Genomic DNA, 53,730 nt, shown 5'->3' with positions numbered 1-53,730 from the left:
GGCTGGCGGGCGTGACTCGGCCCCGCTCCCCCTCCCGTACCCCCGGGGAAGGCCCCCTGACCTCCCACGCGCCTCAGGTCGGCCGCCTCGACCCCCTGTCGCTGGCGGCGATTGGGGTGACCATCCTGTTCTGGGCGTCGGCGTTCGCGGGCATTCGGGCGGGGCTGGAGGCCTTCTCGCCGGGGCACCTCACCCTGTACCGATTCCTGGTGGCGAGCGTGGCGCTGGGGGTGTACGCGGTGGTCGCCCGCATCCCCTTGCCGTCCCTGCCCGACCTGGGGCGCATCGGGCTGCTGAGCTTTTCCGGGATCACCCTGTACCACGTCTGTCTCAACTACGGAGAGCTGACCGTGCCCGCCGGAACCGCGAGCCTGATCATCGCCGCCGGGCCGGTCATCACGGCACTCCTCGCCACGCGCTTTGCGGGGGAGCGGCTGAACGCGCTGGGCTGGCTGGGCACCCTGATCAGCCTGGCGGGGGTCGCCCTGATCGTGCTGGGGCGCGGCGAGAGTCTGGACTTCACCCGGGGGGCGCTGCTGATCCTGGCCGCCGCCCTCTTCACCAGCCTGTATTTCGTCTTTCAAAAGCCCCTATTGAAGAGGATCAATCCCCTGCACTTCACGGTCTGGAGCCTGCTCACGGGCACCCTGCCGCTGCTCGTCTTCCTCCCGGGCTTTGGGGCGCAACTCGCCCAGGCGCCGCTGCCCGCCCACCTCGCCGTGGTCTACATCGGGCTGTTTCCGGCGGCGCTGGCCTACCTGACCTGGACCTTCGCTCTGTCGCGGGTGGGGGCGGGGACCACGACCTCCTTCCTGTACGTGAGCCCGGTGCTCGCCATCCTGATCGCGTGGGTGTGGCTGGGGGAACTGCCCAAGCCTCTGTCACTGGTGGGCGGGGTGGTGGCCGTCGCGGGCGTCATCCTGGTGAACACGCGGGGAAGGCCCCCGGCATGAACGCGCCCGGGGACGCCGACATCGCCATCCGGCTGGACGACGTGACCGTGCGGCTGGGCGGTCAAACCGTGCTGGAGGACGTGAACCTCACCGTGCCGCACGGCGAGTTCCTGGCGGTGATCGGCCCCTCCGGTGGCGGCAAAAGCACGCTGCTGCGGGTGATCGCGGGGCTGCTGCGCCCCCAGTCGGGCACAGTGGAGGTCGCCACGCCGCCCGCGCTGATGTTTCAGGACGACCGCTTGCTCCCCTGGCGCACGGCGCTGCGGAATGTCGCGCTCCCCCGCGATCTAGGGGCAGGGGGTGGCCTGGAGCCGCGCGAGGCGCTGCACCTCGTCGGCATGGACGCCTACGCGGGCTACGCACCAGCACAGCTCTCGGGCGGGATGCGGGCGCGGGTGGCATTGGCCCGCGCGCTGGCCCAGAGCGGCGACGTGCTGCTGCTCGACGAACCCTTCGCCGCGCTCGACGCCCTGGTCCGCGAGCGCTTCAACGCCGAGCTGCGCCACCTGCACGAGAAGACGGGGCGCACGACCGTCCTCGTCACCCACTCCATCCGCGAGGCGGTGTGGCTGGGCGACCGGGTGGCCGTGCTGCGGGGCGGGCGCATCGTGGACGTGCTCGACACCCGTGGTGAGGGCCGTGTCACCGCCTACACGGACGGCCTGGAGGCGCGGCTGCGGAACCTGCTGGGAGCGGGGGACAGCACCCGGCTGGAGGTCGAGCCACGGGGCCGCTTCCAGCTCGGGTGGCTCGCCCCGGCGGCGGCCCTCCTCGCGGGCCTGGTGCTGTGGGAGGTCGGTGCCCGCCTCCTGAACCAGCCGTTCCTGCTGCCCACCCCCGCGCGGGTCTGGGCGGAGCTGGGCAAGACACCCGGGGAATTCCTCACCTTCACCTGGGACACGGCGCGGATCGCGCTGCTGGGGGCCCTGCTGGGCTCGCTGGCGGGGGCGGTGATCGGGTATCCGCTGGCGAAGTCCCGGGCGCTCGAACGCCTGCTGAGCCCCTTTGTCGTCGCGTCGCAGAGCGCGCCCATCGTGGTGCTCGCGCCGCTGCTGATCACTTGGTTCGGCTTCGGCACCGTGCCCGCTGTGCTCGTCAGTGCCCTGAGCGCCCTGTACCCCGTAATGGTCGCCACCATCGTCGGCGTGCGCGAGGTGCGGCCCACCGACCACGAACTCTTCTCCACCCTGCGCGCGACCCCCTGGCAGCGGCTGACCCGGCTGGAGCTGCCCTCGGCCCTGCCCGTCATGCTGGGCGGCTTGCGGCTGGCGCTCTCGCTCGCCCTGATCGGCGCTGTCGTGTGGGAGTTCGTGAGCAACGCGCCGGGACTGGGCTTTGCGGTCAACCAGGCGCGGGCCTACTACAACACGCCCCGCCAGTTCGCGGCCATCGCCCTCCTGATCGTCCTGGGCGTGGCGCTCTACCTGATCGTGACGACCCTGGAGCGGCGGGTGCTGCGCCAGCGCCGGAGGGTGTAGGCCGCGGGCTTTGTCTCTTCTCCTGCGTCCCTTTTCCCGCGCACCGCTTACCCTGCTCCTCATGGAAAGACCCGTCGTCTGTGTGGGTGCCCTCGTCTGGGGGCCGGACAACCGAGTATTGCTCGCTCGCACGACGAAGTGGCGCGGGCTATGGGGCGTGCCCGGCGGCAAGGTGGATTGGGGCGAGACGCTGGAGCAGGCCGTGGTGCGCGAGTTCCGCGAGGAGACCGGCCTGACGCTACGTGACGTGCGGTACGCCCAGACCCAGGAGGCTGTCCTGAGCCCCGAGTTCCACAGGCCCGCCCACATGGTGCTGGTGGACTTCCTCGCCCGGACGGACGACACGGAGGTCACCCCGAATGAGGAGATCGAGGCGTGGGCCTGGGTGCCGCTGGAGGAGGCCGCGAGCTATCCGCTGAACACTGTGACGCGCACTCTCGTTGAACTCGCCTTGAAACGGGGGGAGGGGTGAAGGGCACGGCCCTCGTCACCGGCTCGGCACGCGGGATCGGGCGGTCGCTGGCGGTCGCGCTCGCGGGCGAGGGGTACGCCGTCGCCGTCCACTACCGGGGCAGCGCGGCGGACGCACGGGAGACGGCCCGGCAGTGCGAGGAGCGGGGCGTGCGGTCCACCATTCTCCAAGCCGACCTCACCGACCCGGACCAGGCCCGGCAGCTCGTCCGGGAGGCCCACGAGGCGGTCCCGAATTCCTCCCTCGCCGTCCTCGTCAACAACGTGGGCAACTACGTCCACAAACCGCTGCTGGAGACGACGGACGCCGAGTGGGCCGACATGCTCGCCTCCAACCTCACCGCCACCTTCGCCACCTGCCAGGCGGCGGCGCCGTTGATGTGGGAGGCGGGCTTCGGGCGGATCGTGAATCTGGGGTACGCGGGCGCCCGGCACCTCGTCGCCCGTCCCGGCATCGTGCCCTACGTGATCGCCAAAGCTGGCGTCCTGCACCTCTCTCACGCACTCGCCAAGGTCCTGGCAGGCACAGGCGTTAGCGTGAACGTGGTGTCCCCGGGCGTGATCGAAACGTCGGTGAGCCAGCCCCTGCGCGAGATTCCCGCCGGACGGGTGGGCACGGTGGCGGAACTCGTGGACGCCGCGCTCTACTTCGTCCGGGCCAGCGACTACGTGACCGGGCAGGAGCTGGAGGTGGCGGGGGGCTGGAACCTGTGAGGGGTCAGCGAACCGGGGCCACCCGCAGGTCCAGCACGACGTTGCGCCCCTGGGGCAGTTCCTGCGGGGCGACACTGCTGTAGAGCAGGCGCCCGTTCGGGCCATACACCTGGGCCGTCACCGCGTACATCCGGCCGGGGTTCAGGCGCACCGGGTTGAACTGCATCTGGTAGGGGGTGGAGAGGCGGGGGGTGGAGAAGCTGAAGTCCACCAGCGGCTTGCGCACGGTTCCGGACCCCGTCACGTCCACCAGGCTGACCCGGACGGTGCTGCCCGCCGGGAGGCGAACCTCGCCACCAGCGCGAACACGCCCGCTCACGACCCGGTAGCCCGCGGGTACGTCCGAGAGGTCCGGCGCCGTGGTCGAGGCCGTCGTGGCGGGAGGCGTGGTGGGCCGGGTGATGCGAATCTGCGCGGCGGCGGGAGCGGCGAGGAGGGCGGCCAGCAGGACGGCAAGGAGACGCTTCATAACCCTGACGCTAGAACGGCGGGCCATCAGGTGCGAGGGGCACCGGGTGAACGTTCTTCATCTTCCCCCGCCACCCGGCTCATGCGCCCAGGGCGGGCCGTGCGCTTTAGTAGCCGGGTGTTCCTCGCTCCCCCCCTCACCGACCATGCGGGCGCGCTCGATTGGCTCTCCCGTGACCCCGTGCTCGCGGAGGTGCTGGCGCGCGTCGGCCCGCTGCCCGTCCTCACGCCCACGCCGGACCCCTTCGGGACCCTCGTGCGGAGTGTGGGTGGGCAGCAGCTCTCCGTCCGGGCGGCGGCAAGTATCCACGCCCGGGTAGAGGCGGCGCTGGGCGGGATCACGCCGGAAAACCTGCTACGGGCCACGGCGGACGAGCTGCGAGCCACGGGCCTCTCCTGGGCCAAGGTCCGCACGGTGCGGGCGCTGGCGGATGCGGCGCTGGACGGGCGAGTGGATTTCGCCCACCTCGCCGCGCTGCCCGACGAGGCGGTGATTGAAGCCCTCATTCCCCTGCCGGGCATCGGGCGCTGGACCGTCGAGATGTTCCTGATGTTCGGCCTCGCCCGCCCCGACGTGTTCAGTTTCGGCGACTTGGTGCTGCGGCAGGAGGTCGCGCGGCTGTACCCGGACCTGACTCCCGAGGAGGCGCAGGCCACCGTCCGGGCCTGGTCGCCCAATCGCACGCTCGCCGCCCGCTATCTCTGGGCGGAGGTTGCGCGGCGGCGGCTGGCGGCGAAAGCGGGGAAGGATGACCCCGCCCCAAACCTTGCCGGAACAGACCCGCTGTGACCTACTCCTCCTCCAGGAAGCGGCGCAGGCCCTTAGGATTCAGGATCATCGGGGTGCGGGCGCGCACGATGGCGCCCTCCTGCTTCAGCCTCCCGAGCGAGTGGCTCACCGTCTCGCGGGTGGCGCCCACCATGCGGGCGATGTCCTCCTGGTTGAGCTTGAGCGCCAGCTCCACCCCCTGGGCGTGCGGACGGCCGAACTCGTTGGCGAGGCGGTAGAGCAGGCTGGCGACGCGCTCGGGGGCGCTGTAGGCACTCACCGCCGCCGTCCACGACTGGGCCTCGAAGAGCCGCGCGGCCATCAGGCGAATCAGCTTCATGGCGAGGGCGGGCTTGGTGTCCAGAAGCTTTTGCAGCTCCTGGCGCGGCAGCACGATCAGGGTGGTGCGCTCCAGGGCCTCGGCCTGGGTGGGGCGGCGTTCTTCCGGTTGCAGCAGCAGCTCGCCGAAGGTGTCGTGCTGGCCGATCACGCCCAGAATGGCTTCCTTACCGTTGGGAAAGAGCTTGCTGATCTTGACCAGCCCGCTGCGCACAAAATAGAGGGCGTCCGCCGGGTCGTCCATACGGTAGATGACTTCTCCCGGCCCATAGGAACGGTAGGGGGTGGACGCGGCCACACGTTCCAGTTCGGCCAGCTCAAGGTCCGCGAACAACTCGGTACGCTTGAGGTGCCAGACCAGGCTTGGGTAGTTCATGTTCCCGGTCAGAATAGCCGATGAGCTGTGAGGGAGCGGAACGTGTGACGCAGAACACGTGACTTTAGGTCGGTTAACGTTTTAGACTGAGTACAAGAGAAAAGTGAGAGGTGCCCTTCTGCGGGGTGCCCCCAGGAGGAGACCAGATATGCCCCAGTACAAAGCCCCCCTGCGCGACATCAAGTTCCTGATGCACGAGCTGCTGGACGCCCCCCGGGTGCTCGGCGGCCTGCCCTTCTACGCCGAGAACGAGACGGCCGACGCCGATCTCATCGCCCAGGTGCTCGAGGAGGGCGCCCGCTTCGTCGAGACCGAACTCGTGCCCCTGAACCGAGTGGGCGACGAGGAAGGCTGCATTCGGCACGAGGACGGCAGCGTCACCACCCCCACCGGCTTCAAGGCGGCCTACAAGAAGTACCGCGAGGCGGGCTGGACCGCGCTCGACGCCGACCCCACCTACGGCGGCCAGGGCCTACCGCACCTCGTCTCCAACGTGATGGTCGAGATGATCAACTCGGCGAACGTCGCCTGGTCGATGTACCCCGGCCTCTCGCACGGGGCCTACTCGGCCCTGCACGCAGTCGGCAGCGAGGAGCTGAAGAACCTCTACCTGCCGAGGCTCGTCTCGGGCGAGTGGACGGGCACGATGTGCCTCACCGAGCCGCACGCGGGCACGGACCTCGGCATCATCCGCACGAAGGCGACGGACAACGGCGACGGCTCCTACGCCATCACCGGCACGAAGATCTTCATCAGCGCGGGCGAGCACGACATGGCCGAGAACATCGTCCACCTCGTCCTGGCGCGGCTGGAGGGCAGCCCGCAGGGCACCAAGGGCATCTCGCTCTTCCTGGTGCCCAAGTTCCTGCCGAACGCGGACGGCACGCCAGGTGAGCGCAACGGTGTGGTGTGCGGCTCTATCGAACACAAGATGGGCATCCACGGCAACGCGACGGCCCTGCTGAACTTCGACGGCGCCAAGGGGTTCCTCGTCGGCGAGATCAACAAGGGCATGAACCACATGTTCATCATGATGAACGCCGCCCGCCTGGGCACCGGCCTCCAGGGCCTCGCGCTCGGTGAGGTGGCGTACCAGAACGCCCTCGCCTACGCCAAGGACCGCGTGCAGATGCGCCACGAGCCCCGGGTGAAGCCGCAGGACGTGGCCGACCCCATCATCGTCCACCCGGACGTGCGGCGCATGCTGCTCACGGGCAAGGCGTACACCGAGGCGGGCCGCGCGCTGGCGATGTGGCTGGCGCTGAGCATCGACATCGAGCACCACCACCCCGACGAGGCGAAGCGCAAGGAGGCCGCCGACCTCGTGGCGCTCCTCACGCCCGTCGCCAAGGCGTTCATGACGGACAACGGCTTCAACGTGGCGGTGCAGAGCCAGCAGGTGTTCGGCGGCCACGGCTACATCCGCGAGTGGGGCATGGAGCAGTTCGTGCGCGACGCCCGCATCGCCCAGATCTACGAGGGCACAAACGGCATCCAGTCGCTCGACCTGCTGGGCCGCAAGGTGCTCATGGACGGCGGCAAGAAGCTCCAGAAGCTCGCTTCTGTGCTCCAGGAGTTCGTCGAGGAGAACGCCGAGGACGAGGCCCTCGCCCCCTACCTCGACACGCTGGGCAAGGCGGCGAACCAGCTCGGCACGCTGACGATGGTGATCGGCCAGAAGGCGATGCAGGGGCCGGAAGGAGCGGACGAGGTGAACGCCGCCGCTGTGGACTACCTGCGCTACTTCGGCCACGTCGTGTACGGCTACCTGTGGGCCCGTATGGCGAAGATCGCGCAGGAGAAGATCGACGCCGGGCAGGACCGCGACGGCTTCTACCTCGCCAAGCTGCAGACCGCCCGCTTCTACTTCACCAAGCTCTTCCCCGAGACGAAGACCCTCGCCGCGACCATCAAGGCCGGAAACGAGCCCCTCGCTGTGGACGACCGCGCGGTGTTCGGCTTCGAGTCGGCGCTCGTCGGGGCGTAAGCCCAGCCAGCTTCCGGCGCTCTCACCTGCGGGTGGGGGCGCCTCCTTTTATTTCCCCAGCAGTTCCCCACCCCGCACGACCACCACGGTGAGTGAGGCGATCAGCAACACGACGTTCGTGGTGCGGTTCCTCGCCTCCCGCCGGGCGACCTCGGGGCTGGGGGCACGCCGCATCAGCCCGGTGTGGACGCCAAAGGCCAGGACCATGATGACCGCGAAGCCCAGCGCGGCGAGGGGCGTGAGCCACCGCCCTGTCCCCGTCCACCACGGCAGGGTGAGGCCCAGGGCACCCAGCAGCTCGCTGATGCCGATCAAGCGGATGGTGGGCAGTTCCAGGTCGGTCATACCGGACTGCCCGGTCCGAAGTAGGCGGGCCTTGGACATCAGGCTCTTCGCCAACCCGGAGAGCAGCATCACCAGCGCCAAAGCGATCTGAACCGCTGACACAACCACGAGCATGACCTCCCGGGAGCGAGAGCGCGAACCTACTGTACAGTAGGTTACTGGAGGGTAGTTTAGCATGACGGGGTGGGTGACAAGCGCAGACTGAAGCGGAATGAGCGGCGCTCCCTGATCCTCCGAAGTGCCGCCGACCTCTTCGCGGAAGCGGGTTACCGCGGCGTCAGTCTGGACGAGATCGCGGCGCGGGCGGGCGTCACGAAGCCCGTGTTGTACGACCACTTTTCCTCCAAGGAGAACCTCTTCGCGGAGGTGATGGGGGTGATCCGGGCCGACCTGCTGGAGGTGGGGCGGCAGGCCCTGGTCCCGGAGGGCGACGTGGAGGAGCGAATGCGCGCGGCCCTGCGGGCCTTTTTCACCTACGCCGGGGGCCACCCGCAGGCGATGCGTGTCCTGCTGGTGACCCCGCGCGGGGAGCCCGCCCTGGAGGCCCTGGCCGCCTCCATTCAGGAGGAGGTGACGGCCGCCCTGCTGGCCCTGCTCCTCCCCCTACTGCCGGAGGCGCCGGACGCGGCAGAGTTGCGGTGGCGGCGCCTCCAGGTCGAGTTCGTCAAGCAGGGCATCCACGGGCTGGCCGAATGGTGGCCCTCGCAGGCCGGGCTGAGCGGGGAAGAGCTGACCGAGGCCGTTCTGCGCGTGATCGGGCCGGGTCTGATCGGGGCGCCGAAGTCCTCCTAGACGGCGTGAGCCGGGGCCGGGAGCCTCACCGCGGCGTGTGGATGTGGGGGGGTGGGCGTGTTCCCACAGGTCCAGCTCCGTGACCGGGGGCGTCCCCCCTCCTGGCGAGCTTTCGAAACGAGCGGGGAGATCATCCACAGCAAGGACAGGCCGTTTCTCCTGTTCCGCCTGGAAGAGGAGCAGTGCTACGATCCCCGACAAGAGGACAACCCTCTCGATCTATTCCAATATAGGTATATAATAACCGTATGGCGCGGGCGGCGACGACCACGGATGCGTTCAACGCGGTGGCGGAACCACGGCGGCGGGAGATTCTGGACCTTCTCGCCGTGGGGGAGCGCAGCGTGAACGATCTGGCGCGGCTGCTCGGTCTGGCGCAGCCCCAGGTGTCCAAGCACCTGCGGGTGCTGCGCGAAGTCGGCGCGGTGGCCGTGCGGGAGGGCGGGCGGCAGCGGCTCTACCGCCTCAACGGCCAGGCGCTCAGGCCCATCCACGACTGGGTGAGCAAGTACGAGCGCACGTGGTCCGCGCGGTTCGAGCGGCTGGACAGCGTGCTGGAAGAACTCCAGCAGGAGGAACGAGATGGTGGTACAGGTGAGCAAGGCCGCGACCGTGACCCTTCCCAGCGATGAGCAGATTTTGATCACCCGCGAGTTCGCCGCGCCCAGGCACCTGGTGTACGGCGCCTTCACCACCCCCGACCTCGTCAAACGTTGGTGGGGCGCTGGCCTGGGTGAGGTGACGGTGGCCGAGATCGACCTGCGGGTGGGCGGCGCCTGGCGCTACGTGATGGTCCCCGACGGCGGCCCCGAGGTCGGCTTCCACGGCGAATACCGCGAGATCGTGCCGAACGAGCGAATCGTCTTTACCGAGGTCTACGAAGGTATACCGGACGGAGAGGCCCTGAACACCGCCACCTTGACCAAGAAGAATGGCCGCACGACCCTCGCGATCCTGGTGCAGCACCGGAGCAAGGCGGACCGCGACGCCCACCTGAACTCCGGGATGGAGACGGGGATGCAAAGGGCGCTGGACCTGCTGGAGCAGGTGGCCGCGTCGCTGGGCTGAACAAGGCGTGTGGGCAGAGGCGGCGTAACGGGGGATGTGCCCGCCGGGTGGCTCAAATTCCACTCCTTTCAACAGAGGAGGAACAGCATGTCGGCCCAACCGCCGAAACTAAACCCCGACCTCAGGAGCCTCGACCGGCTGGTCGGCACCTGGCAGGTCTTCGGGGACGCGACGGGCGAGGTCCGCTACGAGTGGCTGGAAGGCGGCTTCTTCCTGATGCAGCACTTCGACCTCCTGCATGACGGGAGGCCCATCCGGGGAATCGAGATCATCGGGCATCTGCACCCTTTCGGGGGCGAGCCGTCCGCGGACATCCACACGCGCGTCTACGACTTCACCAATGGGATGACGCTCGATTACGTTTACGAGCTGGAGGGCGACACGTTCACCATCTGGGCTGGAATGAGGGACTCCCCGAGCTTCTACCGGGGAACGTTCAGCGAGGATGGCCGGACGGTGACGGGCGGCTGGCAGTGGCCCGGCGGTGGGTACATGGCCGACATGACGAGACGGGACTGAGCGGAAGGGGGACGAGGACCCACCGAGGCGTGCGCGCGGGACCTCAGCTCCCGTCCGGTTCGCCTTCCATCGCCGCCTCCACGTCGCCCTCCGCCCCCGCCTCCACCACGGTCAGCGAGCGCAGCGTGGCCCCCTGGTGCCAGCCGTACTGCGGGTCCTTCAGCCCCAGCGCCTGCGCGATGGCACGGGCGGTGCCCTGGTCGGGTTCACCGTCCAGGCAAAACAGCAGGAACTTGCGCCCGCCGGGGCCGATGCGGATGAACAGGTTCTCGCCGAGTTCGAGCTGCTGGGTGCGGTCCAACTTCGCGGCCCGGCCCTGCGCGTACCGCAGCGCGTCGCGGATGCGGACGGTGACGGTGGGGTGGCTCATGGCGCGCGCAGCCCGCCCAGCAGCATGTCGGCGTACCGCTCGGCCACGTCGCGCGGGGTGAGGGCTCCCCCCGGGCGATACCAGGTGTACGTCCAGTTCACGGCGGACAGGATCAGGTTGGCGGTCATCTTTACGTCCAGGTCGGGGCGAAACACCCCCTCGCGCATCCCCTCGGCCACGAGGTCGCGGTAGAAGGCGTCGATGGTGTCACGCCAGCTCGTCACGTGGGCATAGGCGGCGGGCGAAAGGTGTTTCCACTCGTGGAAGAACACAGTCGCGCTCTCCATGTTGTCGGCCACCACCCGGATGTGGCGCTCCATCGCCTCGCGCAGCTTCTGGTCGGCGGGCAGCGCCTCGCCCCGCAGCGGGAGGAGGGCGGCGTCAAATTGCCGCGCCGCCCGCTGCACGATCTCCACGAGCAGGTCCTCCTTGCCGCTGATATGCGCGTACAGGCTCCCCCCCTGCATGCCGAGTTGCCCGGCGAGGTCACGCATGCTGGTCGCGTGATAACCGCGCTCGGAGAACAGGCGGCCCGCGACCTCTTGAATCTGCTCGCGCCGATTCCGGGTGGGGGAGTCGGCGGAAGACGTTTCGGGGGGGATGGCAGGGCGGTCCGTCATGGCAGGCTGTGAGGGCAGGCTAGCACGGGCACAAGCGAACGCCCGTTTGGTATGCGTGGACAGCCCACCCCCGGCCCGCGACGGGTGGTAGAACGGGCGGCATGACCTCCCAGCCTCCTGTGCCGGTCCCGGCCGAGCCCGCGGGGGTGCGCCCCGCCGTGCGCTCGGTGCCCGCGTACCCCTTCACCCCCATCGACGTACCCATCAAGCTCGACCAGAATGAGAGCGCCTACGACTTCCCGGCGGACCTCAAGGCGCTGGCAACCGAGCGGATGCTGGCTCGCCCGTGGAACCGCTACCCCGACCTGCACGCCGACACATTAAAAGAGCGCGTCGCCGCCTTTGAGGGCTGGGACCCGGCGGGAGTGGTCCTGACGCCGGGCAGCAACGTCCTGATCAAGCTTCTCACCGAGCTGGCGGGGATCGGGCAGACGGTGCTGACGGTCAGCCCCACCTTCAGCGTGTACACCCTGGAGGCGCAGCTTCTGGGCGCCCGGCTGGTGCAGGTGCCGCTGAACCCCGACTTCTCGCTGCCCGTGGAGGCCCTGAAGGCGGCCCTGCGCGGGAACCCGCCCGGCGTGCTCTACGTGACCCAGCCCCACGCCCCGACCGGCTTCGTGGACACGGAAACTGCGGTGCACGAGGTCGTGGAGGCCGCCGAGGGCTGGGTCGTCGTCCTCGACGAGGCGTACCACCAGTTCAGCGGCACCGACTACCGGGACCTCGTGCGGGCGGGCGAGAACCGCCTCAGCCTCCGGACCTTCAGCAAGGCGTGGGGGCTGGCGGGCGTGCGCCTGGGCTACGCGCTGGGCACCCCCACCCTCGCCACCCAACTTCAGAAGCTCGTCCCCGCCTTCAACGTCGGCACACTCGCGCAGACGGCGCTGGAGGTGGCGCTGGAGAACCCCGGCTACGTGGCCGAGCGGGCAGCCGAGGTCGTGCGTGAGCGCGAGCGGGTCACCCGCGCCCTCTCGGATCACCCCGTCTGGACGGCTCTCCCCAGCCAGGCCAACTTCTACCTGCTCCGCACCCCGAACGCCGAGGCCGCCTACCGCCACCTGCTGAACCGCGGCATCGTGGTGCGCCGCCAGGATCGTCTGCCCATGCTGGAGGGCTGCCTGCGCGTCGCGGTGGGCACTCCCGCCGAGAACGACGCATTGATTGCCGCGGCCCGCGAGTTCAGGTAGGGAGCCGCATCACATCGGGTGCCAGGTAGAGGCGATAGCGTCTTCTCGACTCAGCCTATGGACCCCTTCGTCGCGCCCCCCGACTTCCCGCCCCGCTCCCCGCTCGTGCGCCGCTGCACGGCGTGCGGGGCGTGCTGCTCGGCCCCTGACATCCACGCGTTGGGGAAGCCGCTGGGGGTGCCCTGCGTCCATCTGGAAAGGGACTGCCGGTGCGCCGTCTACGCCGCCCGGCCCGCCGTCTGCCGCAACTATCAGCCCGATTGGGTCTGCGGCGAGGTCGCGCCCCTGCCCACCCTGGAGGCGCGCGTCCGGCGGTTTCTCCAGATCTACGGGCTGGAGAAGGAGGCGGGCGGGACCTAGAGCAGCACCCACCCCGCCACCGCACATGCCCCCACGACGGCCCAAGCGGGAGTTCGCCCAGCCGTCAGTGCCCCGAAGGCCAGAAACGCCAGCGCCGCCTCCCGCGGGCCGCGGATGCCCGAGGTGAAGACCGGGTCGTACAGCGCGGCGAGAAGTAGTCCCACCACCCCTGCGTTCACCCCCGCCAGCGCCGAACGGGCAGCGGGCTGGCCCGAGAGCGCCGTCCAGAAGGGCAGCGCCCCGGCCATCAACAGGGCGCCGGGGAGAAAGACGCCGAGCGTGGCGATCAGGGCGCCCTGCCACGCGGGGATCGCCCCCTGCGCCGCCCCCAGGTAGGTGGCGAAGGTGAAGAGCGGCCCCGGCACCGCGTTCGCCGCCCCATACCCCGCGACGAACGTCTCGTGCGGCAGGAACCGGGGGACAAATCCCGTCTCCAGCAGGGGCAGGACCACGTGGCCGCCGCCGAACACCAGTGCCCCGGCCCGGAAGGTGGCGTCCGCGAGCGCCCACCCCGCTCCCAGGGGCGCGAGGAGGGGAAGGAGCAGGAGGCCCACCCCGCAGGCGAGCAGCAGGGCCAGCCCCACCGGCCGCGAGACGGGCACGCGCGGCAGATGGCCTTCGCCGGTTGTTCCGGGGGGAAGAAATCGCCAGCCGACCAGCGCGCAGATCAGCAGCGCTCCCACCTGTGTCCCGGTCCCCGGCAGCAGCAGGAGGGCCGCCGTCATCCCCAGCGCCAGCCCCGCCCGGAGCCGATCCGTCACCAGGCTGCCCCACATCCCCGCCACCGCCTGCGCGACAACGGCCACGGCGGCGACCTTCAGCCCGGCGAGCCACCCGGCCTCCGCCACACTTCCCAGCCGAGTCAGGCCCAGTGCGAAGGCGAACATGAGGAGGGCGCTGGGCAGGGTGAAGGCCGTCCACGCCGCCAGCAAGCCAGGCCACCCCGCCCGCAGCAACCCCAGCGTCATGCCCACCTGACTGCTCGCCGGACCCGGCAGGAACTGGGCGAGCGCCACCACGTCCGCGTAGCCCGCCTCGCTCAGCCAGCCCCGCCGCGCCACGACTTCCGACCGGAAATACCCCAGATGCGCGACCGGACCGCCGAAACTCGTCAGACCAAGGCGCAGGAAGACGAGAAAGACTTCGAGGGCGGGCATCGGGAGTCAGCTTACGGGGCGAGCGTGCCTGGCAGGTCAGGCTTCAAAGCGAGAGGCTCCCGCCGGAGCAGGAGCCTCGCTGTTTTGATGGGTGACTCAATCGTCCGCTGCCTGTCCCGCCTCCGCCTTCTTGGGCACCTCGGGGTTCTCGACAAATTCGGTGGGGTCGAGCTTGTCGAAGCCGATGCCCTTCTCGTACTCCTGGATCTTGACGTGCAGCCTCCGCACGTCGCCCTCGACCTGGCCGTAGTCGAACGTTTCGAAGATGGCGGTCGTCTTGAAGTTGCCGCCGTCGAAGTCGGGCACCTCGCGGGTCTTGCGAATCCCCTCCTCCAGCGCCTTGCGGCTCTCGATGCCCAGGTTGCGGAAGGCGACCTGCATCACGTCGCGCGAGAAGTCGCGGGGACCGTAGATGCCCGCGCGGTACACCGTCTCGTAGAACTCCTGCCAGTCGGGCACGAGCTGTGCTGCGGGCATGGAGAACCCCCCGATCACGTTCTTGATCGCGTCGAGCGTGCGCTCGGGGTAGTAGTAGAGGTACATCCGCAGACCCTCGAGGAAGAAGTTGTAGTGCGCCGCCTCGTCCACCGCGATGGTCTGCGCGACCTTGGCGAGGACGGGGTCGGTCACGCCCCTGAGGTGCGGCTTCTCGCTCTTGCCCTGGGCGATCTTCATCATGTTCAGGTAGTTGAGCTGGGTGGCCCGCTCCTGGAACACGGTGTACGCGAGGTTGTGGATCGCGTCGGGGAAGGGGAGTTCCCAGGTCTGGGACTTCAGGCGGTGCTTGTACTCCTCGATCCACTCGGGGCTGCGCTGCTCGCTGAACAGCACGGCGTTCTCCCAGGCGTCGGCGTGCTTCTCCTCCTCGCTGCCCCAGCGCAGCTGGAAGTGGCTGCGGCCGTGCGAACGCCGCACCACGTGGATAAGCTGGCTGGTGAAGTCGGGCGCGTACTGCTCGACCGCGAAAAAGCCCTGAATCACCGTGATGATCTCGGGCGGCAGGTCCTTGTTCATGTGCCGCCAGTCGAAGGACCGGTCGGGGTTCCAGTTGCGGGTCTCCTGGCTGCGCGCGGTGTACCAGCGGTACAGGCCCAGGAAGCCCCGTTCGATCAGGCGGTCTTTTTCACGGTTGCTCAGCAGCCCGGCGGGCGTGCGCGGGCGCTCGTTCAGCATGTTCGGGGGGAGAATCTCGGCCATGTCGGTCTCCTTGCCGTCCGGAGGTGCAGGGGGGTGGACGGTACCCATCCAGGCTAGTCCCTCCTTCCTCAGATACCGATGAATTGGGACGCGGTGTAAAGCGGGAAACATTCACACTCGGGCGGTGAGACAGGACCGAATTTCTCCGTTCCCACTCGCTACACTCAGCCCCATGAGCCTGCTCGGTCAGCCCGCGCCCGATTTCACGCTGTCCTCCTCGACGGGGGAGACGGTGACCCTCAGCAGCTACCAGGGGCACAACCACGTAGTGCTGGTCTTCTACCCCCTCGACTTCAGCCCGGTCTGCTCCATGCAACTCCCCGAGTATTCGGGGCGGCAGGACGACTTCGCCGAGGCGGGCGCCGTGGTCCTGGGCGTGAACCGCGATAGCGTCCATACCCACCGGGCCTGGGCCGCCGAGTACGGCATCGAGGTGCCCCTCCTCGCCGACATGAACCTGAACGTGGCCCGGCAATACGGGGTCGCCATCGACGAGCGCGCCGTGACCGGCCGGGCCGTCTTCGTGATCGACAAGGCGGGCGTGGTGCGGTTCGAGCACGTGGAGGCCAAGACGAGCGACTACACGGTGCGCCCCGAGGTGGTGCTGGCGAAGCTGGCGGAGCTGTAGGGCGCCCCGGGTCCGCCACTCGGCAGATGTGGTGTGTGCTTGAGCGGCCCAGCCTGACGGGATGCTTCTCCCCGAGCCCCTCACCTACGACGCCTTCCTGACCCTCCACGCCCAGCCCCTCGCGCCCTGGCGGGCGGCGCTGGAGGCGGTGCGGGAGCGGCACGCCCTGCCTGGGGGCGACTTCACCCGCTTCCGGCTGGGCAAGAACGCCGTCTTTGCCGTCGGGGAGGCGGTGGTCAAGCTCGTTCCCCCCTTCTGGGCCGGGGACGCACGGCGGGAGGCGGCGGCACTCCGCGCGGTGAGGGGCCGCCTCCCCCTGGCGACTCCCGAGCTTCTGGCTGGGGGCGCGCTGGGAAAGTGGGCATATCTCGTTACCCGGCGCCTCCCCGGAAGACCTCTGCGGGAGGTCTGGGGAGAGCTCTCGGAGCCCGAGCAAGTCCGGCTGGCCGTTCGGCAGGCGGAACTGCTGCGCGCCGTACAGGCCCTGCCGCTGCCTGCCGACCTGCCCTTCGACTGGCCGGGGCTGTTGCTGCGCCAGGGGCTCGAACTGCCCCGTGAACTCCGCGCCCCACCCGTCCTCGCCCGGGGCGCCGAGGCATTCCTGCTGGACGTCGTATGGAACGGCCCCGGCTTCGCAAGGGCCCCCGTCTTCCTGCACGGCGACCTGAACTTCCTGAACCTGCTTTTGGAGGAGCAGGGCGGGTGGGTCACCCTGACCGGGCTGATCGACTGGAGCGACGCGCGGGGTGGGCCCCCGGCCCACGACCTGATCTCGCCCGCCGTGAATCAGTTTCGCCGCTGGCCCGCCGCCCGGCGTGCCTGGGCTGCCGCGCTCCACCTCTCCCCGGAAGACGTGCGCGAGGCGACCGCTCGCGCCCTGCTGTACTACCCGGACGAGTGGGAGGGCATTCTGAGTGACCTCGGCGTGCCCGGGGCCCGGACCTGGGAGGAGGTCGGCGCGGCTCTCTTGGGGATGTCTTAAGGCCTCTCCCCGGAACTGCGCCACTCGGCGGATGTGTCCCCGCCGCCCGGCACCCTAGCCTGGAACAATGCCCGACGCGCCGTCTTCCCCCTCTTCCTCACCGCCGCGTGCCGGTTCGCTGGGGGTCCTGAGAACCTACCTCGGCCCCCTGAAATGGCAGGTCATCGCCCTCGCCACGCTGCTGCTCACGGGCACCGGGCTGAACCTGCTGCTGCCGCAACTGCTGCGCCGCTTCGTGGACAACGCCAAGCTGGGGGGTGGCGCGGACGTGGGGCTGCTCGCGCGGCTGGCGGGGCTGTACATCGCGCTCGCGGTGGGGGTGCAACTGCTCACTGCCGGGGCCACCTACGTGGGCGCGCGGGTGGGCTGGACGGCCACCAACCGGCTGCGCGCGGACCTGATGCGGCACATGCTCTCGCTCGACATGCGCGAGCACAAGGAACGCACGCCCGGCGAGATGATCGAGCGCATCGACGGCGACGTGACGGCCCTGAGCAACTTCTTCTCGCAGTTCGCGGTGCGGGTCTTCGGGGCGGCGCTGCTGCTCACCGGCGCGGTGGTGATGTTCTACCTGACGGACTGGCGGGTGGGGGTGGGGATCACCCTCTTCGTGGCCGTGACCCTGATCGCCATGAACCGGGTGCGGAAAACCGGCGTGGAGCCCACCCGCCTGGAACGCGAGAGCAGCGCGCAGCTCTTCGGCTACGTCGAGGAACGGCTCTCGGGCCTGGACGACGTGCGCTCGCTGGGGGCTGGGGACCACCACCTGCGCGGCTTCCTGCGGGTGCAGCGCGAGTTTTTCCGGCGCAGCACCTTCTCCTGGCGGCGGCGGGCGGTCGTGTGGCAGCTCAGCATGATCCTGTTCGCGGCCGGGTACATCGGCATCCTGGGCGCGGCGGTCGGCCTGTATGCGGCGGGCGTCATCACGCTGGGCACTGCCTTCCTGCTGTACCAGTACATGAGCATGGTCGAGGAACCCATCGACCAACTGACCCAGCAGCTTCAGGACCTCCAGAAGGCGGGGGCCGGTCTGGCCCGGGTCGGTGAACTGCTCGCCCTGCGTTCGGACCTCGCCGAGGGTGCGCGCGACCTACCGGACGGTCCCCTCGACCTGCGCTTCGAGCACGTGGGCTTCAGCTACGCGCCCGAGGACCCGACCGTGCGCCCCGTGCTGCACGACATCTCCTTCCACCTCCCCGCCGGGCAGACGGTCGGCCTGCTGGGCCGGACGGGGAGCGGCAAGACCACCCTCACCCGCCTGGTGTCGAGGCTGTACGACCCGACCGAGGGCAGCGTGAAACTGGGCGGGGTGGATACCCGCGACGTGCGGCTCCGCAGCCTCCGCACCCAAGTGGCAGTCGTCACGCAGGACGTGCAGCTCTTCCAGGCCAGCGTGCGCGACAACCTCTCCTTCTTCGACGACTCGGTCCCCGACGCCGAGGTCGAGGCCGCGCTCCGCGAGGTCGGCTTGGGGCGCTGGCTGGCCCGGCTGGAGGACGGGGTGCGGACGCCCCTGCCCACCGGCAGCCTCAGCGCGGGGCAGGCGCAGCTCCTCGCCTTCGCCCGCGTGCTGCTGCGCGACCCTGCCGTGATCATCCTCGACGAACCCAGCAGCCGCCTCGACCCCGCCACCGAGACGCAGCTCACTCAGGCGATGACGCGCCTGCTCGCCGGACGCACCGCCATCGTGATCGCCCACCGCCTGGAGACCGTGGCCCGCGCCGACCGCATCCTCGTCCTGGGCGACGGCCGGGTGCTGGAGGACGGCCCCCGCGCCGCCCTCGCTCACGACGGGCAGAGCCACTACGCGGCGCTGCTGCGGGCGGGGACGGAGGCGCTGGAGGAAGGGGTGCTGGCGTGAGGAGGGCGGGCGCCCTTCCCCTGTCCCCCGGGAGCTTTCCCCCCACCTTCTCTCCTCCATCAGCCACCTCCACCTTCCAGCGGAGCCTTCCATGACTACCTCGCCCACCCCCACCCATGACCGCACCTTCGCCCTCTCCAGGCGGCTCTTCGTGTACCGGCCGGGACTCTTCGCCTTCAACCTGCTCATGTGGGGGATGGTCCACGCCGCGCCCGCGCTGCTCACCCTGGCCATCAGCGGGGTGTTCCGGCACCTGGAGGAGGCGGACCCGCTCCGGGCGGCGGGCGCGCCCATAGACCCGCTGATTGCCGCCGCCTGGGTGTCGGTGGGATGGTTCGCCTTCGTGCGGGTGAGCCGTTTCGGCATCTTCTACGGGGCGTTCGTGGCGTGGATCGAGCTGTGGTACACGCTGGACGCCCTGGTGCGGCGCAACCTGCTGGGCTACCTGCTCACCGCCCGGGGCTCGCGCCGCCTCCCCGACACCTCCGCCGAGGCGGTCAGCCGCTTCCGCGACGATGTGGACGACGTGGCCGCCTACACCGAGGTCTGGGTGGACGGCTGGGGTTTGGTCGCCTACTGCCTCATCGCCATCACGCTCATGGCGCGGGTGGACCCGGTCATCACGCTGCTCGTCTGCACGCCGCTCCTGCTGATGATCGTGTTCGTGCAGCGCCTCTCGCCCAAGATTCGCGCCTACCGCCGCCGGATGCGCGAGGCGACCGCCCGCGTCACCGACTTTATCGGTGAGACCTTCGGGGCCGTCAGCGCCGTCAAGCTCGCCGCGCGGGAGGACCAGATGGTCGCCCGCATGGCCGCCCTCGGCGAGGTGCGCCGCCGCTCGGCCCTGCGCGACGTGCTGCTCACCGAGCTGATCCGCGGCGTGAACACCAACATGGTGAACGTGGCCGTGGGGCTGGTGCTGCTGCTGGGCGCGAACAAGGTGCGGGGCGGAGGCCTCGACGTGGCCGACTTCGTGCTGTTCATCGGCCTGCTCCCGCGCCTGACCGGCTCGATGGGCTTTTTTGGCGATGCGATTGCCCGCCACCGCCGCACCGGGGTGAGCTATGACCGCATGGAACGGCTGCTCCAGGACGCGCCGCCCGGAACCGTGGTCGCCCACCACCCCGTCCACCTGTACGACGAGCCGCCCGTCATGGCGACTGCGCCTGAAGCCCGCCCTCTGAAGGAACTGCGGGTGGAGGGCCTGACTGCCCATCACCCCAGTGGGGCAGGAATGACCGATGTCACCTTCAGCCTGCGCCGGGGCGAGTTTGTCGTCGTCACTGGGCGCATCGGCAGCGGCAAGACGACCCTGCTGCGTGCCCTGCTGGGCCTGATGCCGCGTGACTCCGGCCGCATCTTCTGGAACGGCGAGGAGGTCGCCGACCCGGCCACCTTCCTCGTCCCGCCCCGCAGCGCGTACACCGCCCAGATTCCCAGCCTCTTCTCCGACGCCCTGCGCGAGAACGTGCTGAGTGGCAGCGACCCGGAGCGCCTGGACCGCGCGGTGCGCCTCGCCGTGCTGGAGCCGGACCTCGCGCAGCTCCCGGCCGGGCTTGACACCCAGGTCGGCGCGCGCGGCGTCAAGCTCTCCGGCGGGCAGGTGCAGCGCACCGCCGTCGCCCGGATGCTCGCCCGCGACGCCGACCTCCTCGTGTTCGACGATGTGTCCAGTGCCCTCGACGCCCGCACGGAGGCCCTGCTGTGGGACGGCCTCTTCCGCGAGACGGACGCCACCTGCCTCGTCGTCTCGCACCGCCGCGCGGCGCTGACCCGCGCCGACCGCATCCTGCTGCTGGAGCACGGGCACCTGACCGACTCGGGCACGCTCGCCGAACTGCTGGACCGCAGCGCGGAGATGCGGGCGTTGTGGGCGGAGGATCTGGGGGAGCTGTGACCACGTTCCCCGGCTTGACGGTCCAGTCAGGGGAGGGAATCCATGGATGGTCCTCGCGGCGATCCCCGGCGTCCGACATGCCCGTTCTGCCCAGGTGGTGGAGGCTTCCCTGAACCTGCCCGAGTTCCCGGCGTTCACCCCGGAGCGGCTGGAGGCGTTGCTGGCCCGTCACGGGCTGGCTGGGTACGCCCTCGTCCGTTTGTCGAATGTGGGTATCTTCAACGCCATTTTTGCCGTTGGCGACTCGCTCATCCTGCGCGTTCCCCGCCAGCATCCGGCGTTCGTCGAGGCGGCGTTGAAGGAGGCTCGTGCCGTCAACATCGTTCGTGCGTTGGGGGTGCGAACGCCCGCCCTGGTCGCCTTCGACGATGCCCTGGACGTACTCCCCGTTCCCTACGGTCTGTACGAGCGTGTTCCCGGCCAGCCGCTCGAACAGCTCCGTCTCTCTCCTCTCGAAACCCCGGAAGCCTACCGCGAGGTGGGCCGGGACCTGGCCCGTCTCCATTCTGTGGTGGGACGAACGGGACCTCTCGCCCAGTTAACGCCCGAAGAACTGCCGCCGCCCGACGCCTGGCCGGACGAACTCGCCGGGCAGGGCTACGTCGGCACGTCGGAGGCCCGTTGGCTTTCCTCCTGGATCAATCACCTGAAGCAGCGAGGAGCAGACGCCACGCCCGACCTGGTGTTTCGTCACGGCGACCTCCAGGCCACGAACATCATGGTGGATCCGTCCGGAGCCTACGTCGCGCTGCTCGACTGGGGAGCGTGTGGCTGGGGCGACGCGGCGCACGACTTCGCGGGCGTTCCCCTGCGGGCGGCGCCCCTCATGCTTCAGGGCTACCGCGCGGAGCGGGACGTCCCTGACGACGGCTCGTTCGAGGCCCGGGTGGTCTTTCGGCAGTTGCAGATCGCGCTGTTTCTGCTGCGGCGTTCCCCGCAACCGGATAAATCCTGGGCGGAACGCCCGCTCGGGATGATGCTCGATCTCCTGCAAAGCCTGGCAACGAGCCCCGACGAGCGCTGGCGTTCGGCGCTTCTATAGGAGGCCGTCTTCTCCCATCCCCTACGCCTCCCGCTGCCCCGTCACCCAGTAGCGCACCCGCTCGGCCACGTTCTCCATGTGGTCGCCGATGCGCTCCAGGCTGCGGCCCACCCGCATCAGCATCAGGGACTTGCTGATGTTGCGGGGGTCTTCGAGCATGTAAGTGACGAGTTCGCGCTGAATCTGCTCGTACAGCTCGTCGACCTCGTCGTCCATCCCGATGGTGGCCTCGGCGCGGGTCACGTCGCGGTCGGCAATGGCGGTGCGGAGGTTCTGGCTCATCTCGCCCAGGCGCTCCAGCATCCGCCCCAGGTTCACGTAGCGCTTGAGGGCAGGCTGCTGGGCAAGTTCGGCGCCGTCCTGGGCGACATGGACGGTGTAGTCCCCCATCCGCTCGATGTCGGACAGGCTCTTGAGAATCAGGGCGACCAGCCGCAGGTCCCGCGCCACGGGCTGGTGCAGGGCGATGATCCGCAGGCACTCGGCCTCGATCTGCGCCTCCTGGGCGTCCACCTCGCGGTCGATGGCCTGCACCTCGCCTAGCCGCTCGGTGTGACCGTGCAGCAGCACCTCCCCGGCGAGGGGCAGCATCCGCTCGACCGTGCCGAGCATGTTCAGGGCGCCGTTCAGGACGGTCCGCAGGTCGGTTTCGAGGGCTTCACGCATGGGGGCTCCTGTCAGGAACGTATCACCCCTGGGGGGGCGCCGGGTCATGGGGAGGTCATGGACCCGTCCGCGCCAGCCTATTAACCCGGCTTTGAAGAACACTTCAAGCAACGTTAGGGTTACATCGGCTTTTTAGTCTTCTCAGACAAAGACGGGCCGCAATGCAGACAATAGCCCCGAACACGAATCCAGTTCAGAGGGAGCAAAGGTATGCCACATCTGCACAGACTGTCCGACATTTCCAGCAGGCACAGCGAGGACTTTCAGGACACGGGGATGTACAACCCGATTGGCGCGGCGGCCTACATCGGCGGCGGTCAGCGCATCGGCAGTGTACGGGACGTGCTGGTGGACGACGACTACGGAAAGATCCGCTATCTCCTCGTGGACGACGAAGGGGGTAGCCTGGAGGGCGCCCGGATCGTCCCCATCGGGCTCGCGCGCATCGAGGACGACGGCGTCTATTTCGACGGTCTCACGTCGGCCCAGCTCGACTCGCTGCACCGCTACTCCTCCGACGAGGAGTACACCTTCGACGTCCAGAGCAGCGACGAGCGGGTGCTGCGCGGCGATACCAGCACGACGACCTCGACCACCCAGACCTACAGCGACACCTCTACCTCGGCGGCGGGGGCGGGCATGAGCGCCGCCGGAACGGGAGCCGCCCGCTCCTACAACTACCGCGACGAGGACACCTCGGACCAGATGTTCAAGACGCCGGGCCGCCTCCAGCTTCTGGAGGAGCGCCTGAGCGTGAACAAGGAGCGTTACCTCGCCGGGCAGGTCGAGATCGGCAAGCACGTCGAGACCCGCCAGGAGACGGTGAATGTGCCCCTCCAGCGCGAGGAGGTCGTCATCGAGCGCCACGCCGTGACGGAGGCCCGCCCGGTTCAGGGCGACGTGTTCACGAACAGCGCCAATGAGACCGTCCGCGTGGAACTGGAGGCCGAGCGGGCAAACGTCCAGAAGCAGGCGGTCGTGACCGAGGAGGTCGAGGTCTCCAAGCGCACCGTGACCGAGCAGCAGACGGTGACCGATACCGTGGGCCGCGAGGTGCTCGACGTCAACGAGACCGGGGACGTCCGGGTCATCGGTGACGACGACGACCGCCGCAACAACCGGAGCTGAGCCCCCTTTTCTATCCAGCAGGAGGACCCATGACCCCTAATCTCAAGAAAATCCTCGTCGCCCTGGTTCTGGTCGCGGCCCCGGTGACGGCCAGCGCCCAGACGACCGATACCACCTCGACGGACACCACCGCGACGGATACGACGGGCACTGTGCAGAACGACACCGTCACCACCACCTCTGAAAGTGACGGCGTTGCCGGGAATGAGCAGCAGGGCAGCCGCTTCCCCTGGGGGCTGCTGGGCCTGATCGGTCTGGCCGGTCTGGCCGGGCGCGGCCGCACCGAGGAGCGCACCGAGGTCAAGCTGGGCGGGCCGACCGAAGGGCCACGCCGGAGCTGAGTCGCCATTCAAAAGGGGGAGGAGGCCGAACACGCCTCCTCCCTCCTGTTTTGCCGGTCTGCCCGAACCTCGCCCTCTGGTGGGGCGCCAAAGGGTTGTCAGGCTGAGCACCAGCGAAGCAACCCAGGGCTTCGGGACCCAACGCTGGCGCCCAGGGTGATAAGGTTTCCGGCCCCGGCTCTAGCCGATGCCCACGCCGCCCGGCAAGGTGAAGCAGAAGGCGTTGCGCTCGCCCCGCCGCTCGGTCCAGGCCTGGCCGCCCCAGCCCTGCACGATGCTGCGGACGATGTACAGGCCCATGCCGCTGCCCTGACCGGTCGCGTGCGGTCCCCGGGTGTGGGCGCGGAAGAGGCCCTCGGTGCCCTCCAGCGGCGCCCCGTGGTCGAGCACGGCGACCTCCACCCAACTGCCGCGCGGGGCGGTGGCGACCTCGACAGCCCCCCCGGGCGGGCCGTACTTCAGGGCGTTCTCGATCAGGTTGAGCAGGACCTGCAGCAGCTTGTCGGGGTCGGCGCGCACGAGGTGGTCGGCCCCGAAGGTCAGGGCCGTTCCCCGCGCGGTCAGCTCCGGGGCCAGCAGCCGCTCGGCCCGGGTGAAGGCCTCGGCCAGAGGCAGGGTGCGGGCGCGGGTGGGCCGAAAACCCACGGCCAGGTCCTCCACCAGCCGGGCGAGGCGCTCGACCTCCTGAAGGCCCTGACGCACGAAGCTCTGGGCGAGGTCAGGCGGCATGTCGTATTCCAGCGCCTCCAGCACCCCGCGCAGCCCCGTGACGGGCGTGCGGAACTCGTGCGAGAGGACGGCGGTCGCCTCACGCAACTCGGCCTCGCGGCGGTGATGCGCGGTGATGTCTTCCACGATCAGGGCACCGGGCTGCCCCGGCACAGCCCGGGTGGCCGTGCAGCGCAGGGTGCGCCCGCCTGCCTCCAGTTCCAGCTCGCCGCCGCGCTCGGCGAGGGCTTCCAGGGTGTGCCTGCGGACGATCTCCAGCAGGGGCCGCCCGGCCGCCCGTTCCTGCGGCACGCCCCACAGCCGGGTGGCGGCGGCGTTCACCCGGGTCACGGTCAGGGCGCCCAGCTCGGCCTCGAAGAGCAGCACGGCCTGCGGCAGGGCGTCCATCCAGGCGTCGGGCCGGGTGGCGGGAGCGGGCGGGGCACCCTCCATCAGCCCTCCTCGGCCCAGGGGCGCATGCGGTAGCCCTTGCCGCGCACAGTCTCCAGAAAGCGGGGCCGCGCCGGATCGTCCCCCAGGTGCGCCCGCAGTTGGGTGATGTGTTGGTCCACGGTGCGCTCGCCGCCCAAGAAGTCGGCGCCCCACACCCGGTCGAGCAGTTCGCCCCGCGAGTACACCCGCCCCGCGTTCCTTGTCAGGAAGGCGAGCAGGTCGAACTCGCGCCGGGTGAGGCTCAGCCGCGCGCCGGACAGCCGGGCGTCCGCCGCCGCGAGGTCCATGCCCAGCGGCCCGTTGTTGAGCTGCTGCGGCGCGTCGGGCAGCGAGCGGCGCAGCAGGGCGCGCACCCGGGCGACGAGTTCGGCCGCGCTGAAGGGCTTGGTGAGGTAGTCGTCCGCGCCGCTCTCCAGGCCCTCCACCCGCTCGGCCTCGGCGGCGCGGGCGGTGAGCATCAGCACGGGCAGGCGGCGCAGCTCGGGGTCACCGCGCAGCCGCCGCAGGAAGCCCAGCCCGCTCTCGCCGGGCAGCATCCAGTCGAGCACCAGGGCGTCTGCCGTGCCCAAGGTGCCCTGCGCCGCGCCCGTGGTCTCAAAGGCGCTGACCCGCAGCCCGGCCCGTTCCAGGTGGAAGCGCACCACCTCCCGCACCGTGCCCTCGTCCTCGATCACGACCACATGGCTCATCAGTTCCATTGTCCGCCGCGAGGTCAGGCGAATGTCAGGAGGGGGTCAGAGGCTCGACCCTACGCCGAGGGCTGGCCGCTCTCCGGCCGGTTGGGCGTCTGCTCGGGGAAGTCGAGGGTGCGGGCGTCGCTCCACAGCCCCTCCAGGTCGTAATACTCGCGGGCTTCTTTCGTCATGATGTGGACCACGATGCTCCCGCCGAAGGCGAGCAGCAGCCAGCGCTCGCTGGGGCCTTCGACGGTGGGGCGGGGCAGGCCCGCCTCCTGCGCCTTCTCGCGGATGTTCTCCTGCACGGCGTTGAGCTGAAGCCCGGCGGTGGCGGTGCAGATCACGAAATATTCCAGGGTGGAGGACACGTCGGTCAGGTCCAGGACGACCACGTCCTCGGCGCGGCGCTCGCGGGCGGCGTCCACGATGGCGCGCAGTTGACGGTGCAGGGAATCGGTGGGGGTGTATGGGGTCATTCGTTCTCCGGTCGGGTGAGGGGGGCTTGGGCGGCGGGACCCCCGTTCAGGGCGCCCAGCGCGGCGAGGCTCTGGCGAGCGTCCTTGCCCAGCAGAATACCGACCTCGCCCGCCTCCACCGGGAAACGCTCACCTTGCAGCCGGGGAAGGCCCAGCGTGTCGGCGAGCGTGTTCGCTGGCCCCACGTCCTGCCCGGTGAACACCTGGCTGGCCTCGCCGCTGGCGGGAGCCTCCTGCACGCTCACGCGGGCGTAGCCCAGGGTCCGCAGGGCGCGGGCGAGCGCCGGGCCGAGTCCCGCGCCGCTGGCATCCATGATACGCACGCTCACCCTCGGCAGGTCGGTGTTCGCCGTCTCCGCCTGGCCCCCCGTGCCCCACACCCGCGCGAGCGCCTCCCGGTCCACCGCGAGGTTGAAGGTCCCCGGGATGGTCTGGGTCGGCAGGGTGGCGAAGGTCAGCTTGAGCTGCGGCAGGAACGGCACCAGTGAGGGGAGGAGGTTGGGGTCCACGTTCGTCTCCACCCCATGCCCGACGCCGCCCAGGATGGTGGGGAGGGCGCTCAGCCCCTGGGGGGACTTGAGCCGCGCGGCGAGCTGGGTCAGCGCCTGTTTCTGGTGGTCGATGCGCCCGTAGTCGTCCCCGAAGCCCTTGCGAACGCGCAGGAACAGCACCGCCTGCTCGCCGTTCAGGTGGTGGTTGCCCTCTGCCAGGTTCAGGTTCACGCCCGCCGCCTGGTCCACCCACTCGATGCCGCCCTTGGGGACCGTCACGTCCAGCCCGCCCAGCGCGCCGATCACCCGCGCCACGTAGTCCGTCCGCACGATCACGTAGGCGTCCACCCGCTCGCCCGTGATCGTCTCCACCGCCTGCGTCAGCGCGTGGGGGCCGCCTGCCCAGTAGCGGCTGTTCACCTTCTGCTCGGCCCGGTCGCGGTTCGGGTCGAAGGGGCCGACGTTCGTGTCGCGCGGAATGCTCAGGACGTTCACGTGGGTGCCGTCCACCTTCACCAGCATCAGGGTGTCGGTGTTCGGCGTCTGGAGCAGGCCCGTGCGCTGGTCCTGGTCCTTGCAGGGGGTGCGGTAGTAGCAGTACACGATGTCCCGGCCCGCCAGCAGCACCGTGAAGTGCGGGGGGGCGCCGGGGGTGGTGGCCCCCGCGACGGCCCCCCCAGGCGCCTTGAACACCGCCAGCCCGCCCAGGGTCAGGGCCGCCAGGCTCAGCCCGAAGGCCTGGACCGCCCGAAGCCGCGACCGGGAGCGCGGATTGGCGAAGGAGAAGTTGAATTCGGGGATGGAGGGCTGGGGGGAGGAGCCGGTCATGTGGGCGGGTGGGAACCGGGTGCGGAGGGCGCGCCGCCCGGCAGTACGGCGGCAGACGTTCCCCCGATGCACGGCAGTGCCTGGTAGGCACGCAGGGTGCGCGGATGCACCTGGATACCGCGCCCCTGGAGGTAGGTCACCTTGGAAATGATGGCCCGGCTCAACGCTGCGTCCAGATCATGCAGGGCGAGTTCGCGGATGTCGTCGTTCACGCCGCGCCCGGGCTCCGACACGTCGGCCACATACACGCAGGCGGCGACCCCGTTGTTCCCGCGCGGCCCGGTCGTGTGGTCCTCAACCGCCTCCAGCACCACCGGGTCGCGGTAGCCCCAGCGTTCCAGCAGGGTGCGGGCGGCGCGGCCATGCAGGGCCAGGGGGTGGGCGCTGTCGATGGCGCACTCCGGGGGCGCCAGGCGCAGCAGCTCCGCGTCTGGCAGGTCCCGGGCGATGTCGTGCAGGATGCCCGCCGCATAGGCCCGCCCCTCGTCCAGGCCGTTGGCGCAGGCGATGCGGCAGGCGAGTTCCGCCACCCTCAGGACATGCTCGAAGCGGCGCGGGCGCACCATCAGCCGCACGCGCTCGTCCCAGCCCGCCAGTTCAGCCAGCGGGTGCCTCGGGTCCAGCAGTTCGGCGATCATATGGCTACGTGGTTCACTCGCCACACCATGCACAGAGTATACGCCCGCCGGGCACTCAGATTCTGAGGTGCGTCCTGGTAGCGCTTCCAGAATGGGGCTGTACTCCAGGGGTCGGGGTCGCCCCATCGGATTACGGGGATCTGGGGGCGGGCTTTCCCCCCGTTGCCCCCGCCCCGCGGCGCTCCACGGTCAGGCGGACGCTCACGGGCTCCAGGGCCTGCGCGCCCGCAGGCAGACGCAGGGTCACCGGGGCCGTGTACGTGCCCTCGCGGTAGGTGACGGTGCCCTGCACCTCGCGCAGCCGGGCGAGGAGTTCGGGGGCGGCGACCAGGCGCACGCTGCCCGGCTGCACGCTCGCCGAAGTGACCTGCAGCCCGGCAGGCGGGTCGTTCAGGATCACCCGGACGGCCTTGACCGGCAGTTCCCCGCTGTCCAGACGACCCACCGTGACGGTGTCGGGCCGGGTGGTCACCCCCTCCACCGTCTGGCCTTCGGCATCCAGCGCGATCAGGCTGGTCTCCTGCTCCTCGCCGGGACCCAGGTTGACCGGGCTGTTCACCAACCGCTCGACGGTCGTCACCACCTGACCGGGTCCGCTGACCGTCGCCGTGGCTGGGGTGACCGCGTAGCGGGGCAGGCTGTTTTCCGGCGGCGTCGCCACGCTGAGGGTGACCGGCAGGGTGCGGGTGAGCTGGGTGTCGAGAAACCCCTGCACCCGCTCGGGCGTTTCCCGAATCAGTGTGGTGCCGCTGGGGGGCTGCACCCGCACCGGGCGGTTGAAGCTGCCCTCCGGCACATCGGTCACGTCCACGATGGCCTCGATGTTCTCGCCCCGCAGCTCGCGCAGCCGCTCGGGGCGCCCGCTCAGGAACACCCGGATGGTACTCGGCGACAGGCCGCTGACCACCCGGGTGCCCGTGCCGCGCTCGCCGGTCGTGTCGCTCACCGTGACCGGCACGTCGTACCCCTGCTCGACGTTCGCCCGGCGGTCGGCTGTCGCCACCAGCCAGAGCGTGACCGCCACCGCCAGGGACAGCAGCTTGGCGGGAAGGTTGTGCAGCACCCGCCGCCAGGCGTAACGCGGGTCGATCCAGCGCCCGAGCTGCCCGCCCCTCACGCGCCCCCCCGCTCGCGCTGGGCACCCGGCCCCGCCTCGGCCGCGGGAGAAGGGGGAGGAGCGATCTCCCCGTTCAGGTCGGCCCGGTCGTACACCAGGGCGCGGAGCTGCTCGCGGAGTTCCGAGCCGTTCAGGTCCGGCCCCAGCCGCCCCGCGAGCGCGATCCGCATGCTGCCCCGCTCCTCGCTGACTACCAGCACCACCGCGTCCGTCAGCTCAGAGAGGCCGATGGCCGCCCGGTGCCGGGTGCCGTAGCGGCGGTAGGTGCCGTCACTCGACTGCAGGGGAAAGAGGCACCCCGCCGCGACCACCCGCGACCCCTGGAGGATCACACCGCCGTCATGAAGGGGCGCGTTGCGGGCGAACAGCGCCTCCAGGAAGGGCACGCTCACCACGGCGTCGAGCGCCACCCCCGTCGCCGCGTACTCGCCCAGCGGGGTGCGGCGCTCAATGGCGATCAAGGCCCCGGTCTTGCGTTCGGCGAGGCGCTCCATCGCCCGGGCGAGGTCCTGGAGGGCCGCGCCGCTCGCCCCCAGGTCGCGCCCGCGGGGACGCCCCACCCGCTCCAGCGCCGCGCGCAACTCGGGCTGGAACAGCACCACGAGCGCGAAAAGGCCCACTGTTCCAGCCCGGCCCAGCAGATAGCTCAGGGTGGTCAGGCCCAGCAGTTGCGCGGCCACCCACACTCCGGCGAACACCAGGATGCCGCGCAGCACGTTCACCGCCCGGGTGCCCACCACCAGCAGGTAGCCCTGGTAGATCAGGAACGCGACAAGCAGCACGTCCAGCACGTCCCGTGGACTGACGTCACCGGGAAACAGGGACATGCGCGGCGCTCCTTCCCGCCGCGGGACAACCGTGCGGCACCCGCCCACTATACGGGCCCGAACCTGACGGACCTCTCACGGTGGCGGTGAGAAACCTCAGAGCGTGAGAGAACGGTCAGGGCGGCCCCCCGTCCCTCGTGCCTACACTGACCCCATGCAGATTCGTTTCCTGGGGCAGAGCGCCTTCTTGCTGGAGAGTGGTGATCACCGCGTCCTGATCGACCCCTTCATTGAGGGGAACCCGAAGTCGCCGGTGACGCTGGCCGAGGCACTCGGCTGGAACGTCAGCGCGGTGCTGATCAGCCACGCGCACGGCGACCACTGGGGGAACGCGCTGGACTTCGGGCGGGCCGGAGTGCCGGTCATCGGCACCGCCGAGATCGGGGGGTACGCGCACAGCAACGGCGCCCACAACGCTATCGGTGCAAACATCGGCGGCAGGGTGCGTCAGGAGTGGGGCAGCGTCACCTTTACCCCCGCCTGGCACTCGTCCTCCTTCCCGGACGGCACCTACGGCGGAATGCCCACCGGGCTCGTGATCGAGATGGGCGGCGTGCGGGTCTACCACGCAGGCGATACGAACCTGTTCGGCGACATGCGGCTGATCGGCGACCGGGTGCTGGACGTGGCACTGCTGCCTATCGGGGACCACTACACGATGGGGCCGGAGGAGGCGGCCCGCGCGTTGGAACTGCTGCGGCCCCGCGTGGCCATTCCCATGCACTACGGCACGTTCCCGCCGCTGGTCGGCGATCCGCAGGTCTTTGCGCGGGAGGGGCAGGCGCGGGGGGTGGAGGTTCGGGTGCTGGAGCCGGGGGAGACGACGGAGGTGTGAGGGACTTGCCCAGTCGCAGGGGTGGCCCACCCCCTGCCCCCCTACTCAGAGGGCAGGGGGGCGCTCGGCAAAGGGCTCGTCCATCTCGCCTGTGGCCGTTCTCCTCGACGCGCAAGGTTTGATCTTGCTGTATTCCAAGTCGCGGGCCCACCGTTTTGCTGCGCGAGCAAGGCGGGGTGAAGGCCGTGCGAGAGCGACCTAGTGGCGGGAACTGGCCGTCCACAGGAGACGGTTTTGAGAAGCAAGAGCTTTTGTGCTTTCGGCTCCTCCCCCCTTGCGGGGGAGGCTAGGTGGGGGGTGGCAGGCGCTCGCCTGCCCTACAGAAGCCGGAACTGCTAGTTCCGAAGGAGAGGCGTTTGCAATCCTCAGCTCGCCCGTTCACCCCGCGGGCTGGAATTGCACCTGCACGCCCATCCCGTCGGCCGTCTGCCTTGCCTCCTGAAGCTGGGCGAGGGCGGCGGGGCGCAGGGCTCTTTCGGGCCGCTGCCACAGCGCCTGCGCCACCTTGCTGGCCCGGCGCACCAGCAGCACCTCTCCCGGGCGCGCGAGGGTGACGGCGGCCAGCAGGGCCTGTGCGCTCGGCGGCACGGCCGAGAGGGGGTCGAGGTTCACGAGGGCCGTGACGCGCTCGCCGTACCGGCGCAGGCTCACCCGGGCCTCGGGCACGGCGGGCCGCTGCTCGATCAGCACGTCCGCGTGTGGCCCATGTAGTGCGGGGGTGGTGAGTCCCCGCCGCGCGTCGTTGGCGAGGTCGTGGGCGACGAGCATGTGGCGCCGGGTGCGCGGCGTGTACTCCACCCGCAGGGTCACCTTCCGGGCCTCCACCTCGTCCTGCACTTCGCGGGCGGCCTCGGCGAGCAGGTGGGGTCCCCGGCCGCGGCCCACCGACGCGATGACCGCCTCGTTGTCGGTGTAGACGGTAAGGGGCTCACCTTCGGGAGCGTGGCGCACGGCCTCCAGGACGGCCCGCAGCTCGGCCGCGTTGTTGTCGGGCGCGTTCATCTGGCCCTGGAAGCGGGCGGGCAACTCGCCCGGAACGAGCAGCACCAGCCCCCACCCGCCGACCCCGTGCCCGTCGGGTTGCTCGTGCCAACTGGCGTCCACGTAAGCCTGGTTCATGCGGCCTCCCACGAGGCCCGGGCCGCGTTACAGCGACAGGTCAAGTCGCCGTTCCAGTACCCGCCGGGCCAGGGCGTGCAGGCTGCGCGGGTCGTACTCGCCGCGCTCGACCGCCTCCAGCACATGTGGCTCAAGACTCGCCGCCCGCGCGAGTTCCGTGAGGGGAATTCCCAGGAGCAGGCGGCGGGAGCGGAGGGCGTGGGCGTGCGGAAAGGTCGGGGCATGGGCGGGCGAATCCATGCACCATCATGCACCTGTCGGCCGCCCTGGAATGCGATACTCGCCGCATGGACGTTCTGGCGCTGTACCGGGAGGCGGGCGCGTACCACGAGGGCCATTTTCTGCTCGCGTCGGGCCGCCACTCGCCCAAGTTCCTCCAATCCACCACCGTGCTGCAATACCCCCACCTGACGGAGAGGATCGGGCAGGCCCTTGCCGGAAAGTTGCGTGAGGCGGGCATTCAGTCCCAAACCCTCGTCGGCCCCGCGATGGGCGGTGTAATCCTCGCCTACGAGGTCGCCCGGCACTTCGGAAGTCGCGCCATCTTCGCAGAGAAGGACGGGAAGGGCGGCATGAAGGTCCGTGAGGCGTTCACGGTCACGCCCGGTGAAACCTTCGTCGCCGTGGAGGATGTGCTGACGACCGGGGGCAGCGTCTTGAAAGCCGTCCGCGCTGTGGAGGCCCTCGGCGGCCGTTGCGTTGCCATCGCCTGCATCGTGGACCGCCGGGGGGAGGAGGGACCGCTGGAAGGGCATCCCCTCGTCAGCCTCACCCGCCTGACCTTCGACACCTACGCACCGGACGAGGTGCCGGAGTGGCTGGCGGAGCGGCCTTTGCAGGAGATTTGATCTCAGAGCCGCCATGCGCCCCGAATCGGGTCTGCGGGAGCATCGGCGTGGGTGACAGCATCGCCACCTTTAAAGACCAGAAAACGCCGCACGAGTTCGTACCCGAGCGCGTGCCCGGCCCAGCATGGCAGCCCGGCCAGCGGCGAACCGAAAAACCAGGCGGCGTGGCTGTGGCTGGGCTCATCCGGTTCGGCCTGCGCCCATTGCCAGAGCGCGTTCAGGTCGTCGGGAATCCGGGCGTAAGGCAGCGGCTCGCCGCGTTCCTCCACCTCGAAGTGCTGGGCCAGGCCCTCCAAGACCAGTGCCTCCAGCAGCGTCTTTCCGTAATCCGGCCCCGCCAGCGCCGCGCGTGGTGGAGTTCGTGGGCCAGGGTAGCGGGCACCTCATGGTGCCAAGCAGACAGGAAATTCGGATTGTCGGGCGTCAATGTGACAACCCAGTGGGGCAGGGGTGCGTCCCCCAGGACTCCCGTTTCCGGCAGTGTCCAGGGAGTGACGTACATCGCCACGTCCACGCCGTCCAACTCCAACTGCGCCGCGTGCCGCGCCAGAGCGGTCTTCGCCACCTGCCTCACCTCGGCTTCCAGACCAGGGGAGAGCAGCCTCCCCCGCGTTCATCAGGTGCAGCACATTCGCCATGCCTCACGCTACCCGGGGGCCACCCTTCCCACATGGGCCAAAAAGCGAGGCGGCCAGCCTCCTTCCCGGAAAAGCTGACCGCCGACCGCTGAAAGCTCAGATTTCCAGCAGCATCCGCGCCGGGTCTTCCAGAATGTTCTTGATCGTCACCAGGAACTGCACAGCTTCCTTCCCGTCAATGATGCGGTGGTCGTAGCTCAGAGCGACGTACATCATGGGGCGAATGACGACCTGGCCGTTCTCGGCGACGGGGCGCTCGATGATGTTGTGCATGCCCAGGATGGCGCTCTGGGGCGCGTTGATAATGGGGGTGCTCATCATGGAGCCGAAGGTGCCGCCGTTGGTGATGGAGAAGGTGCCGCCGCTCATGTCCTCCAGCGTCAGCTTCCCGCCGCGCGCCTTGGTGGCGAACTCGGCGATCTGCTTCTCGATGGCGGCGAGGCTGAGCTGATCGGTGTCGCGCAGGATGGGCACGACCAGGCCGCGATCCGAGGCCACCGCGATGCCAATGTCGTAGTAGCCGTGGTAGATGATGTCCTTGCCGTCCACGCTGGCATTCACGACCGGGAACTGCTTGAGGGCCTCGGTCGCCGCGCGCACAAAGAGGCTCATGAAGCCCAGCTTGACCCCGTGCTTGGCGACGAACTGGTCCTGGTACTTCTTCCGCAGGTCCATCGCCGGTTTCATGTTCACCTCGTTGAAGGTGGTCAGGATCGCGGCGGTGTTCTGCACCTCCTTCAACCGCTCGGCAATGCGCTGGCGAATGCGCGTCATGGGCACGCGCTGCTCGGGCCGGGCACCTTGAGGGGCCTGGACGGGGGCAGTGGGTGCCGGAGCAGAGGGAGTGCGGGCCTGGGTCTGGGGGGTGGCCGTCTCCGCCTCCCGCATGCTGGGGGGCTCGGCCGCGTCCTGGGGTCCCTGGTATGTCAGGCCGCCCTGGGCCGCCACCACCGCGTCCTCCTTGGTGATGTTGCCCTTGGGGCCGGTCGCGGGAATCCGCGCGGGGTCGAGGTTGTTCTCGGCGACGATCTTGCGGACGGCAGGGGAGAGGTCGTCGCGGCGCGTCGCCTCGTTGCCCGCGTCCTGGGTGCCGTAGCCGTTCGGATGGACGGCGGTCCCGCCAGCGCTTGCCGTGTTCGCCACCGGGCCGCTCGCCTGGTCGGGGGTGGGGGCAGCGGGGGCCGCGCCCGCCTCGCCGATGGTCCCCAGGACTTCCTCGCTGAGGACGGTGTCGCCCTCGTTCTTGGCGACGCTCTGAAGCACGCCGTCCTGCTGGGCGGTGACTTCCAGCACGACCTTGTCGGTCTCGATCTCCGCGATGACCTCGCCGCGCTTCACGGGCTCGCCGGGCTGCTTGTGCCAGGTCAGGAGCGTGCCCTCGCTCACCGACTCGGAAAATACGGGAACCTTGATATCCGCCATAACGCCTCCCTTTATACCCCCCCCGGGGAGTGACTGACGTGGTGACGGGGAGAGAGTGACCTGACCAGAAAAATTCCCCCTGGCCCAGTCGCCAGGGGGAGAGGCAGCTCAGCCTCAGCTCTGCGCCGTGGCCTGCGCGATAGCCTTGACCTGCACCTCGGCGTCCTTGCGTGTGACCGGCTCACCCAGCGCGTCGGCGATCACCCGCGCCTGCTCCTGGGTGTGAACGCTGGCGTACCCGGCGGCGGTGCTCGCGGCGCGCGGGCGGCTGGCGTGGGTCAGGGTCTGCCCCTCGGCCAGCACCTTCTCCAGGTCCTCCCAGATCATCAGCCACGCGCCCTGGTTCTCGGGCTCCTCCTGCGCCCAGACGACCTCGGCGCCGGGGTGCTTAGCGAGTTCAGCCTTCAAGGCGTCTGCCGGGAAGGGGTAGAGCTGCTCCAGGCGGATCAGGGCCGTGCCCGCGTATCCTTCCTCGTTGGCGCCCCGTGCCTCGAACAGCTCCCAGTACAGCTTGCCGGAGCTGATGACGACCCGGCGGGCCTTCTGGACCGTGTCGTCGCCGATGACCTCGTGGAAACGACCCCCCGCGAGTTCGGCAAGCGGGCTCATGGCGAGCTTGTTGCGGAGCAGGCTCTTGGGCGTCATCACAATGAGCGGCTTGCGGTAGGGCCGCAGCACCTGGCGGCGCAGCAGGTGGAAGATCTGCGCGGCGCTCGACGGCACGACGACCTGCATGTTCTTCTGGGCGCACAGTTGCAGGTACCGCTCCAGCCGGGCGCTGGAGTGCTCCGGGCCCGCGCCCTCGTACCCGTGGGGCAGGAGCATCGTGAGCCCCGAGAGGCGCTGCCACTTGCTCTCGCCCGCGCTTAGGAACTGGTCGATCACCGCCTGCGCCCCGTTGGCGAAGTCCCCGAACTGCGCCTCCCACGCGACGAGCGCCTTGGGCTCGGAGGTCGAGTAGCCGTACTCGAAGGCGAGCACCGCCTCCTCCGAGAGCGTGGAGTCCACGATCTCCACCCGGCCCTGGTCCGGCGTGAGATGCGCGAGGCTGACGTACTCCTCGTTCATAGGGTCCTGCGCGCTCTGGTCATGCAGGACGGCGTGGCGGTGGACGAAGGTGCCGCGGCCCGAATCCTGGCCGTCCAGCCGCACGCTGTAGCCCTCGACGAGCAGTGTGGCGTAGGCCAGCATCTCGCCCATGCCCCAGTCGAGGAGTTGCTCGCCGCGGGCCATTGCCTTTCTCGCCTCCATCACGCGCGCCACGCCGCGGTGCAGCGCGAAGCCCTGCGGCACCTCGGCCAGCTTCAGGCCCAGCTCGGTGAGCCTCTCCTGCGGCACGGCGGTCGGCGTGTCCTCCGTCCAGTGGGTGTTCACGTACCCCTTCCAGTCGGCGGCGAGCTTGCTCTGCTCCGAGTTCTCGATCTCCTCGACGACCGCGTCCCCGGCGTCGAGCTGGTCGCGGTAACGCTCGACGAGCGCGTCGCCCTCGCTGGGTTTCAGCACGCCCGCCCCCTCCAGGGCCTGCGCGTACAGGGCGCGGGTGCCGGGGTGCGCCTTGATCTCCCGGTACATGATGGGCTGGGTCATGGTGGGGTCGTCCGCCTCGTTGTGGCCGTGGCGGCGGAAGGAGATCAGATCGATGAACACGTCCTTGCCGAAGGTCTGGCGGTACTCCAGGGCGAGGTCCCCGGCGTAGGCCACCGCCTCCGGATCGTCCCCGTTCACGTGCAGCACGGGTGCGTTGGCGATCTTGGCCACGTCGGTGGAGTAGCGGCTGGAGCGGGTGTCGCGCGGGTCGCTCACCGTGAAGCCGATCTGGTTGTTAATGACGATGCGGACGGCCCCGCCCGTCGTGAAGCCGCGCAGGCGCGAGAGGTTCAGCGTCTCCATAACCACGCCCTGCCCGCTCACGGCCGCGTCGCCGTGGATGGTGACCGGCAGCACCTGCTTGCGCTCCGCATCGCCCCGGCGATCCTGACGGGCGCGCACGCTGCCGTGGACCACGGGCGACACGATCTCCAGGTGACTGGGGTTGAAGGCGAGCGCGAGGTGCATCGGCCCGCCGGGCGTCCGCACGTCGCTCGAATACCCCATGTGGTATTTCACGTCACCCGCGATGTCGGGGTTGTCGCTGATCTTCTTCTTGCCCTCGAACTCCGCGAAGAGGTCACTGGGCTTCTTGCCGAAGATGTTCACTAGGACGTTCAGGCGGCCACGGTGCGCCATCCCGATGACGGTTTCCTTCACGCCGAACCGCCCGGCCTGCTGGATGATGCGGTCGAGCAGGGGAATGAAGCTCTCGCTCCCCTCCAGCGAGAAACGCTTCTGGCCCACGTACTTCACATGCAGGTAGCGCTCCAGGCCCTCGGCGGCGTTGAGCTTCGTCATCAGGCGGCGGCGCTCCTCCGGACTGTACTGGCCGCGCCCGCGCGTGGGCTCAATGCGGTCCTGGAACCACTTGCGCTCGGGGGCGGGCAGGTAGTTGAACTCGAAGCCGATGGCCCCGCAGTACGTCTCCTGGAGCCCGGCGATCACGTCACGCAGAGGGCCGCGGAAGGACCCCTCCTGCACGTACTCGCTCAGGTCCGCCTGCGACAGGCCGTAATACTCGGGCGTGAGTTCGGGCACGACCGGCAGGCCGCGCATCTTGAGGGGATTCATCTTCGCGCTGATGTGGCCGTAGACGCGGTAGGCGGTGACCAGGGCGCCCGCCGCCTGCTGGGCGCCGCTGACGCCCTGCGGCACGGGGAGGATCGCCTGTCCCCGGCGCTGGGTGCCCAGCTCGTAGAAGGCCTGCTGCACCGCCGAGTGCGCGGTCTCCTTGGCGCCCCCACGCAATTCGTCGAAATACGCGCGCCACTCGGCGTCCACACTCTGCGGGTCGGCCAGGTACGCCTCGTACAGCCCCTCGATAAAGGCCGCGTTCCCGCCGGACATGATGGTCTGCGACTGCGTCATAACGCCCCAGCATACCCCCACCGCTCGCGCCCAACTGCGGCCCTTTTCGCGGGACGTGTCCCCATGCGGGTCACAGCGGTGTGCCGCACCTCCGCGAAACTTCCGTTTCCTCACGGTGATTCCCGGGCCGCCACAACTCTGCGAGCGAAGCTGCCGCCATCCATCACGCAAGCTTCATGAGGGGTCGGCGCCCCAGCCCTTGAACGGGTTGTCATCCCCGCAAGGTGTCTAGACGGGTATTACAGGGGGGCAGCATGTGGGGAAACCGTGGACGCCCGGAAGCTCCGGGCGGGCGGTTTTCCGCCATTATATGGAGGAGTCTATGACCCGTTACCGTGATCACCGCTACGACGACCGCGACATGTCCCAGGGTGACCGCCGGGGCGACATGTTCCGGGGCCGCGAGGACGACCGTTTCGGCGATGACCGCTCACGTTACGGAGATGACCGCTCGGGCATAGGGCAGGGCTACGGCGGCTCCGGTATGGATCAGGGCCGTATCAGCCAGGGCCGCGGCGGTATGGGCTCGGTGGGGTACGGCCAGGGCGGACAGGGCCAGATGTCCGGCCAGTACGGGCAGTCCGGCCAGGGTCAGGGTATGTCGGGCAGCCAGGACTACCGTTACGCCGACCAGAGCTACGGGAGCATGGGTGGAATGGGCGGCGGGCAGCATCAGGGCGGCCAGGGCCAGTACCAGGGTGGCCCGTACCAGGGCCAGGGCAGCCAGTATCAGGGGCAGGGCGGTCAGTATCAGGGCGGCTTGTACCAGGGGGGGCAGTCTCAGGGCGGCCAGTCCGGCAGCACGATGGTGTTCGGTGCCGGAACGGGCGGCATGAGCAGCTCGGGTCAGTCGGGGTACGGGCAGGGTCAGGGCTACGGCCAGGGCCAGATGTCCGGCCAGTCGGGAATGGGCGGCCACCGCGGCAAGGGCCCCAGGGGCTACCAGCGCAGCGACGACCGCATCCGCGAGATGGTAAACGACGCGCTGGAGGACGACGACCACATTGACGCCAGCGAGATCGACGTGCAGGTGCAGGGCGGGGAGGTCACCCTGACCGGCACCGTCACCGACCGCCAGCAGAAGCGCCGGGCCGAGGACGTGATCGAGAACCTGCGCGGCGTGCGCGACGTGCATAACCAGCTTCGCGTCCAGGGCCAGGGTGGCATGGGCATGATGGGTCAGTCGGGCATGGGGCAGTCGGGGATGAGCGGCTCTGGCGTGGGTCAGGGCGGGCTGGGCCAATCCATGAGCGGTGGGTCGGGCAGCTTGGGCCAGTCGGGCCTGGGCAGCTCCGGGATGGGCCAATCCACGATGGGCAGCTTGGGCAGTCTGGGCCAGTCGGGGATGAGCGGGTCCTCCGGTACAGGGCTCACCAGCGAGACCGAGTCGAGCAACCAGTCGGGCATGGAGCGGCTGAGCGGCGGCAGTTCCACCGACAGCAGCACGAGCGACAACTCGACGGGCACCTTCGGCAACATGACGACGGGTGGGGACAACAACAATCAGCGCTGAGGCCTGCGCCTGATCCTGCCCCCAATGGGACGCCGAACACGGGGGATTCATTCCCAGGTTCGGCGTCCCTCCAATCCCAAGCATCCTGACAGGAGGAGAACCATGACCTCAGACGATTCCCGGCGCGACACCCCACAGACGAACGAGGTTGACCAGGGCGGCCTGCCCGAGGACGCGGGCAACCAGATGTCTGACCGTTCCGAGTACACGGGCGAGTCCGAGAGCGGCATGACCGACACGCCCCTCACGACGAGTGACGACACGCAGGGCATCGGCATGGCAGGAACGGACGCCGTCACCGACACGGGCACGACCTTCGGCACGGGCGGGGACGACAAGGGGATGTGAGCGGCACGGCCCCAGGCTGACCGGAGTGGGGCAGGAGGCTATCCTCGGCGCATGACTGCCCCAGTTCCTGCCCTGCCGCCCAACATCCTGAGCATCCAGTCGTGGGTGAGTTACGGGCACGTGGGGAACGCCGCCGCCGTGTTCCCGCTGCAACGCCTGGGTTTCGAGGTCTGGCCCATCCACACTGTTCAGTTCTCCAACCACACCGGCTACGGCGCCTGGACGGGCACAGTCTTCCCGCCCGAACTCGTGGCCGACCTGCTGAACGGCATCGAGGCGCGCGGGGTGCTGGCTCAGTGCAATGCCGTCCTGAGCGGCTACATGGGCTCGGAGGGCACCGTGAGCGCCGTGGTCGAGGCCGTGCGCCGGGTGCGGGCCGCCCACCCCGCCGCTCTGTACTGCTGTGATCCGGTCATGGGTGATGTGGGGCGCGGCGTGTTCGTGCGCCCCGAGCTGCCCGAACTGATTCGCACCCAGGCGGTCCCCGAGGCGGACATCGTGACGCCCAACCAATTCGAGCTGGAGCTGCTGACACGCCGGGGCGTAAAGACGTTGCCGGGGGCCCTGGAGGCCGCCCGTCTCCTGCGTGAACGCCTGCGCGAGGGCGGCCCCCGCATCGTGGTCGTGACCAGCCTGGTGCGGGAGGACGCGCCGGAGGGGGTGATCGAGACGCTGGCCGTGACCGGGGAGGGCGCCTGGCTGTGCCGCACGCCGCTGATCCCCCTCGACCCCCCGCGCAACGGCACGGGGGACGCCATCGCCGCCCTGTTCCTGGGGCAGTACCTGAAGACGGGGGACGCCGGGCAGGCCCTCAGTCTCAGCATGAGCGCCCTATACGCCCTGCTGGACCTGACCCACCGCATGGGCACCCGCGAGATTCAGCTTGTCGCCGCACAGGACGAGTACGCCCGGCCGAGTCAGGTGTTCGATGCGGAACGGGTGGGGTGAGGCGGGGGACGGCTGAGGCTCTGTCGAGGTCTCTTGGAGGCTTAAAGGCCCACAGGGCTGAGCAATAGACCTTTGGGTGCCCAGGTGTGGAGAAGGTCGAAGGCAGAAGGCGAGGGCCAGGCTTGTATCTCCACTCGGTACATCCCCTGAAGGCTGCCCAAATGGGTCGAGGTCGTCCATTGGGCGCCCCCTCACCCCTGGCTGCGCCAGGGGTGAGGGGCACAAGAGGGTTGGACTCGGTTGCGGTAAAAGCCTGGGCGAAGGCACGCGTGGTTGGCCTATTGCTTTCTGCCTCGGGCGGCTTTCGCAGGAGGTCCTCTCTATAAAAGAGGGCGGGCAACCTCCACGCGGCTCGCCCTCCTCGCCCTGATGCGGGGGAATTCAGAGACTCAGGCGCTTACTTTCCGCCGCCGATGCTGATGCCGATGCCGCCGCCCACGCCGATGCTGATGCCGCCGCTGGACGACCCACCCGAGGTGCTGCCGGAGGTGCTGGCGTCCACCTGGCCGCTGGCCGAGGCGGAGCCGCCCACCGAGGTGTTGCCGTTGCTGTTCGCGCCGCCGGTCGTGACCTTGCCGTCCTGCTTCAGGGTGGTCAGGACACTCACCAGCGCGACGCTGCGGCCCTGATCGCGCACCTTGACGTCGCCGAGCCCGAGCGTGCCGCTGGCGTCCGCCATCAACCGGGTGGCGAGGTCGTAACTTAACCGCTGGCCGTTCCCCAGGGTCACCACGGCGCCCGTGACCTTACGCAGGTCGCCGCTCGCACGCAGGGTGCCGTTCGCCATGAAGGTGCCGACCACGCTCCCGCCAGCGCTGACCAGAGTGACCGTCTTGCCGCTCACGGCCTGCATGTTCTGCTGCATGGCCTGGAGATCGGCCCGGATGGCCTGGCCCAGCAAGGCCGTGCCGTTGCCGCTCCGCACGACGAGGGTGTCGAGCGAGACCCTGGCCTGGGTACCGATGTTTCCGGCGAGGGAGTAGGTCTTGCTCGTGCCCCCCTCGAACGTGACGCGGATCTGGGTGGCGGTCTGCAGGGCGCCGCTTGCCATCGCCTGGCCGTTGTTCATGAACGTGCCGACGGTGCGGCCCTGCGCGTCGAGCAGGACGGCGCCGCGCACCTCGACCCGCGTGCTGCTCGAAATGGAGGTGTTGCCCCCCATGCTCCCCGAGGTGGCCTGGGCCGCGCCGAGCAGAAGAGTACTGATGACAAGAACAGACTTGAAGGCATGTCGCATAATGTTCTCCTTTGCTGATATGTGTTGTCGCTGATATGGATTGAAGAGGCCGACTTATTTCTGATCGTGCTCGCCCTACAGGAATACCGGCACGTCATGACCGGACGATTCCTCTTCAAAATCGTCCAGACGCTCCTGAAGATGGGCGACGATTGGAGGCCGCCTATAACGTCCTCACGCCAGGTAATATGCGACTTCGAACTGACTGGATCGAGCAGGTTAGCTCAAAACCCCGAAAAAGTATGGCGGGGTGGATTGACAGTAAATCTTCGCCTGTGGTAGTGGGTCGTCAACAAGGGTCTGTCACTTCCCATTGGCGGCAACTACGGCCGAAGGGGAAGGAGCCCTGACAGATCAAAGTTGACGACCCAGTAGCAGTCCCCGGATTTCCGACTGAGGACGCGCGGGGAAGTCAGGGCGCGGTGCTCAGGGCCTGCGCGATGGGCACATTGCTGGGGAGCAGCCGCAGGCGGGTCAGGTCGGCGGGCGCCACCCACGCTAGGGCGCGGTGCTCCAGCGGGCGAGGCTCCTCCGACCGCAGGCGCACCCGCAGCGCCACGAGCAGAAAGGCCCCGACCGGGGTGGTCAACTCGCTCCGGTAGACCTCCGCGCCCGCCTCCACCTCGGCGCCCAGTTCCTCGCGCCACTCGCGGGCCAGGGCTTCCCCGGGCGTCTCGCCCTCCTCCACCTTGCCCCCGGGAAATTCCCAGAGTCCCGCCGCCCAGGCCGGGGAGGACCGGGCGCCCACCAGCACCTGCCGCACCCCGTCCGGCCCCTCGCGCTCCAGAATGCCCGCCACCACGATTCGCATGGGGGCAGTCTGGCGCATGGACGGGGCAGGCCGCGCGTGAGCCCTCCCACCTTTTTGGACCCGGTACACTCCTGTCATGACCTACGAGAGTGTGCGCCTCGCCCGGGAGGGGGAGGTGGCGACCCTGACCCTCGCCCACCCCAAGGGGGCATTTGGACCGACGACCTGGCGCGAGGTGCCCCTGGCCCTACGCGAGCTGGAGGAGGCCCGCGTGCTGATCGTGCGCGGCGAGCGGCACTTCAGTGTGGGGCTGGACGTGGCGGCGACCGCGCCCATGATCGCCCCGGCTCTGGGTAACGCCGCCCGTTTCAGGGCTGTGGTGGACGAGATGCACGCGGCCATAGAGGGCCTCGCCGCCCTGCCGATCCCCGTGGTTGCCGCCATTGACGGCTGGTGCATCGGTGCGGGGCTGGAACTCGCCGCCGCCTGCGACCTGCGGCTGTGCAGCTCCGGAGCCCGCTTCAGCCTGCCGGAGGTGCGGCTGGGCATCACCGCTGACCTGGGTGGCCTCCAGCGCCTGCCGGGCCTGATTGGGCGGGGCCGGGCCGCGCACCTCGCCCTGACGGGCGAGCCCATTGAAGCCGCGACCGCCGAACGCTGGGGCCTGGTGACGGAGGTGCTGCCCGACGCGGACGCCCTCTACGCCCGCGCCGGGGCCCTCGCCGCCCATCTCGCCGCCCTGCCATCTAAAGCCCTGGAGGGCACCAAACGCACCCTGCAAGACGGCCTTCCACATGCTGAAAGTCTCGCTGCCGCCGTGGAGTGGAATGCGCGGCACATGACGGCGGAGGGGCTGGCGGGCGCCCTGAAGAAGTAAGGCCCCGTGCCCTAAGCGCCGCGGGGGCCTCGGCTCCCGCCCCCATCGCCCCAAAGCCTACCCCCCCAAGGAGCCCCCATGACCCAGCCCCACGACTCCTCCACCACCTTCCGCCCCGACCTCCTGACCGGCAAGCACGCCCTGATCACCGGGGGTGGCAGCGGCATCAACCTGGGCATCGCGCGCAGTTTCGCCGCGCACGGATGCGCCGTGACCCTCCTGGGCCGCAACCTCGACAAGGCGCAGAACGCGGCGCGTGGCATCGGGGAGGCGGGCGGCCGGGCGCTGGGGGTGTCCGCCGACGTGCGGGATTTCGCGGCGCTCCAGGCGGCGGCGCAATCGGGCGTGGAGGCCTTCGGGCCGCTAGACATCGTGATCGCGGGGGCGGCGGGAAACTTCCCGGCCCCGGTGGACGGCATTTCGCCCAACGGGTTCAAGAGCGTGGTGGACATCGACCTGCTGGGCACCTACAACACGATCAAGGCGTGCGCGCCGCACCTGCGGTTGCCGGGGGCGAACATCCTCTCCATCAGCGCGTACGGGGTGCCGGTGCCCATGCAGGCGCACGTGGTCGCGGCCAAGGCGGGCGTGGACGCCCTGACGCGGACGCTGGCAGTGGAGTGGGGCCTGCGCGGGGTGCGGGTGAACGCGATCATCCCCGGCCCCATCGACGGCACCGAGGGGATGGCCCGCCTCGCGCCCGACGAGCGGACCCGCCAGGGGTTCATCGACACCGTGCCGCTGGGCCGCTTCGGCGTGCCGCAGGACATCGCCAACGCGGCGCTCTTCCTGGTGTCCGACGCGGCGAGCTACGTCACGGGCGTGATCCTGCCGGTGGACGGCGGCCAGAACATGCTGGGCGGCGCGCCGCAGTACGGGATGTACCGCCGGATGGGGCTGGCCCTGCCGGGGCAGGAGGGTTGAACTTTTCCCCCGTCATCTGAAGGGATGCGAGATATGCCGGGTCGTGGCCCGGACTTGCCCGGTATCCTGCCCGGGTGCGCCGCCCGCTGCCCCTCTGCCTTGCCTGCCTGCTCGTGGGGGCGGGCCTGCCGGAGTCGCGGGCCACGCCGCCGCCCATCCCGACCGTCACGCTCCACCACGCGCCCGACCTGAGCCCCAGGGTCCGCCGGACCCTCGCGGAGTTGCCGGGGAGCGTCCGAGTGGGCCTGCTCGTGCGCGACCTGACGACCGGCGAGCGGCTGGAGACGCGGGAGGCGGACCTCCCCCTGATCCCGGCCAGCACCACGAAGCTGGTCACGGCCGCTTCCGTGCTCGTGGACCGGGGCGGAGTGGGCGGCTGGTGGAGCACCGAACTCACGGTCCCCGCCGCCGAAGTGGGCCGGGCGCGCGTCTCCCACCTGACGCTGCGGGGTGGGGCGGACCCGACCCTGAGCGTGGCGGACGGCCCCAACAGCCTGCGGTCACTGGCGAAACAGGCGTACGCGCGAGGGGTGCGGGAGGTCGGCGGCGTGCGGCTGGACGAGACGGGGCTGGACGCGCGCACCTGGCGGGGCCTTCCGCTCGGCGTGCCGATGACGCCCATTCGCCTGGCCGACTGGCATGACCGTCCCCCGCTCTCGGCAAGCGAGGCCCGCGCCCAGGCGGGGGCGGCCCTGATCGCGGAACTGCGGCGGGCGGGGATTCGGGTGCGCTCAGCCGCGGTGGGCACGGCCCCTCCCTTCCGGCCCTACACTCCTCCCCCCCGCAAGGATGAGCACGGTGGGCCGCTGCCCCCCGACCCCTTCGTTCCGGTGTCGCACCGCCCGGAGCAGGGGGTGGCCTCCGTTCGCAGTGCCTCGCCTTTCGAGGTGCTGGCCGCCACCCTGCGGCCCAGCGACAACCTCCGCGCCGAGGAACTGCTCGCCACCCTGGCCGCCGGGCCGGGTGGAAACGGCACGCTGGAGGGTGCCCTGAGCCGGGAGCGGGCCGCACTGCGCCGCCTGAACGTGGACCTGACGGGTATTTCCCTGGCGGATGGCAGTGGGCTGAGCCGGGACAACCGCCTGACCGCCCGCGCGCTCGTGGAGTTGCTGGAGGCCATGTACCACCTGCCCTACCCGAAGGGCCAACTCAACGCCGAACTGCCAGACACCACCTACCGCGCCCGGCGCAACGCCTTCGCCGAGGCGCTCCCGCAGGCTGGAACGGGCGAAAACGTCCCCGCGCACGACGGGCGGGGCGGCACCCTGGCCCTGCGGCTGCGGGGCAGCGGGCTGGACGTGCGGGCCAAGACGGGCACGCTGCCGGGGGTGAGTGCGCTGGCCGGGTACGTGACGGCCAGGAGTGGGCACACCCTCGCCTTCGCCCTGCTGATGAATGGGCCGGAGGACAGTCCCATCCTCGGCCTGCGGGACGTGCAGGACCGGGTGGTGAAGGCGGTAGCGGCGGCGCATTGAAGTGGGGTGATTGAATTGGAAGGCGTTGCCCCCTGCCCCCTACCCTCACAGGGGGCTGGGGGAGTGGCGCTGCGCTCGGCAAGGGGCTCGCCCATTTCGCCCGTAGCCGTCCTCCTCGACGCGCAATGTTTGATCTTGCTGCATTCCAGGCTGCTCACCCACCGTCTCGCTGCGCGAGCAAGGCGGGGTGAAGGCCGTGCGAGTGCGAGCCTCATGCGGGCATGGGCCGTCCACAAGGGACGGTTTTAGAAAGCAAAAGCTTTAGCGCTCTTCCTCCTCCCCCCTTGCGGGGGAGGCTGAGACGCTTGCAGGGGGGTGGCAGGCGCCAGCTTGCCCTTCATGGACCGGGAACCCAGCAGGAAAGGCGGGCTTCGGCCCTCTTGCTACAGCGTGCTTGTCGCCACCACCCACCAGTCCGGGTGCCGGGCCTGCATCGCACGCGCCGCGTCGAGGGCGTGGTCGTCATTGCGGGCGAGGGCGAAGCAGGTCGCGCCGCTGCCGCTCATCAGGGGCGAGCGCAGGCCGACGCCTTCCAGCGCGGCCAGAACGTCGCGGACGGGGGCGTGTCGGGCCGAAACCGGGTCTTGCAGGGCGTTGTGGTACGGCACCTCCCGCCCGTCGGCGAGGGCGGCCAGGATGCCCTCCATGTCGAGTTCGGGCGTGTAGGTCTCCTCCCCGTCCAGCCAGGCGTAGGCGTCACGGGCGCTGACCTCGATGCCCGGGTTGACGAGCACGAGCGGCACGCGCGGCACGGGCAGCGGGGTGAGCACCTCCCCGATCCCCTGCGCGAGCGCCGACTGGCCCAGCAGGAAGAAGGGCACGTCCGCGCCGAGGGTCCGCGCGAGTGCGGGAAGATTCACCGGGGCCGGGTAGAGCCGCGCCAGGGCCATCAGCGTGGTTGCCGCGTCGCTGCTGCCACCCCCCAGCCCGGACGCGAGGGGGAGGCGCTTTCGCAGGGTGATCGCCGCGCCGGTCTCTACGCCCGCCGCGTCCAGGTACGTCCGCGCCGCCCGGTACACCAGGTTGCGCTCGTCGGTCGGCAGGTCCGCCCCCTCCACGCTGACGGTGAGCGCGCCTGCCGGGGCGATGTCCAGCTCGTCCCCGACGGCCAGCGGCACCATCAGGGAATGCACCTCGTGGTAGCCGTCGGCGCGGGGACGGCGCACGCTCAGGCCGAGGTTGACCTTGGCCGGGGCGAGGTAGGTCTGGGAGGCAGTGGGAGAGGCGGCCCCGGAGTCAGGCGTCATCGGCCCCAGCATCCCACACCGATGCGACCGCGTGGGCCAGGGCGAGGTCGCCGGGCGCCGTGACCTTGAACAGCCGCGGGTCGCCGGGCACCAGCGTCACGGGCACCCCCAGCCGGACGACCAGCCCCGCGTCGTCCGTCGCCCTGAAGCCCTCCTCGCGGGCGGCCTCATGCGCCCGCAGCAGTAACTCGCGGCGAAAGCCCTGCGGGGTTTGCACGGCCCACAAACCCTCGCGGGGGACGACTCCACCCCACCTTCCTGCCTCCCCCCGCACCAGGGTGTCGGCGACGGGCAGGGCGGCTGTGGCGACTCCGGTTTCGGGAATGGCCTCCAGCAGGGCGTGGACCACGTTCGCGGGCAGGAAGGGCCTCGCCGCGTCGTGGACGAGGACGATCTCCGCCGAGGTCGCTCGCAGGAGACGGCGCACGCTCTCCTGCCGCGTCGCGCCGCCCACAATGGCCCGTGCCGGGATGTCCTCCGGCAGCTCCAGCCCCTCCGGCAGCGCCACCAGCACCTCGTCCACGAGTGGGGCGAGGGCCGCCACGCTGCGGGCGAGGAGGGAGCGGCCCGCGACCTCCACAAAGGCTTTTGGACCCAGCCCCAACCGAGTACCCGACCCCGCGGCGGGAATCAGGGCGGCGGTGCGGCCCGCGAGGAGGCACGCGCCCGTCATTCCCCCTCCCCCCAGCGCCGGAAGCCCGGCACGTCCAGCCCGAACTGGTCGAGCACCCGGGCGGTGACGAAGTGCAGCAGCTCCTCCACGGTTTCCGGCGCGTGGTAGAAGCCGGGGCTGGCGGTCATGATCGTCGCCCCGGCATCGAAGGCGGCGAGCATGTTGAGCAGCATGGGGCGGGGGAGGGGGTCCTCGCGCAGCACGAGCACCAGACGCCGCCTTTCCTTGAGGGTGACGTGCGCGGCGCGGGAGAGCAGGTTGTCGGCAAAGCCCCCCGCCACCTTTGCCAGCGTTCCGGCGCTGCACGGCACGATCAGCATTCCGTCGGTGCGGAAGGACCCGCTGGCGACGGGAGCTCCCAACTCCCGGTCGTCGTGCGTGACGCTGGCGAGGGTGGTGAGGTCGGCGAGCGTCGGCCCCCCCTCCGCCGCCATCACCCGCTTGGCCCCGCTCGTCACGATGAGGTGCGTCTCGACCTCTAATTCGCGGAGTGTTTGCAGCACCGACCGCGCGTAGGGAATCCCGCTTCCGCCACTCACCCCGACCACCAGCCGCATGGGGGGCAGGGTAGCAGGGGAGCGCAGTACCCTGGGGCATGACCCCCACCGCTGACCCCGCCGCCCTGCTTGGGGGCTACTGGCAGGGCGAGCACCTCGCCGACCCCCCGGGCTACCTCGACCGGGTGCGGGCTGCGTCCCCCGTCCTGTACGACCCCGGTGTGGGCTTCGCGCTCCTGACCGGGCACCCTGAGGTTTCCGCCGCCCTGAAAAGCCCCCACGTCCGCACCGGCAAGTACGAGGGCGACGCCGCCTTCCACACCACCGCCTCCTACGCACTGATGTCGCCGATGATGCTGTTCCACGACGGCGCCTCCCACACCCGGCTGCGCTCGCTCGCGCAGAGAGCCTTCACCCCCCGCGTGCTGGAAGAGAGCCGCGAGTTCATCACCGGGTTGACGGACGAGTTGCTGGACGGCGCCGTGCGGCGGGCCACCGAGAACGGGGGAGAGGTGGATGCCGTCGCCACCCTCGCCGTGCCCCTCCCCGTCACCGTGATCGTGCAGATGCTGGGCCTGAGCGGGACGGACGCCGACCGCTTCAAGCTCTGGGCGGGCAGCGTGGCCGACCTGCTCGGCGGGCTGAACGTGACGCCCGAACGCTGGGCACAGGTCGAGGCCGATGCCGCCGCCATGCGCGCCTACTTCCGCACCCTGGCCGACGACCTGCGCGCCCACCCGCAACCCGGCCTGCTCTCGGCCCTCGCCGCCGCCGAGGACGAGGGGGGGCGGCTGAGCGGCGACGAACTCCTCGCCAACGCCGTGCTCCTCCTCGTCGCCGGGCACGAGACGACGAGCAACCTGATTTCGGGGAGCCTCCACGCCCTGCACGAGTGGCCGGAGCAGCGCGCGTGGTTGGCCGGGGACCCTCAGGGGCGAGCCGCGAACGCCGTGGAGGAGCTGCTGCGCTTCCTCGCCCCGGTGCAGAGCACCGGACGCTTCACCACCGCGCCCCTGACGCTGGGCGGGGTCGAATTGCCCGCTGGGCTGCACCTCAGCGTTAGCCTCACCGGGGCGAACCGCGACCCGCGCGTGTACGAGAACCCCCACACCCTCGACCTCGCCCGCGAGAATGCCCGCACCCACCTGGCCTTCGCGGCGGGAGCACACTATTGCCTGGGGGCCAGCCTCGCCCGGATGGAAGCCTCCGTCTTCCTGACGCGCTTCCTGGGCCGGTTCCCGGAGTACGGCGTGCCCGAGCAGTCCCTCACCTACCTGCCCAACTTCACGTTGCGTGCGTTGCGGGAGTTGCACCTGCGGCTGTGAGCGGGTCGGCGGCGGTCTCCACGCCCGAGCCATTCGCCCGCACGCTGGGGCAGATGGCGCTGCTCTCCCTGGGCGGGGCGGTCGCGCTGGGCTTCGCGCGCTTCGCCTACGCGCTGATCCTGCCCGCCATGCGCGCGGACCTGGGCTGGTCCTTCACCCTAGCCGGGGCGATGAACGCGGCGAACGCGGTGGGGTATCTGGCCGGTGCCCTGCTCGCCACCCGCGCCGCCGCCCGCTGGGGATTGAAAGGCGTAGTCGCGGGGGGGATGGGGCTGACGGCCCTCAGCCTGCTCGCCTGCGCCCTGTCCGGAGCGGCACCCATACTGCTGGCCCTGCGCTTCCTGGCCGGACTGGGGGGCGCCCTGGTGTTCGTGGCGGGTGGGGCGCTCGCCTCCCTCGCCGCCCGCGCGCACCCGGGGCGCGGTGCCCTGCTCCTCGGCGTGTTCTACGGTGGGGCGGGGGTGGGCATCCTGGCGTCCGCGCTGCTGCTTCCCCCACTGCTGACGGGTGGATGGCGGGAAGCCTGGGCTGCCCTGGGTGGAGTGTCGTTGCTCGCGCTAGGGGCCACCCTTCCCGCACTGAGTCGTCTGCCTGATCGGGCGGCGAGTGCCCCGAGCGGCAGCCGCACGCCCCTTATCCCGCTGGTCCCGGTCTTCGCCGCCTACGCCTGCTTCGGGGTGGGGTACATCGCGTACATGACGTTCATCGTCGCGTTTCTGCGGGCGAGCGGGGAGGAGAACTTCATCACCCCCTTCTGGGCGGTGCTCGGCGCCTCGGTGATCCTCAGCGCCCTGGTGTGGCAGCGGCCCGCCACGCACCTCCCCGGCGCGCGCGTGATGACGGCCCAGATGCTCACGCTTGCCGTGGGCGCCACCCTGCCCCTGCTCTCCACCCATCCCGCCGCACTCCTCGCCTCCGGGCTGCTGTTCGGCGGGAGCTTTCTCGCGGTCGTCACCTTCACCACTATCCTCACCCGGCGCACCCTGCCCGAACACGCCTGGGGACAGGGCATCGCCGCCTTCACTGTGATCTTCGCCGCCGGGCAGACGCTGGGGCCGCTGCTCACCGGTGCGCTGTCAGACGCAGCGGGCGGGTTGAGGCTGGGGCTGGGGGTCTCCGCGCTCGTACTGCTGCTCGGGGCGGGGTTGGCGTGGGGGCAGGAGCGGCTCGGGGTCTTCAAGGACAAGGAGTAAAAATAGGTTGAAAAAGAGTAATGTCAGAGGCTCGCCTTAACTTATGTGGGTATGAAATGCCCCCTGCTGGCTATACCTCTCGTCCTGGCCGCCTGTGCTCCGGCCACTTCCGAACGGGCAAACCCACTTCCGTTCCAAACGGGTCAGGTTTGGCGCTACACCATTCAAAGCAATAGTATAGGGACTGCGTCGTTTGACATTCAAATTCATCCCGTTACAGAACCAGGGTTTAGAGGATATATAAATAGAAATAAAGATTACCAGGGAAACTACCATCTAACTAAGGAGGACAACGGATACCTTGTTTATGTAAAATCAAGCAGGTCCATGCTCGCGACGTGGCTATACATGAACTCAATGTACTCTTGCACTGTTAATGACGTAATTGAATCTGAAAGGGTGTTTAGAGGGACACTTGAAGCAGAAGGTTCAAAGGTCGGATACTGTACTATTGAACTCAAATAGCTCTTGGTACACTTATATGTATTTTATACGTGGACCCCTACAGCACCATACATTCCTGTATAATATGTTCGTGTCCCTCACAACCACCCTTTCTCCCGCGCCTGCCTTGCCGCTTCGATGCGGTTCTCACAGCCCAGCTTGCTGATTGCCTCGGAGAGGTAGTTGCGGACGGTGCCCTCGGAGAGGTTCAGGTGGGAGGCGATGACGGCCGTGCTCGCCCCGCCCTCCGCCTCGCGCAGCACCTGCCGCTCGCGCTCGGTGAGGGGACTGCGCTCGCCCCACGCCTCAGCGGCCAGGGCGGGGTCCACGGCTCGTCCGCCCGCATGGACCCGGCGGATGGCGTCGGCGAGGTCGGCAGCGGGCGCGTCCTTGAGGAGGTAGCCGCGTGCCCCCACGTCGAGCGCACGGCGCAGGTATCCGGCCCGGGCGAAGGTCGTCACGATGACCACCCGCACGCCCGGCAGTTCCGTCCCCAGCCGCTCGGCCAGGTCCAGCCCGCTCAGGCGCGGCATCTCGATGTCGGTGACGAGCACGTCCGGGCGCAGCTCGCGGCTCATCCCCAGGGCCGCCTCGCCGTCCGCCGCCGTGCCGACCACCTCCAGGTCGCCCTCCAGCGCGAGCAGCGCCGCCAGCGCCCCCCGCACGAGCGCCTGATCCTCGGCGAGGAGGACCCGGATCACGCCCTCACCAGCTCGCCCGCCGCCTGACCACTCACATCGTTGGGGAAGTCGGCGGTCAGGGTGGTGCCGCGGCTGCCGTCGCGGGTGAGGCTGCCGCCAATCGCCCGCACCCGCTCGCGCATCCCGGTCAGGCCGCTGCCCTCGGGGCTGTCGCCGCCCACCCCGTCGTCGCGGATCACCAGGCGGTGGCCGCGGGCGGTGCGGGTCAGGGTCACCTCCACCTCGCGGGCGTGGGCGTGGCGGATCACGTTGGTCACGGCCTCGCGCAGCAGCATGGCCGCGCTCGCCTCGGTGGGGGTGGGGAGGTCGGGGAGTGGCCCGGTCACGTTCAGGCGCACGCCCGCCGCGTCCAGCGCCACCTTTGCGCGGGCGAGTTCGGCTTTCAGGCCGCTGCCCCGGTAACCGCTTACCGCCGCCCGGACCTCCGCGAGTGCGTCGCGGCTGATGCGTTCCACCTCGCGGATTTCCTGCGCGGCGCGGGCCGGGTCACGCTCGGCCAGCTTGCTCGCCAGCTCGCTCTTGAGCACGATCACGCTCAGGGTGTGCCCCAGCAGGTCGTGCAGGTCGCGGGCGATGCGCTCGCGCTCGGCGTCGGCGGCCAGACGTTCCTTCTCGCGCTGCACCTGCTCCAGTTGGGCGCGGGCGATCCGCTGCCCGTAGCTCGCGTGGTTGGCATAGGCGGCGACGAGGGTGAACACCAGGTTGGGGGCCAGCCACCACAGGTCGTCCGGGTGGTACGTGCCCGTCCAGAAGGGGAAGACCATCACGGCCATGTTGAGAAAGGCGAGCCACAGGGCGAGGGCCGTCCGGGGCTGGAAGCCGATGATGCTCGCCCCGTAGATCAGGAAGGCGCCGCCCCCGCCGCCCGTGATGGGGAAGAGGGCGAAATAGGTCACGAGGCTCGCCGCCCACCCGGCGAGCGCCCAGCGTTCCTGCACCTGAGGGATGCGGTGAACGCCGGGGCGGAACCGAAAGACCGCCACGTACAGCCCCAGGAACAGGGCGAGCAGGCCGACGAACAGCGCCGTCTGGCCCACGGTTCGCGCCTGTTCGAGAAACCCGGCGACCGGAAAGGCCAGGAATGCCAGCCAGAACAACGGGAACAGGTCCCAGACCAGCGCGCGGCGGTAGGTGGCCGGGCGGGTCATCGGCCCACCGTCGGCGGCAGGGGGAGGCGCATCATTCCCCATGATGCACCCCCCGCCCGGCCCCGTGTCCTGAGTTCTGCTCACTGCCCGCGCGCCTCGTCCCGCCTCAGGCCCCAGATCGCCAGCGCGGCGAAGACGAGCGTGTACCCGCCCAGCCACAGCCAGTGCGTGACCTCTCCCGCTGTGTGCCCGGCCACCGTATTCCAGCCCACCTGGGCGAGGTGGTAGCTCGGCAGGTACGGCGCGACCTTCTGTATGAAGCCCGGGAGCTGGTCCAGCGGCACGAACAGCCCCGACGCGAAGGCGATGATCACGCTCACGATATTCGCCAGAATCTGCGCGGCCTGCGGGTTCGCCAGGAAGCCGATGCTCAGCCCCACGGCGATGAGGGAGACCATGCCCGCGAGGAGCTTGACGAGCAGGGTCAGCGCCAGCCCCAGCGGCAGGGTCACGCCGCCCGCGAAGTGCGCGAAGGCGTACAGCGCGCTCAGGGCCAGGGTGCTGAAGCACAGCGCGGCAATGACCTTGCCCGCGAAATACAGCGCCGTCGGCATGGGCGAGGCCCGCAGCAGCCGCAGCCAGCCGCCCGTCCGCTCCGTGGCGACCGCCGACCCGAACGAGAACATGGCGAGGCTGAGCAGCGAGTACGTCCCGAAGCTCACCAGGATGATCTGGCCCA

57 protein-coding genes (1 of these 57 only partly in view) are annotated in these 53,730 nt (G+C 69.8%); 29 read left to right on the top strand and 28 right to left on the bottom strand.

What is annotated here, in order from left to right; all coding sequences use genetic code 11:
• The first annotated feature begins 56 nt into the window (after window positions 1–56).
• The 4 genes from F784_RS0113260 to tmpR all read left to right on the top strand — a co-directional run bounded on the left by F784_RS0113260 (window position 57) and on the right by tmpR (window position 3,616).
• Window positions 57–953 (top strand): DMT family transporter, encoded by an 897-nt coding sequence (locus F784_RS0113260; protein WP_026332464.1) that lies wholly within the window; start codon window positions 57–59, stop codon window positions 951–953.
• A complete protein-coding gene (locus F784_RS0113255) occupies window positions 950–2,431 on the top strand; it encodes an ABC transporter permease subunit (RefSeq protein ID WP_019587210.1) in 1,482 nt (493 codons plus the stop codon). The genes F784_RS0113260 and F784_RS0113255 overlap by 4 nt, the downstream gene beginning before the upstream one ends.
• 61 nt (window positions 2,432–2,492) lie before the next feature.
• On the top strand, window positions 2,493–2,903 hold the full coding sequence (locus tag F784_RS0113250) for an NUDIX domain-containing protein (RefSeq protein ID WP_040383191.1): 411 nt from the start codon (window positions 2,493–2,495) through the stop codon (window positions 2,901–2,903).
• Window positions 2,900–3,616, top strand: coding sequence for a bifunctional dihydropteridine reductase/dihydrofolate reductase TmpR (gene tmpR / locus F784_RS0113245; RefSeq protein WP_019587208.1), 717 nt, complete (start codon window positions 2,900–2,902; stop codon window positions 3,614–3,616). The genes F784_RS0113250 and tmpR overlap by 4 nt, the downstream gene beginning before the upstream one ends.
• A 4-nt stretch (window positions 3,617–3,620) precedes the next feature.
• Here tmpR and F784_RS0113240 read toward each other — a convergent pair whose 3' ends face one another.
• A complete protein-coding gene (locus tag F784_RS0113240; protein WP_019587207.1) occupies window positions 3,621–4,085 on the bottom strand; it encodes a YbaY family lipoprotein in 465 nt (154 codons plus the stop codon).
• A gap of 117 nt (window positions 4,086–4,202) precedes the next feature.
• Between F784_RS0113240 and F784_RS0113235 the strand changes: the two genes are divergently transcribed.
• The gene (locus tag F784_RS0113235) at window positions 4,203–4,874 is read left to right on the top strand and encodes a DNA-3-methyladenine glycosylase family protein (RefSeq protein WP_019587206.1); all 672 of its coding nucleotides are present in this window, start codon (window positions 4,203–4,205) and stop codon (window positions 4,872–4,874) included.
• 1 nt (window position 4,875) lies between these two features.
• Here F784_RS0113235 and F784_RS0113230 read toward each other — a convergent pair whose 3' ends face one another.
• Window positions 4,876–5,568, bottom strand: a complete 693-nt coding sequence (locus F784_RS0113230; protein WP_019587205.1) for a Crp/Fnr family transcriptional regulator — start codon at window positions 5,566–5,568, stop codon at window positions 4,876–4,878.
• Window positions 5,569–5,716: 148 nt separating this feature from the next.
• Between F784_RS0113230 and F784_RS0113225 the strand changes: the two genes are divergently transcribed.
• Window positions 5,717–7,555, top strand: coding sequence for an acyl-CoA dehydrogenase C-terminal domain-containing protein (locus tag F784_RS0113225; protein ID WP_019587204.1), 1,839 nt, complete (start codon window positions 5,717–5,719; stop codon window positions 7,553–7,555).
• Window positions 7,556–7,603: 48 nt separating this feature from the next.
• On the opposite strand, the gene F784_RS24640 is transcribed toward F784_RS0113225, so the two are convergent.
• Window positions 7,604–8,014 carry a DoxX family protein gene (locus F784_RS24640; protein WP_019587203.1) on the bottom strand — a complete coding sequence of 137 codons (411 nt, stop codon included), beginning with the start codon at window positions 8,012–8,014 and terminating at the stop codon, window positions 7,604–7,606.
• 69 nt (window positions 8,015–8,083) lie between these two features.
• Here F784_RS24640 and F784_RS24635 point away from each other — a divergent pair, with 69 nt between their 5' ends.
• From F784_RS24635 to F784_RS0113200, 4 genes are all read left to right on the top strand, one after another.
• Window positions 8,084–8,692 (top strand): TetR/AcrR family transcriptional regulator, encoded by a 609-nt coding sequence (locus F784_RS24635; protein ID WP_019587202.1) that lies wholly within the window; start codon window positions 8,084–8,086, stop codon window positions 8,690–8,692.
• A gap of 248 nt (window positions 8,693–8,940) precedes the next feature.
• The gene (locus F784_RS0113210) at window positions 8,941–9,324 is read left to right on the top strand and encodes an ArsR/SmtB family transcription factor (protein ID WP_019587201.1); all 384 of its coding nucleotides are present in this window, start codon (window positions 8,941–8,943) and stop codon (window positions 9,322–9,324) included.
• The gene (locus tag F784_RS0113205; protein WP_019587200.1) at window positions 9,275–9,760 is read left to right on the top strand and encodes an SRPBCC family protein; all 486 of its coding nucleotides are present in this window, start codon (window positions 9,275–9,277) and stop codon (window positions 9,758–9,760) included. Before F784_RS0113210 ends, F784_RS0113205 begins: the two co-directional genes overlap by 50 nt.
• An 87-nt stretch (window positions 9,761–9,847) precedes the next feature.
• Window positions 9,848–10,279 (top strand): hypothetical protein, encoded by a 432-nt coding sequence (locus tag F784_RS0113200; protein ID WP_019587199.1) that lies wholly within the window; start codon window positions 9,848–9,850, stop codon window positions 10,277–10,279.
• 43 nt (window positions 10,280–10,322) lie between these two features.
• Here F784_RS0113200 and F784_RS0113195 read toward each other — a convergent pair whose 3' ends face one another.
• The gene (locus F784_RS0113195) at window positions 10,323–10,649 is read right to left on the bottom strand and encodes a hypothetical protein (protein ID WP_019587198.1); all 327 of its coding nucleotides are present in this window, start codon (window positions 10,647–10,649) and stop codon (window positions 10,323–10,325) included.
• Window positions 10,646–11,269: a TetR/AcrR family transcriptional regulator gene (locus F784_RS0113190; protein WP_019587197.1), complete on the bottom strand. Its 624-nt coding sequence runs from the start codon at window positions 11,267–11,269 to the stop codon at window positions 10,646–10,648. The genes F784_RS0113195 and F784_RS0113190 overlap by 4 nt, the downstream gene beginning before the upstream one ends.
• 101 nt (window positions 11,270–11,370) lie before the next feature.
• Between F784_RS0113190 and F784_RS0113185 the strand changes: the two genes are divergently transcribed.
• On the top strand, window positions 11,371–12,456 hold the full coding sequence (locus tag F784_RS0113185) for a pyridoxal phosphate-dependent aminotransferase (RefSeq protein WP_019587196.1): 1,086 nt from the start codon (window positions 11,371–11,373) through the stop codon (window positions 12,454–12,456).
• 57 nt (window positions 12,457–12,513) lie between these two features.
• Window positions 12,514–12,816: a YkgJ family cysteine cluster protein gene (locus tag F784_RS0113180; protein WP_019587195.1), complete on the top strand. Its 303-nt coding sequence runs from the start codon at window positions 12,514–12,516 to the stop codon at window positions 12,814–12,816.
• Here F784_RS0113180 and chrA read toward each other — a convergent pair.
• Window positions 12,813–13,973 carry a chromate efflux transporter gene (gene chrA, locus F784_RS0113175; protein ID WP_019587194.1) on the bottom strand — a complete coding sequence of 387 codons (1,161 nt, stop codon included), beginning with the start codon at window positions 13,971–13,973 and terminating at the stop codon, window positions 12,813–12,815. The two genes, F784_RS0113180 and chrA, sit on opposite strands and share 4 nt — an antisense overlap.
• A 96-nt stretch (window positions 13,974–14,069) precedes the next feature.
• A complete protein-coding gene (locus F784_RS0113170) occupies window positions 14,070–15,170 on the bottom strand; it encodes an acyl-ACP desaturase (RefSeq protein WP_019587193.1) in 1,101 nt (366 codons plus the stop codon).
• A 172-nt stretch (window positions 15,171–15,342) separates the two neighbouring features.
• Here F784_RS0113170 and F784_RS0113165 point away from each other — a divergent pair, with 172 nt between their 5' ends.
• The 5 genes from F784_RS0113165 to F784_RS0113145 all read left to right on the top strand — a co-directional run bounded on the left by F784_RS0113165 (window position 15,343) and on the right by F784_RS0113145 (window position 21,580).
• Complete coding sequence (locus tag F784_RS0113165) at window positions 15,343–15,798, top strand: redoxin domain-containing protein (protein WP_019587192.1); 456 nt, start codon at window positions 15,343–15,345, stop codon at window positions 15,796–15,798.
• A 61-nt stretch (window positions 15,799–15,859) separates the two neighbouring features.
• Window positions 15,860–16,780 carry a phosphotransferase family protein gene (locus F784_RS0113160; RefSeq protein ID WP_019587191.1) on the top strand — a complete coding sequence of 307 codons (921 nt, stop codon included), beginning with the start codon at window positions 15,860–15,862 and terminating at the stop codon, window positions 16,778–16,780.
• 67 nt (window positions 16,781–16,847) lie between these two features.
• The gene (locus F784_RS0113155; RefSeq protein ID WP_019587190.1) at window positions 16,848–18,641 is read left to right on the top strand and encodes an ABC transporter ATP-binding protein; all 1,794 of its coding nucleotides are present in this window, start codon (window positions 16,848–16,850) and stop codon (window positions 18,639–18,641) included.
• 91 nt (window positions 18,642–18,732) lie between these two features.
• Window positions 18,733–20,538: an ABC transporter ATP-binding protein gene (locus F784_RS0113150; protein WP_019587189.1), complete on the top strand. Its 1,806-nt coding sequence runs from the start codon at window positions 18,733–18,735 to the stop codon at window positions 20,536–20,538.
• A gap of 46 nt (window positions 20,539–20,584) precedes the next feature.
• A complete protein-coding gene (locus F784_RS0113145; protein WP_019587188.1) occupies window positions 20,585–21,580 on the top strand; it encodes a phosphotransferase family protein in 996 nt (331 codons plus the stop codon).
• A gap of 21 nt (window positions 21,581–21,601) precedes the next feature.
• Here F784_RS0113145 and phoU read toward each other — a convergent pair whose 3' ends face one another.
• Complete coding sequence (gene phoU / locus F784_RS0113140; RefSeq protein ID WP_019587187.1) at window positions 21,602–22,246, bottom strand: phosphate signaling complex protein PhoU; 645 nt, start codon at window positions 22,244–22,246, stop codon at window positions 21,602–21,604.
• Between the two features lie 210 nt (window positions 22,247–22,456).
• On the opposite strand from phoU, the gene F784_RS0113135 reads away from it, so the two are divergent.
• Both F784_RS0113135 and F784_RS0113130 read left to right on the top strand, forming a co-directional pair.
• Window positions 22,457–23,374: a PRC and DUF2382 domain-containing protein gene (locus F784_RS0113135; RefSeq protein WP_019587186.1), complete on the top strand. Its 918-nt coding sequence runs from the start codon at window positions 22,457–22,459 to the stop codon at window positions 23,372–23,374.
• 29 nt (window positions 23,375–23,403) lie between these two features.
• Window positions 23,404–23,715 carry a WGxxGxxG family protein gene (locus F784_RS0113130; RefSeq protein WP_019587185.1) on the top strand — a complete coding sequence of 104 codons (312 nt, stop codon included), beginning with the start codon at window positions 23,404–23,406 and terminating at the stop codon, window positions 23,713–23,715.
• Between the two features lie 180 nt (window positions 23,716–23,895).
• On the opposite strand, the gene F784_RS0113125 is transcribed toward F784_RS0113130, so the two are convergent.
• From F784_RS0113125 to cdaA, 7 genes are all read right to left on the bottom strand, one after another.
• On the bottom strand, window positions 23,896–24,876 hold the full coding sequence (locus F784_RS0113125; protein WP_019587184.1) for a sensor histidine kinase: 981 nt from the start codon (window positions 24,874–24,876) through the stop codon (window positions 23,896–23,898).
• Window positions 24,876–25,565 (bottom strand): winged helix-turn-helix domain-containing protein, encoded by a 690-nt coding sequence (locus F784_RS0113120; protein WP_026332462.1) that lies wholly within the window; start codon window positions 25,563–25,565, stop codon window positions 24,876–24,878. Before F784_RS0113120 ends, F784_RS0113125 begins: the two co-directional genes overlap by 1 nt.
• Before the next feature lie 59 nt (window positions 25,566–25,624).
• Window positions 25,625–26,029 carry a ribosome silencing factor gene (gene rsfS / locus F784_RS0113115; RefSeq protein WP_019587182.1) on the bottom strand — a complete coding sequence of 135 codons (405 nt, stop codon included), beginning with the start codon at window positions 26,027–26,029 and terminating at the stop codon, window positions 25,625–25,627.
• Window positions 26,026–27,348 (bottom strand): LCP family protein, encoded by a 1,323-nt coding sequence (locus F784_RS0113110; protein ID WP_019587181.1) that lies wholly within the window; start codon window positions 27,346–27,348, stop codon window positions 26,026–26,028. The genes rsfS and F784_RS0113110 overlap by 4 nt, the downstream gene beginning before the upstream one ends.
• Entirely contained in the window at window positions 27,345–27,986 is a 642-nt protein-coding gene (gene yqeK, locus F784_RS23140; protein ID WP_019587180.1) for a bis(5'-nucleosyl)-tetraphosphatase (symmetrical) YqeK, read from the bottom strand. Before yqeK ends, F784_RS0113110 begins: the two co-directional genes overlap by 4 nt.
• Before the next feature lie 130 nt (window positions 27,987–28,116).
• Window positions 28,117–29,103: a CdaR family protein gene (locus tag F784_RS23135; RefSeq protein ID WP_019587179.1), complete on the bottom strand. Its 987-nt coding sequence runs from the start codon at window positions 29,101–29,103 to the stop codon at window positions 28,117–28,119.
• Window positions 29,100–29,930: a diadenylate cyclase CdaA gene (gene cdaA, locus F784_RS0113095; RefSeq protein WP_019587178.1), complete on the bottom strand. Its 831-nt coding sequence runs from the start codon at window positions 29,928–29,930 to the stop codon at window positions 29,100–29,102. The genes F784_RS23135 and cdaA overlap by 4 nt, the downstream gene beginning before the upstream one ends.
• 154 nt (window positions 29,931–30,084) lie before the next feature.
• Here cdaA and F784_RS0113090 point away from each other — a divergent pair, with 154 nt between their 5' ends.
• A complete protein-coding gene (locus tag F784_RS0113090; protein WP_019587177.1) occupies window positions 30,085–30,765 on the top strand; it encodes a metal-dependent hydrolase in 681 nt (226 codons plus the stop codon).
• A 378-nt stretch (window positions 30,766–31,143) separates the two neighbouring features.
• Here the strand turns inward: F784_RS0113090 and F784_RS0113085 are convergent, their stop codons facing one another.
• Both F784_RS0113085 and F784_RS0113080 read right to left on the bottom strand, forming a co-directional pair.
• The gene (locus F784_RS0113085; protein ID WP_019587176.1) at window positions 31,144–31,884 is read right to left on the bottom strand and encodes a ribonuclease HI; all 741 of its coding nucleotides are present in this window, start codon (window positions 31,882–31,884) and stop codon (window positions 31,144–31,146) included.
• Between the two features lie 27 nt (window positions 31,885–31,911).
• Window positions 31,912–32,124, bottom strand: a complete 213-nt coding sequence (locus tag F784_RS0113080) for a helix-turn-helix domain-containing protein (RefSeq protein ID WP_019587175.1) — start codon at window positions 32,122–32,124, stop codon at window positions 31,912–31,914.
• A gap of 47 nt (window positions 32,125–32,171) precedes the next feature.
• Between F784_RS0113080 and pyrE the strand changes: the two genes are divergently transcribed.
• Window positions 32,172–32,732, top strand: coding sequence for an orotate phosphoribosyltransferase (gene pyrE, locus F784_RS0113075; protein WP_019587174.1), 561 nt, complete (start codon window positions 32,172–32,174; stop codon window positions 32,730–32,732).
• 2 nt (window positions 32,733–32,734) lie between these two features.
• Here the strand turns inward: pyrE and F784_RS27160 are convergent, their stop codons facing one another.
• From F784_RS27160 to F784_RS0113060, 3 genes are all read right to left on the bottom strand, one after another.
• The gene (locus tag F784_RS27160) at window positions 32,735–33,028 is read right to left on the bottom strand and encodes a DUF2268 domain-containing putative Zn-dependent protease (RefSeq protein WP_019587173.1); all 294 of its coding nucleotides are present in this window, start codon (window positions 33,026–33,028) and stop codon (window positions 32,735–32,737) included.
• A 438-nt stretch (window positions 33,029–33,466) separates the two neighbouring features.
• Entirely contained in the window at window positions 33,467–34,792 is a 1,326-nt protein-coding gene (odhB, locus tag F784_RS0113065) for a 2-oxoglutarate dehydrogenase complex dihydrolipoyllysine-residue succinyltransferase (protein ID WP_019587172.1), read from the bottom strand.
• Between the two features lie 114 nt (window positions 34,793–34,906).
• Complete coding sequence (locus F784_RS0113060) at window positions 34,907–37,750, bottom strand: 2-oxoglutarate dehydrogenase E1 component (protein ID WP_019587171.1); 2,844 nt, start codon at window positions 37,748–37,750, stop codon at window positions 34,907–34,909.
• Between the two features lie 322 nt (window positions 37,751–38,072).
• Here F784_RS0113060 and F784_RS24630 point away from each other — a divergent pair, with 322 nt between their 5' ends.
• The 3 genes from F784_RS24630 to pdxY all read left to right on the top strand — a co-directional run bounded on the left by F784_RS24630 (window position 38,073) and on the right by pdxY (window position 40,559).
• Complete coding sequence (locus F784_RS24630) at window positions 38,073–39,263, top strand: BON domain-containing protein (protein ID WP_083939223.1); 1,191 nt, start codon at window positions 38,073–38,075, stop codon at window positions 39,261–39,263.
• A 102-nt stretch (window positions 39,264–39,365) separates the two neighbouring features.
• Window positions 39,366–39,611, top strand: a complete 246-nt coding sequence (locus F784_RS0113050; RefSeq protein WP_019587169.1) for a hypothetical protein — start codon at window positions 39,366–39,368, stop codon at window positions 39,609–39,611.
• 51 nt (window positions 39,612–39,662) lie between these two features.
• Window positions 39,663–40,559 carry a pyridoxal kinase PdxY gene (gene pdxY / locus F784_RS0113045; protein ID WP_019587168.1) on the top strand — a complete coding sequence of 299 codons (897 nt, stop codon included), beginning with the start codon at window positions 39,663–39,665 and terminating at the stop codon, window positions 40,557–40,559.
• 397 nt (window positions 40,560–40,956) lie between these two features.
• Here the strand turns inward: pdxY and F784_RS0113040 are convergent, their stop codons facing one another.
• Both F784_RS0113040 and F784_RS0113035 read right to left on the bottom strand, forming a co-directional pair.
• Window positions 40,957–41,796 carry a hypothetical protein gene (locus F784_RS0113040; RefSeq protein WP_019587167.1) on the bottom strand — a complete coding sequence of 280 codons (840 nt, stop codon included), beginning with the start codon at window positions 41,794–41,796 and terminating at the stop codon, window positions 40,957–40,959.
• Window positions 41,797–42,208: 412 nt separating this feature from the next.
• Entirely contained in the window at window positions 42,209–42,607 is a 399-nt protein-coding gene (locus F784_RS0113035) for a (deoxy)nucleoside triphosphate pyrophosphohydrolase (RefSeq protein WP_040383177.1), read from the bottom strand.
• A gap of 76 nt (window positions 42,608–42,683) precedes the next feature.
• On the opposite strand from F784_RS0113035, the gene F784_RS0113030 reads away from it, so the two are divergent.
• The 3 genes from F784_RS0113030 (at window position 42,684) to F784_RS0113020 (ending at window position 45,823) form a co-directional block, all read left to right on the top strand.
• A complete protein-coding gene (locus tag F784_RS0113030; RefSeq protein ID WP_019587165.1) occupies window positions 42,684–43,424 on the top strand; it encodes an enoyl-CoA hydratase-related protein in 741 nt (246 codons plus the stop codon).
• A 78-nt stretch (window positions 43,425–43,502) separates the two neighbouring features.
• Entirely contained in the window at window positions 43,503–44,348 is an 846-nt protein-coding gene (locus tag F784_RS0113025) for an SDR family oxidoreductase (RefSeq protein WP_019587164.1), read from the top strand.
• Window positions 44,349–44,422: 74 nt separating this feature from the next.
• Window positions 44,423–45,823: a D-alanyl-D-alanine carboxypeptidase/D-alanyl-D-alanine-endopeptidase gene (locus F784_RS0113020; RefSeq protein WP_019587163.1), complete on the top strand. Its 1,401-nt coding sequence runs from the start codon at window positions 44,423–44,425 to the stop codon at window positions 45,821–45,823.
• 383 nt (window positions 45,824–46,206) lie between these two features.
• Here F784_RS0113020 and F784_RS0113015 read toward each other — a convergent pair whose 3' ends face one another.
• Genes F784_RS0113015 through F784_RS0113005 form a run of 3 tightly spaced genes read right to left on the bottom strand, consistent with a single transcriptional unit; the run spans window position 46,207 to window position 48,300 of the window.
• Window positions 46,207–47,070, bottom strand: a complete 864-nt coding sequence (locus F784_RS0113015; RefSeq protein ID WP_019587162.1) for a 4-(cytidine 5'-diphospho)-2-C-methyl-D-erythritol kinase — start codon at window positions 47,068–47,070, stop codon at window positions 46,207–46,209.
• The gene (gene ispD / locus F784_RS0113010) at window positions 47,060–47,743 is read right to left on the bottom strand and encodes a 2-C-methyl-D-erythritol 4-phosphate cytidylyltransferase (protein WP_019587161.1); all 684 of its coding nucleotides are present in this window, start codon (window positions 47,741–47,743) and stop codon (window positions 47,060–47,062) included. The genes F784_RS0113015 and ispD overlap by 11 nt, the downstream gene beginning before the upstream one ends.
• Window positions 47,740–48,300, bottom strand: coding sequence for a UbiX family flavin prenyltransferase (locus tag F784_RS0113005; RefSeq protein WP_019587160.1), 561 nt, complete (start codon window positions 48,298–48,300; stop codon window positions 47,740–47,742). Before F784_RS0113005 ends, ispD begins: the two co-directional genes overlap by 4 nt.
• A 38-nt stretch (window positions 48,301–48,338) precedes the next feature.
• Between F784_RS0113005 and F784_RS0113000 the strand changes: the two genes are divergently transcribed.
• Together F784_RS0113000 and F784_RS0112995 are read left to right on the top strand one after the other, a co-directional pair.
• Entirely contained in the window at window positions 48,339–49,565 is a 1,227-nt protein-coding gene (locus F784_RS0113000) for a cytochrome P450 (RefSeq protein WP_019587159.1), read from the top strand.
• Window positions 49,562–50,758, top strand: coding sequence for a YbfB/YjiJ family MFS transporter (locus F784_RS0112995; RefSeq protein ID WP_019587158.1), 1,197 nt, complete (start codon window positions 49,562–49,564; stop codon window positions 50,756–50,758). The genes F784_RS0113000 and F784_RS0112995 overlap by 4 nt, the downstream gene beginning before the upstream one ends.
• 542 nt (window positions 50,759–51,300) lie before the next feature.
• Here F784_RS0112995 and F784_RS0112990 read toward each other — a convergent pair.
• The 3 genes from F784_RS0112990 to F784_RS0112980 all read right to left on the bottom strand — a co-directional run.
• Window positions 51,301–51,903 (bottom strand): response regulator transcription factor, encoded by a 603-nt coding sequence (locus tag F784_RS0112990; RefSeq protein ID WP_019587157.1) that lies wholly within the window; start codon window positions 51,901–51,903, stop codon window positions 51,301–51,303.
• A complete protein-coding gene (locus tag F784_RS0112985) occupies window positions 51,900–53,051 on the bottom strand; it encodes a sensor histidine kinase (protein ID WP_019587156.1) in 1,152 nt (383 codons plus the stop codon). The genes F784_RS0112990 and F784_RS0112985 overlap by 4 nt, the downstream gene beginning before the upstream one ends.
• Window positions 53,052–53,131: 80 nt before the next feature.
• Window positions 53,132–53,730 carry the 3' portion of an ABC transporter permease gene (locus F784_RS0112980; RefSeq protein ID WP_019587155.1) on the bottom strand. Its footprint extends 202 nt past the window's final position, so 599 of the gene's 801 nt are visible here — the last part of the coding sequence; its start codon lies beyond the right edge, outside the window; the stop codon is at window positions 53,132–53,134.

Origin of the sequence: Deinococcus apachensis DSM 19763, assembly GCF_000381345.1 — a bacterium.
Taxonomy (GTDB): Bacteria; Deinococcota; Deinococci; order Deinococcales; family Deinococcaceae; genus Deinococcus; species Deinococcus apachensis.
The sequence above is the reverse complement of the archived record's forward strand: the minus strand, read 5'-3'. Positions and strand labels throughout refer to the sequence as shown.

Coding starts and splice junctions, on each gene's coding strand:
- F784_RS0113160 (WP_019587191.1), top strand. CDS start 15,860: ATGCTTCTCCCCGAGCCCCTCACCTACGACGCCTTCCTGACCCTCCAC.
- yqeK (WP_019587180.1), bottom strand. CDS start 27,986: ATGATCGCCGAACTGCTGGACCCGAGGCACCCGCTGGCTGAACTGGCG.
- F784_RS0113190 (WP_019587197.1), bottom strand. CDS start 11,269: ATGACGGACCGCCCTGCCATCCCCCCCGAAACGTCTTCCGCCGACTCC.
- F784_RS0113130 (WP_019587185.1), top strand. CDS start 23,404: ATGACCCCTAATCTCAAGAAAATCCTCGTCGCCCTGGTTCTGGTCGCG.
- F784_RS0113005 (WP_019587160.1), bottom strand. CDS start 48,300: ATGCGGCTGGTGGTCGGGGTGAGTGGCGGAAGCGGGATTCCCTACGCG.
- cdaA (WP_019587178.1), bottom strand. CDS start 29,930: ATGTCCCTGTTTCCCGGTGACGTCAGTCCACGGGACGTGCTGGACGTG.
- F784_RS0113225 (WP_019587204.1), top strand. CDS start 5,717: ATGCCCCAGTACAAAGCCCCCCTGCGCGACATCAAGTTCCTGATGCAC.
- chrA (WP_019587194.1), bottom strand. CDS start 13,973: ATGCCCGCCCTCGAAGTCTTTCTCGTCTTCCTGCGCCTTGGTCTGACG.
- F784_RS0113205 (WP_019587200.1), top strand. CDS start 9,275: ATGGTGGTACAGGTGAGCAAGGCCGCGACCGTGACCCTTCCCAGCGAT.
- F784_RS0113145 (WP_019587188.1), top strand. CDS start 20,585: ATGGTCCTCGCGGCGATCCCCGGCGTCCGACATGCCCGTTCTGCCCAG.
- F784_RS0113200 (WP_019587199.1), top strand. CDS start 9,848: ATGTCGGCCCAACCGCCGAAACTAAACCCCGACCTCAGGAGCCTCGAC.
- F784_RS0113210 (WP_019587201.1), top strand. CDS start 8,941: ATGGCGCGGGCGGCGACGACCACGGATGCGTTCAACGCGGTGGCGGAA.
- F784_RS0113085 (WP_019587176.1), bottom strand. CDS start 31,884: ATGAACCAGGCTTACGTGGACGCCAGTTGGCACGAGCAACCCGACGGG.
- F784_RS0113025 (WP_019587164.1), top strand. CDS start 43,503: ATGACCCAGCCCCACGACTCCTCCACCACCTTCCGCCCCGACCTCCTG.
- F784_RS24640 (WP_019587203.1), bottom strand. CDS start 8,014: ATGCTCGTGGTTGTGTCAGCGGTTCAGATCGCTTTGGCGCTGGTGATG.
- phoU (WP_019587187.1), bottom strand. CDS start 22,246: ATGCGTGAAGCCCTCGAAACCGACCTGCGGACCGTCCTGAACGGCGCC.
- F784_RS0113080 (WP_019587175.1), bottom strand. CDS start 32,124: ATGGATTCGCCCGCCCATGCCCCGACCTTTCCGCACGCCCACGCCCTC.
- F784_RS0113165 (WP_019587192.1), top strand. CDS start 15,343: ATGAGCCTGCTCGGTCAGCCCGCGCCCGATTTCACGCTGTCCTCCTCG.
- F784_RS0113040 (WP_019587167.1), bottom strand. CDS start 41,796: ATGCGACATGCCTTCAAGTCTGTTCTTGTCATCAGTACTCTTCTGCTC.
- F784_RS0113255 (WP_019587210.1), top strand. CDS start 950: ATGAACGCGCCCGGGGACGCCGACATCGCCATCCGGCTGGACGACGTG.
- F784_RS0113090 (WP_019587177.1), top strand. CDS start 30,085: ATGCAGATTCGTTTCCTGGGGCAGAGCGCCTTCTTGCTGGAGAGTGGT.
- F784_RS0113185 (WP_019587196.1), top strand. CDS start 11,371: ATGACCTCCCAGCCTCCTGTGCCGGTCCCGGCCGAGCCCGCGGGGGTG.
- F784_RS0113125 (WP_019587184.1), bottom strand. CDS start 24,876: ATGGAGGGTGCCCCGCCCGCTCCCGCCACCCGGCCCGACGCCTGGATG.
- F784_RS0113120 (WP_026332462.1), bottom strand. CDS start 25,565: ATGAGCCATGTGGTCGTGATCGAGGACGAGGGCACGGTGCGGGAGGTG.
- F784_RS0113240 (WP_019587207.1), bottom strand. CDS start 4,085: ATGAAGCGTCTCCTTGCCGTCCTGCTGGCCGCCCTCCTCGCCGCTCCC.
- F784_RS24630 (WP_083939223.1), top strand. CDS start 38,073: ATGACCCGTTACCGTGATCACCGCTACGACGACCGCGACATGTCCCAG.
- F784_RS0113150 (WP_019587189.1), top strand. CDS start 18,733: ATGACTACCTCGCCCACCCCCACCCATGACCGCACCTTCGCCCTCTCC.
- F784_RS0113110 (WP_019587181.1), bottom strand. CDS start 27,348: ATGACCGGCTCCTCCCCCCAGCCCTCCATCCCCGAATTCAACTTCTCC.
- F784_RS0113230 (WP_019587205.1), bottom strand. CDS start 5,568: ATGAACTACCCAAGCCTGGTCTGGCACCTCAAGCGTACCGAGTTGTTC.
- F784_RS0113000 (WP_019587159.1), top strand. CDS start 48,339: ATGACCCCCACCGCTGACCCCGCCGCCCTGCTTGGGGGCTACTGGCAG.
- F784_RS0113050 (WP_019587169.1), top strand. CDS start 39,366: ATGACCTCAGACGATTCCCGGCGCGACACCCCACAGACGAACGAGGTT.
- rsfS (WP_019587182.1), bottom strand. CDS start 26,029: ATGACCCCATACACCCCCACCGATTCCCTGCACCGTCAACTGCGCGCC.
- F784_RS0113170 (WP_019587193.1), bottom strand. CDS start 15,170: ATGGCCGAGATTCTCCCCCCGAACATGCTGAACGAGCGCCCGCGCACG.
- F784_RS0113250 (WP_040383191.1), top strand. CDS start 2,493: ATGGAAAGACCCGTCGTCTGTGTGGGTGCCCTCGTCTGGGGGCCGGAC.
- odhB (WP_019587172.1), bottom strand. CDS start 34,792: ATGGCGGATATCAAGGTTCCCGTATTTTCCGAGTCGGTGAGCGAGGGC.
- F784_RS0113195 (WP_019587198.1), bottom strand. CDS start 10,649: ATGAGCCACCCCACCGTCACCGTCCGCATCCGCGACGCGCTGCGGTAC.
- pdxY (WP_019587168.1), top strand. CDS start 39,663: ATGACTGCCCCAGTTCCTGCCCTGCCGCCCAACATCCTGAGCATCCAG.
- F784_RS0112985 (WP_019587156.1), bottom strand. CDS start 53,051: ATGACCCGCCCGGCCACCTACCGCCGCGCGCTGGTCTGGGACCTGTTC.
- F784_RS0113180 (WP_019587195.1), top strand. CDS start 12,514: ATGGACCCCTTCGTCGCGCCCCCCGACTTCCCGCCCCGCTCCCCGCTC.
- F784_RS0113035 (WP_040383177.1), bottom strand. CDS start 42,607: ATGCGAATCGTGGTGGCGGGCATTCTGGAGCGCGAGGGGCCGGACGGG.
- F784_RS0113015 (WP_019587162.1), bottom strand. CDS start 47,070: ATGACGCCTGACTCCGGGGCCGCCTCTCCCACTGCCTCCCAGACCTAC.
- F784_RS0113030 (WP_019587165.1), top strand. CDS start 42,684: ATGACCTACGAGAGTGTGCGCCTCGCCCGGGAGGGGGAGGTGGCGACC.
- F784_RS0113155 (WP_019587190.1), top strand. CDS start 16,848: ATGCCCGACGCGCCGTCTTCCCCCTCTTCCTCACCGCCGCGTGCCGGT.
- F784_RS0113135 (WP_019587186.1), top strand. CDS start 22,457: ATGCCACATCTGCACAGACTGTCCGACATTTCCAGCAGGCACAGCGAG.
- ispD (WP_019587161.1), bottom strand. CDS start 47,743: ATGACGGGCGCGTGCCTCCTCGCGGGCCGCACCGCCGCCCTGATTCCC.
- pyrE (WP_019587174.1), top strand. CDS start 32,172: ATGGACGTTCTGGCGCTGTACCGGGAGGCGGGCGCGTACCACGAGGGC.
- F784_RS0113060 (WP_019587171.1), bottom strand. CDS start 37,750: ATGACGCAGTCGCAGACCATCATGTCCGGCGGGAACGCGGCCTTTATC.